At 68.2% G+C, this 54,047-nt stretch carries 59 protein-coding genes and 5 tRNA genes (1 of these 64 running past the window's edge); 42 read left to right on the top strand and 22 right to left on the bottom strand.

All coding sequences use genetic code 11. The features are described from left to right. Positions 1-117, bottom strand: the start of a protein-coding gene (locus tag VGN45_RS01995; protein WP_327458752.1) for a hypothetical protein. It extends 636 nt beyond the left edge of the window; the window shows 117 of its 753 coding nt (coding positions 1-117); it begins with the start codon at positions 115-117; its stop codon lies beyond the left edge, outside the window. 261 nt (positions 118-378) lie between these two features. Here VGN45_RS01995 and VGN45_RS01990 point away from each other — a divergent pair, with 261 nt between their 5' ends. From VGN45_RS01990 to VGN45_RS01980, 3 genes are all read left to right on the top strand, one after another. Continuing rightward, on the top strand, positions 379-1,071 hold the full coding sequence (locus VGN45_RS01990) for a class I SAM-dependent methyltransferase (protein WP_327458750.1): 693 nt from the start codon (positions 379-381) through the stop codon (positions 1,069-1,071). Positions 1,072-1,138: 67 nt separating this feature from the next. Continuing rightward, a complete protein-coding gene (locus VGN45_RS01985; RefSeq protein WP_327458748.1) occupies positions 1,139-1,621 on the top strand; it encodes a GNAT family N-acetyltransferase in 483 nt (160 codons plus the stop codon). Further along, positions 1,621-1,971, top strand: coding sequence for a VOC family protein (locus tag VGN45_RS01980; protein WP_327459255.1), 351 nt, complete (start codon positions 1,621-1,623; stop codon positions 1,969-1,971). The genes VGN45_RS01985 and VGN45_RS01980 overlap by 1 nt, the downstream gene beginning before the upstream one ends. A 274-nt stretch (positions 1,972-2,245) precedes the next feature. On the opposite strand, the gene VGN45_RS01975 is transcribed toward VGN45_RS01980, so the two are convergent. Continuing rightward, complete coding sequence (locus VGN45_RS01975; protein WP_327458746.1) at positions 2,246-2,851, bottom strand: DUF2306 domain-containing protein; 606 nt, start codon at positions 2,849-2,851, stop codon at positions 2,246-2,248. 890 nt (positions 2,852-3,741) lie between these two features. Here VGN45_RS01975 and VGN45_RS01970 point away from each other — a divergent pair. From VGN45_RS01970 to VGN45_RS01945, 6 genes are all read left to right on the top strand, one after another. Beyond that, positions 3,742-4,440 carry a class I SAM-dependent methyltransferase gene (locus tag VGN45_RS01970; RefSeq protein ID WP_327458744.1) on the top strand — a complete coding sequence of 233 codons (699 nt, stop codon included), beginning with the start codon at positions 3,742-3,744 and terminating at the stop codon, positions 4,438-4,440. 73 nt (positions 4,441-4,513) lie between these two features. Next, on the top strand, positions 4,514-5,200 hold the full coding sequence (locus VGN45_RS01965) for a hypothetical protein (RefSeq protein WP_327458742.1): 687 nt from the start codon (positions 4,514-4,516) through the stop codon (positions 5,198-5,200). A 321-nt stretch (positions 5,201-5,521) separates the two neighbouring features. Continuing rightward, positions 5,522-6,328, top strand: a complete 807-nt coding sequence (locus VGN45_RS01960; RefSeq protein WP_327458740.1) for an AraC family transcriptional regulator — start codon at positions 5,522-5,524, stop codon at positions 6,326-6,328. Further along, complete coding sequence (locus VGN45_RS01955) at positions 6,295-6,705, top strand: cupin domain-containing protein (RefSeq protein WP_327458738.1); 411 nt, start codon at positions 6,295-6,297, stop codon at positions 6,703-6,705. The genes VGN45_RS01960 and VGN45_RS01955 overlap by 34 nt, the downstream gene beginning before the upstream one ends. Positions 6,706-6,755: 50 nt before the next feature. Then, positions 6,756-7,682 carry a type II CAAX endopeptidase family protein gene (locus VGN45_RS01950; protein WP_327458736.1) on the top strand — a complete coding sequence of 309 codons (927 nt, stop codon included), beginning with the start codon at positions 6,756-6,758 and terminating at the stop codon, positions 7,680-7,682. A 75-nt stretch (positions 7,683-7,757) separates the two neighbouring features. Further along, positions 7,758-8,348 carry a hypothetical protein gene (locus VGN45_RS01945; RefSeq protein ID WP_327458734.1) on the top strand — a complete coding sequence of 197 codons (591 nt, stop codon included), beginning with the start codon at positions 7,758-7,760 and terminating at the stop codon, positions 8,346-8,348. Between the two features lie 471 nt (positions 8,349-8,819). Here the strand turns inward: VGN45_RS01945 and VGN45_RS01940 are convergent. From VGN45_RS01940 to VGN45_RS01905, 8 genes are all read right to left on the bottom strand, one after another. Then, positions 8,820-8,909 (bottom strand) — tRNA-Ser (locus tag VGN45_RS01940). 71 nt (positions 8,910-8,980) lie between these two features. Next, complete coding sequence (locus VGN45_RS01935; protein WP_327458732.1) at positions 8,981-9,907, bottom strand: NUDIX hydrolase; 927 nt, start codon at positions 9,905-9,907, stop codon at positions 8,981-8,983. Positions 9,908-9,909: 2 nt separating this feature from the next. Further along, positions 9,910-10,503, bottom strand: coding sequence for an HD family hydrolase (locus tag VGN45_RS01930; RefSeq protein WP_327459252.1), 594 nt, complete (start codon positions 10,501-10,503; stop codon positions 9,910-9,912). 127 nt (positions 10,504-10,630) lie between these two features. Then, positions 10,631-11,401, bottom strand: a complete 771-nt coding sequence (locus VGN45_RS01925) for a methyltransferase type 11 (protein WP_327458730.1) — start codon at positions 11,399-11,401, stop codon at positions 10,631-10,633. 77 nt (positions 11,402-11,478) lie between these two features. Continuing rightward, complete coding sequence (locus VGN45_RS01920; RefSeq protein ID WP_327458728.1) at positions 11,479-12,348, bottom strand: MoxR family ATPase; 870 nt, start codon at positions 12,346-12,348, stop codon at positions 11,479-11,481. Positions 12,349-12,409: 61 nt separating this feature from the next. Then, positions 12,410-12,562 (bottom strand): hypothetical protein, encoded by a 153-nt coding sequence (locus VGN45_RS01915; protein WP_327458726.1) that lies wholly within the window; start codon positions 12,560-12,562, stop codon positions 12,410-12,412. After that, a complete protein-coding gene (locus tag VGN45_RS01910) occupies positions 12,559-13,011 on the bottom strand; it encodes a hypothetical protein (protein WP_327458724.1) in 453 nt (150 codons plus the stop codon). The genes VGN45_RS01915 and VGN45_RS01910 overlap by 4 nt, the downstream gene beginning before the upstream one ends. 34 nt (positions 13,012-13,045) lie before the next feature. Then, complete coding sequence (locus tag VGN45_RS01905; protein WP_327458722.1) at positions 13,046-14,848, bottom strand: tetratricopeptide repeat protein; 1,803 nt, start codon at positions 14,846-14,848, stop codon at positions 13,046-13,048. Between the two features lie 141 nt (positions 14,849-14,989). Between VGN45_RS01905 and flbT the strand changes: the two genes are divergently transcribed. The 3 genes from flbT (at position 14,990) to VGN45_RS01890 (ending at position 16,886) form a co-directional block, all read left to right on the top strand. Further along, positions 14,990-15,412 (top strand): flagellar biosynthesis repressor FlbT, encoded by a 423-nt coding sequence (gene flbT, locus VGN45_RS01900; RefSeq protein ID WP_327458720.1) that lies wholly within the window; start codon positions 14,990-14,992, stop codon positions 15,410-15,412. Continuing rightward, positions 15,372-15,734: a flagellar biosynthesis regulator FlaF gene (flaF, locus tag VGN45_RS01895; RefSeq protein ID WP_327458718.1), complete on the top strand. Its 363-nt coding sequence runs from the start codon at positions 15,372-15,374 to the stop codon at positions 15,732-15,734. Before flbT ends, flaF begins: the two co-directional genes overlap by 41 nt. A 321-nt stretch (positions 15,735-16,055) precedes the next feature. After that, entirely contained in the window at positions 16,056-16,886 is an 831-nt protein-coding gene (locus tag VGN45_RS01890) for a flagellin (protein ID WP_327458716.1), read from the top strand. Between the two features lie 47 nt (positions 16,887-16,933). Here the strand turns inward: VGN45_RS01890 and VGN45_RS01885 are convergent, their stop codons facing one another. After that, on the bottom strand, positions 16,934-17,593 hold the full coding sequence (locus VGN45_RS01885; RefSeq protein ID WP_327458714.1) for an exopolysaccharide biosynthesis protein: 660 nt from the start codon (positions 17,591-17,593) through the stop codon (positions 16,934-16,936). A 138-nt stretch (positions 17,594-17,731) separates the two neighbouring features. Between VGN45_RS01885 and VGN45_RS01880 the strand changes: the two genes are divergently transcribed. Both VGN45_RS01880 and VGN45_RS01875 read left to right on the top strand, forming a co-directional pair. Then, positions 17,732-18,547, top strand: coding sequence for a LytTR family DNA-binding domain-containing protein (locus VGN45_RS01880; protein WP_327458712.1), 816 nt, complete (start codon positions 17,732-17,734; stop codon positions 18,545-18,547). Positions 18,548-18,652: 105 nt separating this feature from the next. Further along, entirely contained in the window at positions 18,653-20,074 is a 1,422-nt protein-coding gene (locus VGN45_RS01875) for an acyl-CoA thioester hydrolase/BAAT C-terminal domain-containing protein (RefSeq protein ID WP_327458709.1), read from the top strand. Positions 20,075-20,090: 16 nt separating this feature from the next. Here the strand turns inward: VGN45_RS01875 and VGN45_RS01870 are convergent, their stop codons facing one another. The 4 genes from VGN45_RS01870 to VGN45_RS01855 form a co-directional block, all read right to left on the bottom strand. Next, complete coding sequence (locus VGN45_RS01870) at positions 20,091-21,251, bottom strand: isovaleryl-CoA dehydrogenase (protein ID WP_327458707.1); 1,161 nt, start codon at positions 21,249-21,251, stop codon at positions 20,091-20,093. A gap of 32 nt (positions 21,252-21,283) precedes the next feature. After that, on the bottom strand, positions 21,284-22,714 hold the full coding sequence (locus VGN45_RS01865) for a glycoside hydrolase family protein (RefSeq protein WP_327458705.1): 1,431 nt from the start codon (positions 22,712-22,714) through the stop codon (positions 21,284-21,286). A 37-nt stretch (positions 22,715-22,751) separates the two neighbouring features. After that, positions 22,752-24,152, bottom strand: a complete 1,401-nt coding sequence (gene mgtE / locus VGN45_RS01860) for a magnesium transporter (protein WP_327458703.1) — start codon at positions 24,150-24,152, stop codon at positions 22,752-22,754. A 128-nt stretch (positions 24,153-24,280) separates the two neighbouring features. Then, a tRNA-Leu gene (locus VGN45_RS01855) sits at positions 24,281-24,367 on the bottom strand. Between the two features lie 101 nt (positions 24,368-24,468). Between VGN45_RS01855 and VGN45_RS01850 the strand changes: the two genes are divergently transcribed. Continuing rightward, positions 24,469-25,419 carry a hypothetical protein gene (locus VGN45_RS01850; protein WP_327458701.1) on the top strand — a complete coding sequence of 317 codons (951 nt, stop codon included), beginning with the start codon at positions 24,469-24,471 and terminating at the stop codon, positions 25,417-25,419. An 11-nt stretch (positions 25,420-25,430) separates the two neighbouring features. Continuing rightward, entirely contained in the window at positions 25,431-25,973 is a 543-nt protein-coding gene (locus VGN45_RS01845; protein ID WP_327458700.1) for a fasciclin domain-containing protein, read from the top strand. Positions 25,974-25,977: 4 nt separating this feature from the next. On the opposite strand, the gene VGN45_RS01840 is transcribed toward VGN45_RS01845, so the two are convergent. Continuing rightward, positions 25,978-26,274, bottom strand: coding sequence for a FliM/FliN family flagellar motor switch protein (locus VGN45_RS01840; protein WP_327458698.1), 297 nt, complete (start codon positions 26,272-26,274; stop codon positions 25,978-25,980). A 30-nt stretch (positions 26,275-26,304) separates the two neighbouring features. Here VGN45_RS01840 and lipB point away from each other — a divergent pair, with 30 nt between their 5' ends. Together lipB and VGN45_RS01830 are read left to right on the top strand one after the other, a co-directional pair. Next, entirely contained in the window at positions 26,305-27,042 is a 738-nt protein-coding gene (lipB, locus tag VGN45_RS01835; protein ID WP_327458696.1) for a lipoyl(octanoyl) transferase LipB, read from the top strand. Between the two features lie 33 nt (positions 27,043-27,075). Then, complete coding sequence (locus tag VGN45_RS01830) at positions 27,076-28,623, top strand: ATP-binding protein (RefSeq protein WP_327458694.1); 1,548 nt, start codon at positions 27,076-27,078, stop codon at positions 28,621-28,623. Between the two features lie 12 nt (positions 28,624-28,635). Here VGN45_RS01830 and VGN45_RS01825 read toward each other — a convergent pair whose 3' ends face one another. Together VGN45_RS01825 and VGN45_RS01820 are read right to left on the bottom strand one after the other, a co-directional pair. Beyond that, positions 28,636-30,204, bottom strand: a complete 1,569-nt coding sequence (locus VGN45_RS01825; RefSeq protein WP_327458692.1) for a M28 family peptidase — start codon at positions 30,202-30,204, stop codon at positions 28,636-28,638. 69 nt (positions 30,205-30,273) lie between these two features. Then, positions 30,274-32,271, bottom strand: coding sequence for an acetyl/propionyl/methylcrotonyl-CoA carboxylase subunit alpha (locus VGN45_RS01820; RefSeq protein WP_327458690.1), 1,998 nt, complete (start codon positions 32,269-32,271; stop codon positions 30,274-30,276). Positions 32,272-32,469: 198 nt separating this feature from the next. Here VGN45_RS01820 and VGN45_RS01815 point away from each other — a divergent pair, with 198 nt between their 5' ends. From VGN45_RS01815 to VGN45_RS01805, 3 genes are all read left to right on the top strand, one after another. Then, the gene (locus tag VGN45_RS01815) at positions 32,470-33,948 is read left to right on the top strand and encodes a hypothetical protein (protein ID WP_327458688.1); all 1,479 of its coding nucleotides are present in this window, start codon (positions 32,470-32,472) and stop codon (positions 33,946-33,948) included. Between the two features lie 77 nt (positions 33,949-34,025). Further along, positions 34,026-34,493, top strand: coding sequence for a peptide-methionine (R)-S-oxide reductase MsrB (msrB, locus tag VGN45_RS01810; RefSeq protein WP_327458686.1), 468 nt, complete (start codon positions 34,026-34,028; stop codon positions 34,491-34,493). 49 nt (positions 34,494-34,542) lie between these two features. Beyond that, positions 34,543-34,953 carry a hypothetical protein gene (locus VGN45_RS01805; RefSeq protein WP_327458684.1) on the top strand — a complete coding sequence of 137 codons (411 nt, stop codon included), beginning with the start codon at positions 34,543-34,545 and terminating at the stop codon, positions 34,951-34,953. Here VGN45_RS01805 and VGN45_RS01800 read toward each other — a convergent pair. Further along, positions 34,932-35,006 (bottom strand) — tRNA-Thr (locus VGN45_RS01800). The genes VGN45_RS01805 and VGN45_RS01800 overlap by 22 nt on opposite strands. A 97-nt stretch (positions 35,007-35,103) precedes the next feature. Here VGN45_RS01800 and VGN45_RS01795 point away from each other — a divergent pair. The 16 genes from VGN45_RS01795 to VGN45_RS01720 all read left to right on the top strand — a co-directional run bounded on the left by VGN45_RS01795 (position 35,104) and on the right by VGN45_RS01720 (position 44,581). Then, entirely contained in the window at positions 35,104-35,262 is a 159-nt protein-coding gene (locus tag VGN45_RS01795; RefSeq protein WP_327458682.1) for a hypothetical protein, read from the top strand. Between the two features lie 88 nt (positions 35,263-35,350). Beyond that, a complete protein-coding gene (gene murA / locus VGN45_RS01790; RefSeq protein ID WP_327458680.1) occupies positions 35,351-36,631 on the top strand; it encodes a UDP-N-acetylglucosamine 1-carboxyvinyltransferase in 1,281 nt (426 codons plus the stop codon). Further along, complete coding sequence (locus VGN45_RS01785) at positions 36,628-37,095, top strand: DUF2948 family protein (RefSeq protein ID WP_327458678.1); 468 nt, start codon at positions 36,628-36,630, stop codon at positions 37,093-37,095. The genes murA and VGN45_RS01785 overlap by 4 nt, the downstream gene beginning before the upstream one ends. Beyond that, positions 37,092-37,556, top strand: a complete 465-nt coding sequence (locus tag VGN45_RS01780; protein WP_327458676.1) for a UPF0262 family protein — start codon at positions 37,092-37,094, stop codon at positions 37,554-37,556. Before VGN45_RS01785 ends, VGN45_RS01780 begins: the two co-directional genes overlap by 4 nt. A 101-nt stretch (positions 37,557-37,657) precedes the next feature. Further along, positions 37,658-37,879: a translation initiation factor IF-1 gene (infA, locus tag VGN45_RS01775; protein WP_013269122.1), complete on the top strand. Its 222-nt coding sequence runs from the start codon at positions 37,658-37,660 to the stop codon at positions 37,877-37,879. Between the two features lie 12 nt (positions 37,880-37,891). Then, positions 37,892-38,467: a Maf family protein gene (locus tag VGN45_RS01770; protein ID WP_327458673.1), complete on the top strand. Its 576-nt coding sequence runs from the start codon at positions 37,892-37,894 to the stop codon at positions 38,465-38,467. After that, positions 38,464-39,474, top strand: a complete 1,011-nt coding sequence (locus tag VGN45_RS01765) for an RNA-binding protein (protein ID WP_327458671.1) — start codon at positions 38,464-38,466, stop codon at positions 39,472-39,474. Before VGN45_RS01770 ends, VGN45_RS01765 begins: the two co-directional genes overlap by 4 nt. Continuing rightward, positions 39,471-39,638 carry a DNA gyrase inhibitor YacG gene (locus tag VGN45_RS01760; protein WP_327458669.1) on the top strand — a complete coding sequence of 56 codons (168 nt, stop codon included), beginning with the start codon at positions 39,471-39,473 and terminating at the stop codon, positions 39,636-39,638. The genes VGN45_RS01765 and VGN45_RS01760 overlap by 4 nt, the downstream gene beginning before the upstream one ends. A 65-nt stretch (positions 39,639-39,703) precedes the next feature. Next, a tRNA-Phe gene (locus VGN45_RS01755) sits at positions 39,704-39,779 on the top strand. Positions 39,780-40,105: 326 nt separating this feature from the next. Further along, a complete protein-coding gene (gene exbB, locus VGN45_RS01750; RefSeq protein WP_327458667.1) occupies positions 40,106-40,990 on the top strand; it encodes a tonB-system energizer ExbB in 885 nt (294 codons plus the stop codon). Positions 40,991-40,995: 5 nt separating this feature from the next. After that, on the top strand, positions 40,996-41,433 hold the full coding sequence (locus VGN45_RS01745) for a biopolymer transporter ExbD (RefSeq protein WP_327458665.1): 438 nt from the start codon (positions 40,996-40,998) through the stop codon (positions 41,431-41,433). Positions 41,434-41,452: 19 nt separating this feature from the next. Continuing rightward, positions 41,453-42,187 carry a TonB family protein gene (locus VGN45_RS01740; RefSeq protein WP_327458663.1) on the top strand — a complete coding sequence of 245 codons (735 nt, stop codon included), beginning with the start codon at positions 41,453-41,455 and terminating at the stop codon, positions 42,185-42,187. A gap of 127 nt (positions 42,188-42,314) precedes the next feature. Continuing rightward, complete coding sequence (locus tag VGN45_RS01735) at positions 42,315-43,073, top strand: M48 family metallopeptidase (RefSeq protein WP_327458661.1); 759 nt, start codon at positions 42,315-42,317, stop codon at positions 43,071-43,073. A gap of 64 nt (positions 43,074-43,137) precedes the next feature. After that, positions 43,138-43,530: a GIY-YIG nuclease family protein gene (locus VGN45_RS01730; RefSeq protein ID WP_327458659.1), complete on the top strand. Its 393-nt coding sequence runs from the start codon at positions 43,138-43,140 to the stop codon at positions 43,528-43,530. Positions 43,531-43,685: 155 nt separating this feature from the next. Continuing rightward, positions 43,686-43,762: transfer RNA gene (locus VGN45_RS01725), tRNA-His, on the top strand. A 21-nt stretch (positions 43,763-43,783) separates the two neighbouring features. After that, on the top strand, positions 43,784-44,581 hold the full coding sequence (locus tag VGN45_RS01720) for a methyltransferase domain-containing protein (RefSeq protein WP_327458657.1): 798 nt from the start codon (positions 43,784-43,786) through the stop codon (positions 44,579-44,581). Here VGN45_RS01720 and VGN45_RS01715 read toward each other — a convergent pair. Then, on the bottom strand, positions 44,463-46,301 hold the full coding sequence (locus tag VGN45_RS01715; protein ID WP_327458655.1) for a patatin-like phospholipase family protein: 1,839 nt from the start codon (positions 46,299-46,301) through the stop codon (positions 44,463-44,465). The genes VGN45_RS01720 and VGN45_RS01715 overlap by 119 nt on opposite strands. 98 nt (positions 46,302-46,399) lie before the next feature. Here VGN45_RS01715 and VGN45_RS01710 point away from each other — a divergent pair, with 98 nt between their 5' ends. Together VGN45_RS01710 and VGN45_RS01705 are read left to right on the top strand one after the other, a co-directional pair. Next, a complete protein-coding gene (locus VGN45_RS01710) occupies positions 46,400-47,287 on the top strand; it encodes a hypothetical protein (RefSeq protein WP_327458653.1) in 888 nt (295 codons plus the stop codon). 78 nt (positions 47,288-47,365) lie between these two features. Next, a complete protein-coding gene (locus VGN45_RS01705) occupies positions 47,366-48,958 on the top strand; it encodes a carboxyl transferase domain-containing protein (protein ID WP_327458651.1) in 1,593 nt (530 codons plus the stop codon). Between the two features lie 42 nt (positions 48,959-49,000). Here VGN45_RS01705 and VGN45_RS01700 read toward each other — a convergent pair whose 3' ends face one another. Together VGN45_RS01700 and VGN45_RS01695 are read right to left on the bottom strand one after the other, a co-directional pair. Continuing rightward, positions 49,001-49,729 carry a hypothetical protein gene (locus tag VGN45_RS01700; protein ID WP_327458649.1) on the bottom strand — a complete coding sequence of 243 codons (729 nt, stop codon included), beginning with the start codon at positions 49,727-49,729 and terminating at the stop codon, positions 49,001-49,003. A gap of 56 nt (positions 49,730-49,785) precedes the next feature. Continuing rightward, positions 49,786-50,148, bottom strand: coding sequence for a DUF2200 domain-containing protein (locus VGN45_RS01695; RefSeq protein WP_327458647.1), 363 nt, complete (start codon positions 50,146-50,148; stop codon positions 49,786-49,788). Positions 50,149-50,215: 67 nt separating this feature from the next. On the opposite strand from VGN45_RS01695, the gene VGN45_RS01690 reads away from it, so the two are divergent. The 3 genes from VGN45_RS01690 (at position 50,216) to VGN45_RS01680 (ending at position 53,653) form a co-directional block, all read left to right on the top strand. Next, positions 50,216-51,118: an enoyl-CoA hydratase-related protein gene (locus VGN45_RS01690; RefSeq protein ID WP_327458645.1), complete on the top strand. Its 903-nt coding sequence runs from the start codon at positions 50,216-50,218 to the stop codon at positions 51,116-51,118. Between the two features lie 172 nt (positions 51,119-51,290). Then, positions 51,291-53,294 (top strand): acetyl/propionyl/methylcrotonyl-CoA carboxylase subunit alpha, encoded by a 2,004-nt coding sequence (locus VGN45_RS01685; RefSeq protein ID WP_327458643.1) that lies wholly within the window; start codon positions 51,291-51,293, stop codon positions 53,292-53,294. Next, complete coding sequence (locus tag VGN45_RS01680; RefSeq protein ID WP_327458641.1) at positions 53,291-53,653, top strand: hypothetical protein; 363 nt, start codon at positions 53,291-53,293, stop codon at positions 53,651-53,653. The genes VGN45_RS01685 and VGN45_RS01680 overlap by 4 nt, the downstream gene beginning before the upstream one ends. Positions 53,654-54,047 lie beyond the last annotated feature (394 nt).

Here is a 54,047-nt window from a genome sequence, read left to right as displayed (position 1 = left end):
ACCGCCCGTGGCGTAGAATCCAGGCGGGCACCCTTGGGCGTGTGCGGGGGACGCATCAAGGCAGATTCCCGAGACCACCGTCGCCGCCGCGATCATCATCCACTCATGCAGCCGCATCGCACTCCCTTCTTCAGACAGAAGACCGATCGCCCCAGGGCTTCTCACAAAGCGTCAGGGGCCGCCTCTTGCCGTTGGACGCCGCGCCGACACGATCGACATGAGTGGTCAACGAGCTGCGGTCGGAGCCGGTACGGTCTCGACGTAGCTTAGCGCTCCGATGGAAACCACGCGCCATACGCTTACGCATATCAGAGCTGCATGGGGCGGCAGGTTCACCTGCTCTGGACGCGTGTTACGGCCGTGTCACAGGAGCGATCCATGACGTCTGAAACCAGTGACGCGCGGTTCTGGGATAGAATTTCGCTCCGATACGCCCAAACTCGTATCGGTGATCAAGCCGGATACGAGCGGACGGTGGAACTGACGAGAGCTCTGCTTAGACCTGACGACCGGGTGCTCGAGCTGGGTTGCGGGACCGGCAGCACAGCCCTTCGGCTCGCCGGCGAGGTTCAGAATTACGTCGCGACGGACGTGTCCGCCGGGATGATCGGGATCGCGAACGAAAAGCTGGCCGCCACCGCTGTCTCCGGTCTCGTGTTCCGCAAAGGGACCGTCGAGACCGAGGGGGGCGATACCCGCCATCAGGCGGTGTTGGGTTTCAACTACATGCACCTGGTTCGAGATTTGCCGACGACGCTTCGGCGCATAAAGGGCCTACTCGTCCCTGGGGGTCTTTTCATCTCCAAAACGCCCTGTCTGGCAGACATGAACCCTCTCATCAGGTGGGTTCTGCTGCCTGCCATGCGGGCGACCGGCAACGCCCCGCACGTGCTGGTCCTAGGCCAGAGGGAGTTGTGCCGTCACCTGCGGTCGGCGGGCTTCGAAATCATGACCGTCGAGATCCACGCCACCAAGGGTAACGACAACCGTCCCTTCATCGTGGCGCGCGCCGGATTCCCCGGGGTCGAACCATTCGTCGACTCAAGGGCCGCGCGACATGGCCCAGAATGAATGCCGTGCGAAAGTTTCTGACCACCGTGTCCGGCGCCAGGTTCGCCAGACATCAGGAAGCCCGCGATTGAAGACTGACCCCGTAGCCCGAATAGATGCCAAGGGAGCGCTCGTGCCGCTGGGCGATCCCGGCGCCCGAAGATTTGCGCTTCTCGAGGGCGAACGGTTGCATCGCCTGTTTCGCCCCGACATGGGCGGCGATTACGCAGCTCTGATGACCGAGATTGCTTCTGCGGGTGGGGGCGTCGTTCAACTCCATGATGGCGATGCCGTAAGGTCTTTGGCTGTCTGGCGCATGTTCCGGACGACCTATTGCGGGTTGAGATTTGAGATCGATGACCTGGTCACCGACCCCGAATGCCGTTCCCAAGGACACGGTGCCACGCTTCTCGACTGGTTGGAGGAAAAGGCGCTCGGTTTGGGCTGCAATACAGTGACTCTGAACTCTGCCACGGTGCGGTTGGATGCTCATCGATTCTATTTTCGACAACGATACGAAATTCTGGGCTTTCACTTCTCCAAATCAACAAAATATAAACCAAGTAAGTGATGTTTCATCTGTCGTTGCCCGTTGCAGACCTGAATGCATGCGAGCTTTTTTATCAAGATACGTTCGGGGCGACGGTGCAGCCGCTGCGCGATGGGGTCTCTAATGTGCGTGTATTCGAAGCGCAGCTGACGTTTCACGAACGCAAAGACTCCGCCATGACCATCGAAGCGAGGACGGAAATGCATTTCGGTCACGTGGTCTCGATCGCGGACTGGAAGGTCATTCACGCCCGAGTGATAGAGGTCGGCATTCCTTTGGTCCACTGCACCGTGCCTGCCCGTGGTCATCGTGGCAAACTCATGGTCAAAGACCCCTCCGGCAATCTGATCGAGATCAATTCGTCAGATTGACAGCACGGTGCTATGAACTTAACCGGCAAGAAATCGGCGATCGATTTGATCGCAGTCGACGTTTATCTTTAAAACACATGCTTAAGTGAGCAGCAGTGGTGCGGCCGACGCTAGCGGCATCGCGTCGGCCGCAGACTCGCCCAAGCTACACAAGTGAAATATCTGGACGCATGATCCCGTCACCCCCCTCACTTGGCCGTGGGTTGACACCATCCTGTGGCACCGTGACCGAGGTCGCTAAGCGCGGCGATGCGCGCAGGTTCAGTTAACAGCACTACCCAGCCGCACGGGTTGATCCCTTCGCTGTCGTTCGGAGATTGCGAACGATCGCTTCGGCGAGACCGATGTTCAGGGCCCACGAGCCGACGAAAAGCGCGTCGGCGCCAAACCCCGTCGGCGCGTGCCCCGTAACCAGGTAGATCGGGAAGAAAACGAGCGACGCGGTCCCCAATCCCATTCCGACAGCATAGGCGCGTATGACCCAGGCTCGGTGACTTAGGACATCTCGCTTCCGGATTGCCACGACGGCGAGAAAGAGAGTGAGCAACAGGGCCAGCCCGAAAATGCCGCGGCCGACGTCGATGATTGCGGTGCGCTGTGGCGTCACCTGAAGGAGGAGCGAAATGCCCGACAGGGCGAGGGCGGCGCCGGAAAGGACGAAGATCCAGCCCGCCGTTCGATGCAGCATTCCAAAGCCGCCTTTGAGCGCTCGCACGAACTGTAGGGGCCCGCAGACCCCAAACGCGACGCCTGCCCAAGCATGGGCCAACCACGAGATCGGAGCGACCGCTAGGTGAGGGCTGTCGTGGGGGTAAAATCCGGACGAAATCTGGAGGGCATCAACCAGCGCTGTCAGCACTGGGATGGCCGAGATGATCATCAGGCCCAAGATGAGGGCGAGGGGCGACGCCAAAAAGCGGAACATGGGAGACTGTGCCATTGCGGAGGGCACATGCAGTAGAGCGATCAGCCAAGCCACAACACGCCCATAGTGCTGTGAGAGTTATACGAAAACGTATGGCACAATCGCAGTGGCGAGCGACCTGAGATTGCGTGCGCTTGCGTGGCTCCTCCGTCAGACGGCGCCGTCAACTTAACGGGCGATTAGAGGCGCGGCGGGACCAAACGGATAATGATTTCGATCGTGTGGACTTGGAGCGCTTTGCGCCCAACCGGATGGCCACATGCTTTGCTAGCACCAGTGACGTTCGCCCAAGCATCTGTTTTGAAATCAAATTGCGGGACCGCACGCGCACTCGTTCGACGATTACTTGCCGGTTAAGTTGACAGCACCCCGGCCAGCCGTGACTTTCGGCACGGCCCAGTGACCTCATCAGTCCCGGCCAGCTAGTCTATGTGGGTGATCGGTGGTCGCGCCATGAACGTTCTCGCATATCACAGCTGCAAAACTGCGCAGATGTGGGTTGCCCAATATGTGATACCGCTACGGCAATACTGTGGGACGTGAGGGGGCGTGATTGCAGGCCGCACAGTCTGCGAAGTCGCCCCGCATCCCGATCACCCACAGCATCTCTTCTGAGCCGAATATGGTGTCCGCATGAGACTGCGCCCTCACTCGACGACCGCGGAGCCCGCCAGTTCAAGAACAGTTCTCGATGTTGCTTTCGCGGGCTTGGTAAGATCGGCGGGCGCGGGTCCGACCGCTGGCCAATCGACGAACATCCAAACTAAATCGCAAGGCTGAAACAGCACCGAACCCTTTCCTCCTAATCAAGCGATCGCACTTCCGCGCACAAGAGGAAGTGGCCGGTGTACTGGTATGAAAAAATGTTGAGACCGTCCGCTCGAGATTTATCAGGAGCGGCTGCGGCGAGCGACGCTCGCTTCTGGGGCAGAACATCTCGCAAGTACGCTCAAAGCACTATCGCCGACCAGGCAGGCTATGAGCGCACGATCTATCGTACGCGAGAGCTGCTGAAGCCGGATGATGAGGTCCTAGAACTGGGTTGCGGGACCGGCAGCACGGCGCTTCGGCTCGCTGGTGGCGTTCGAAGCTACCATGCGACGGACGTCTCCGCTGGAATGATCGCAATCGCCCAAGAGAAGATGGCCGTGGACGCCGTCCCCGGGCTCGTCTTCCGAACTGGAACCGCGGAAACCGAGGCGGAGGGGAAGCGATACCAAGCGGTTTTGGCATTTAACTACCTGCACTTGGTCAGGGACCTGCCGGCTATGCTGCGGCGAATAAACGACCTTCTCATCGCCAGGGGTCTGTTCATCTCCAAGACGTCCTGTCTGGAGGACATGTACCCGCTGATCCGATGGCTCCTGCTGCCCATGATGCGGGCGATCGCGGCGGCTCCCTTCGTGAGGGTATTCGGACAGAGGCAGCCTTGCCGTCACATCAGCTCAGCCGGATTCGAGATCCTGACCATCGTCAACCATTCGACGAGAGGTAACGATCATCGCGCCTTCATCGTCGCTTGGGCGCGATCTGACGGGCGCTGACTCTCTTTTCCGCCGGCGGCTCGAGATCCCGACCGCCACTCTAAGGAACCTTGGAATGACTCCGATCACTGCCTTGGCTCTGCTGGCCTTCACGTCCGGCCAGGACCCCGACGGAGCTCTGCTGATGCAGGGCGACGCTTGTTACGCGCTCGTCGTACAGGATCGCGTCGTCGGCGCGACCCGCCAGACGGTCCGAGAGGCCGTCGTGGACGGTCGCCGCGTCTGGGAAATTTCCATTCATCAGAAGGCCGACGCCTGGAACTTCGACATGCGCGATCGGATCCAAGTGGATGCCGTCGACATGCGCCCGATCCGATACGACAGCGTGCGGGCAGCCTCCAGCACCATGCCCGGCCAGGAGGTGCACCTCGTGTACGGGGCCGACCGGGTCCGTGGATCCAAGACGCTCGGCGAAACGCGCACCGACATCGATGTCGCTCTTGATCGACCGGTCTGGGACGGCAACCTGTGGGGCCTGACCTTCAGCGCCTTGCCTCTGGCCGAAGGCGCCGAGCTGATTGTTCCGGTCTGGCAGTATGACAAGGGGTTTGGAGCTTTCACCGTGACCGTCACGGGAAGCCGGACGGTGGAAGGCCCGGCCGGAACCACCGAGGCCTGGGTTCTTCGAGCCACTGACGGAGGCCGGATGACGACCGAGTACCTCATCGACAAGCAGACGCGCATGGAACTCGGCTACTCCGCGGGCCCGATGGTCCAGAGGCTGGGCGGCGACTGTTCGGGGATGACGCCTTCAGAATGAAAGCGCTCCCGGGGCCGATCGCGACGTTTGGAGGCCAACTGGCTCAGCGCCGTGCGGACCACCTCGTTTCTTGTGATCACTTCGGTGACGCTCTGCACAAATGGTCGCTCCTCCCTCAAGGGCGAGCCTCCTCGCCGCTTTCTCGCTGGCCGGGTCCAGGTTCACCAAGGCTAAGGGCGCCGACCAATGACTTTACGCGCTGTTGTTGGAGGCCTGCCCGATACGGCATCGGGCCGAAAGAGCTGCTGCAGGACGATTTAATTCTGCGCTTGATCCGCTCGCATATTCAAGGATCGACGTCTCCAGAAGGGTTGGAGCGGCATGTCGCTTGACCGGAATAGCTGGATCGTCAGGGCGCCCGGCGAATTCGAGCGGTTTGAAGCTTGCCTAGAGGGAGCAGCCTACGGTCCACATCGGCACGATACATACGCCATCGCCATAACCGTCACGGGGGTCCAGAGCTTTTCCTACCGTGGATCGCGGCGTCATTCGCTGCCGGGTCAGATCGTCGTTCTCCATCCGGATGAGCTTCATGACGGTCACGCCGGGGATGGGCGACAGTTCCGGTACCGTAGCGCGAGTGTCGCACCATCGGAGCTCCAGAAGGCGCTCGGCGGCGGCGCACTTCCCTTCCTTGCCGAGGGCGTGTCTGACGACCGTCGGCTTCAGGCGGCCGCCACGGCCCTCATTGGCGACCTCAACCGGGCGCTCGGTGGCTTAGAATACGATCAGGCCATGCTCGACCTCGCGGAGGCGCTGTCAGAGCTTGGGAGTGAACAGAAGCATCAAGGGCGCGTCGACATCCAGGCGGTGGCGTTGGCGCGCGCATTCGTTGACGCCCATCCGGACACCAATGTCCGACTCGATGATCTTGAACGCGTCAGCGGACAGGATCGCTGGCAGCTCTCGCGCGGGTTCCGAGCGCTGCTGGGCGTCAGTCCATATCGCTACCTGATCTTCCGTCGCCTCGACGCCGCCCGCGCCTTGATGAACGGCGCAACCCCGCTTGCGGAAATCGCCGCTGCCACCGGATTCGCCGACCAGAGCCACCTGACGCGGCACTTTCGGAGCGCCTACGGCCTGACGCCGGCGCAATGGCGACGGCTCAATCGTTCAAGACCTGCATAAGGCGCGCCGTCAGTCTGCATGATATGAAGGATAAAGTCCGTCTCCTGCAGAAACTGGCCATGTTCTCGGACCACTGGGCGCCTCGAACGGTGGCGACGCTCAACGACTATGACGTCATGGTCGTCAAGCTCTTGGGCCAGTACACTTGGCACAGGCACGTTGACACGGACGAACTGTTCTTGGTTCTGAACGGTGAACTTGAAATAGAGCTCCGCGACCGCAGCGTCACACTTCGCCCGGGCGATCTCTTCATCGTGCCGAGGGGCACGGAACACCGCCCGCACGCGAGACGCGAAGTGGAGCTCTTGCTAATCGAGCCTTCGGGCACGCCCAACAGCGGCGACCCCGAAACCGCCGCTCCGCGTCAATGGGTGTGAAGGTCACGATCGTTCTATCACTGGCCTGCGGCCAGCTTCAGTCTTCACGTATGAACCTGAAAACCATCTACAGCACCTCCCCGGCCCGCGGCTGGCTTCCGTGGGGTCTTCTCGCTCCCGTCGTCTGCCTGGCCCTCGCACTCGTCACGGAGATTCCGGCCGGACTCATCCTTGAGCCCTACGTGGATCCAACTGGCGAACCCGTCGGCGCCCAAGGCCTCATGGCGGTGCTGCTCGTGTCCTTCATCGCCTGGATGCTGGCCGTTGCAGCGTGGATCGCCTTTGTTGAGCGGCGGAATGCCGGCACAATCGGTCTTACGAGAGGAGGTGGGGCGGCCGGATTCTCACGCGGCCTGGTTGGTGGTCTCGTCATGGCGTCGGCGGTGGTCGCCTGTATCTGGTGGGCGGGTGCCTACGAACCCGGCGCACTGTTCCCGGCCTTGCAGTCCCCCGGGGCGCTCGTCGCGATCGCCGGACTCTTCGTATCCTTCATCGTTCAAGCAAGCATCGAAGAGATCATTTTCCGTGGATGGCTCACGTCTGCCATCACGCGCCGCATGAACCTCATCTGGGCCGTCGTGTTGTCGTCGCTTTTGTTCACGCTGCTTCATTCGTCCCGAGAAAATACCTGGATCGTCACCGTCAATATCCTGCTTTTTGCTTCCTTCCTTAGCGCTTGGTCGATCTACTCCAACAATATCTGGGGCGCCATGGGATGGCACGCTGGATGGAACTGGTTACTGGCCACCGGCTTTGAGGTGCCGGTCACAGGCCTCGACGCGGGCGTGCCTGCGCTCGCGGTGTCGCTGGTCCCGGCCGGACCTGGCTTTTTGACCGGGGGCGAGCAGGGCCCGGAGGGAAGCGTCATCTGCACGCTGTTCCTTGTCTGCGGCATCATCTTCTTTGCGTGGCGCATCGCCCGAAAGCCGAAGGACGGCAAAGCGGATCACAACAAGCCTTCGGGCGCGCAGATTTAGCGACGCGGCCAATCTCATGCGACCGTGGTGTAAACCGGCCTGATTTTCGACTCAGCCGGCAACCGGATGTCGCCGGTGACGACGGCCCAGAAGAACAAGCCCGCCTACCGCTACTACGCCTCGACGGCCGTGCAGCTGGGCTCGAAAACAACGGCAGGCGCCGTCCCCCGAGTGTCGGCTCCGGTGGTCGAGGAGTTGATCCCCAACCGGCTGAAAGGCCTTGGCTGGCTGGCCAGCGATGCGGCAGACGCGCCTGCTCGGCCCGTGGCTCGCGATCTCATTGAAAAGGTCGAGGTGGTCGCCGACGGTCTCCTCGTCGAGCTTGACCACGCCAGTGTGCTCGAGGCGACCAAGCATCTGGACGACCGTACCCGCCTTGCCCTGGACGCCTTGGAACCTCGCGGCGACAACTGGCTCATCTCGATCAAGGCGCGGATGGTGAGACGCGGCGGCGCTCGGATCGCCGTCGGACCGAACGGCCAGCCTGCGATCCAAAAGGCCTTCATCGACCCCGCCCTCAGCGCCGCTCTCATCCGAGCCGAAGCGTGGAAGCGTCAGATCGTTTCCGGGGAAGTCGAGGGCCTGAACGTTGTCGCCGAGAGGGAAGGCGTGACGCCAGCTTACGCTCGGAGAATGATCAGGCTGGCATTCCTTGCCCGAACCTGAAGGCCGCGATCCTCGATGGCAAGCAGCCGGCCGGTCTTACGCTCGAAGCCGTGACCCGGACTGAGATGCCCTTGGACTGGGAAGAGCAGCGTTGCCTTTACGCTTAAGCGCTGCCACCCAGGAGCTTCCCTGATCGCTGCAACTGCTTCCCTGATCCTGGGTCGGAAATTCCCTGTTCCTGACACGGGCTTGGCCATCATCGCGAGCCGTAAACACCGGCAGGCATTGATTTTGGCAAAGCAGGGGACGATTTCCAGACGTCGTCGAGCGTCGGCAGTTCCCTGTAGAGTCCCTGTAAACGCAAAAGGACCCGGCTCCGCGGAAGCGGAGACGCGGCCGTCCAACAGTTGGGGTTTCGGATCAGATCAGGTGGGTAGAGACGGGGCATCCGTCTCCGACGTCGGACAACGTCTGGAAATCTCGGCCAGATTCCCCTGTGTCAGGGTGACTGCTGTTTATCGAATGAGTGACTGGCGGAGAGGGGGGGATTCGAACCCCCGGTACCCGTAAAGGCACGCCGCATTTCGAGTGCGGTACATTCAACCACTCTGCCACCTCTCCGCGGGGCCGAAAGCGTTCGGTTGAAGGACGGCTTCTCTAGTCGGCGCCGCGCCCGGCCGCAAGGGGCTCCGTCATCTGAGCGCGGGCAGGGGCAGGCCTGGCGCCTGGCCGTCGGTGGGATCGACGCCCGTGGCCCGGAACAGGGCGGCGGGACGGCCGCCCGTGCCCGTCGAGAACCCGCCCGTCGGGGCGACCAGGCTCGTCCGTTCGACGCCGCGTCTGAAGTTCTGCTTGTGCAAGGCGACGCCCGTCACCGCCTCGGCGGCCGCCTGCAGCTGAGACAGGGTGAAGGTCGGCGGCGTCAGGTCGAGCAAAACGGGGCGGTATCTCAGCTTGGACCGCAGCCGTCCCAGCCCGGTCGCGAGGATGCGCCGGTGGTCCGACGCCATGGGCCGGCCCGGCGCGTTTGGCGGCGCCGCGCGTTCGGCGTCGCGGACTGCCTCGGCGACGACGCCGGCTTCGTAGAGCAGCTCATAGCGTTCCAGCACCCGCGCCTCGGACCAGCGGGCCTCGCCGCCCGCGAACAGGGCCTCGATCCGCGCGCGCCGTTTCGCGTCGTCCTCGGCCCACAGGGCCAGGGCGGCGTCGATCGCGGTCTGGACGGCGGGCGCGCCGCCGCGCCGATCCTCCCACGGAAAGAAGTCTAGGACCGGGGTCCAGCGGGCGGATCCCGGAGGGTCCGCCGCCTCGGCGGTCAGGGCCAGATAGCCGACGGAGACCTCCCGCGCGCCCGTCGGCCCCGGCGTGGCGCGAGGACTGGCGCGCCCCGCGTCGCCGAAGGTGTAGAGCTGCTCGACGAACCCCAGACGGAAGCCCGTCTGCGCCGTCACGAAGTCTCGCAGGGCGCGCTCGAAGGTGCGGTCGCGGACGGGGTCGAACGGGCCGAAGGGCAGGGCGGCCAGGCCGTCGCCGCCGGTGGTGGTCAGGACGCAGGCCCGTCCGTCGCGGATCGCCATGATCACGGCGGACAGGCCGATGCGGACGCCCTGATCCGACATCGTCACTCCGTGTGCCAGGCGTCGGCGCCGGCCACTGTGCCCATCGCTTCCGCAAGGATGCGATAGCGCTCGACGTAGCGCGCCTGCGCCTCGATGGCGCTCAGTGGAGTGATCTGAAGATCGTATCCCTGCGGCGGAGCGCCGAAGAAGCCCAGGGCTTCTTCCTCGGAAAACCCGGCCAGTTGCGTCGCCTCGAAGAAGGCGCAGGCCTTGTCGGCCTCCTTGATCAGCTTCTTGATCTCGACCGGGTTCTTCGCCGGCAGGCCGAAACGGATGTGGATGGCGTGCTCCAGACGCGCCTCGAAATCCTTGTAGCTGACGCCCAGCGCCGCCTTGAACGGCGAGATCATGTCGCCGATCACGTATTCGGATGCGTCATGCAGCAGGGCCGCCAGCCGCCATTTCGGCGCGATGCCGGGGCGGAGGTGGGCCACGATCTCTTCCACCACCACGCTGTGCTGGGCGACGGAGAAGGCGTGGTCCCCCACCGTCTGGCCGTTCCAGCGCGCCACGCGCGCCAGACCGTGGGCGATGTCCTCGATCTCGATGTCGAAGGGCGAGGGGTCCAGCAGGTCCAGCCGGCGGCCCGACAGCATGCGCTGCCACGCGCGCGGCGCGGGCTTGCGCGAGGATCGGGCTGCGGACTTGGGCTTGGCGGGGGCGCGGGGGGACAAGGCGGCTTCCTGACGTCGGCGGGTCAGGTGACGCAATGCGGGCCCGGGATCAATCCCCGACGTTCAGAGACACCAGCGCCTCGGCGTCTTCGAAAGCCGCGTCCTTGTCGTCGTCCTTGGACCGGACCAGCGCCACGACCAGCGGCCCGCCCTGGGGGCCGCGCGCCTCATAGCCGACCAGCCGCCACCCGGTGGCCGCCTCGTCGGAGTCGGTCAGCACCCATTTGGCGCGCGTGGCGTCGCCTTGGGCCCGGACGCGGACCTCGGCCCCGCCCTGGTCGGCGCGCACGCTGACGGAGTCCTGGCTGGGCTCGGCCCCGGCATCGGCCGTGGCTTCGGCGCGTGGCGAGTCGTCCTTGGCCTCGATGCGGAACCCGCCGATGCGGACGTCGGCGGTTTCGCCCTCGGCGTGCACGCTGACGCCGGGCATGCGGACCGTGGCGCGATCCCCATCGGCGTCGACGGCCACCTGCGGCCCCTCGCCGGTCGGGCCGCCCCGCACGTCGCGCCGCAGTTCGGCCTCCAGACCTTCCAGCACCGACGTCGGCTCGCCGGAGAGCCGGATCAGCCTCAGTTCCACCGCCGCGCCGCGCGGGCCCACATAGGTGCAGACCGTGCCGCCGTCCGTCACCGCGCCCTTGCGGGTCAGCTGCCCTTGGGTCTCAGGGCATTGCAGGGTTTCCACCACGCGCAGCACGCCGCGCGGCTTGTCTTCGGAATCCGTGGTGGTGATGCTCACCGACCGTTCGCCGTCGCAGGCGGCCAGGCCCAGGCCGGCGACGGCCAGAAGCGGGATCAGGGATCGGGCGGAAACGCGCATGGGCTGGTCTTCCTTTGATCTCATCGTGCGCCGATCGGCGTCCATATCCAGTGAAATCGCGGTAACGGCGGTGGCCGTCAGGCGCCCGGACGGCGCCCTTCGCCCCGAGCCAGGAAGGCCAGGCGCTCGAACAGGTGCACGTCCTGCTCGTTCTTCAGCAGGGCGCCGTGCAGCGGCGGGACCAGCTTGCCCGGCGTCTTTTCCCTCAGTGTCTCGGGCGCCACGTCGTCGACCAGCAGCAGTTTCAGCCAGTCCAGCAGCTCCGACGTCGACGGCTTCTTCTTCAGCCCCGGCGTCTCCCGGATCTCGTAGAAGGTCTTCAGCGCCTCGGCCACCAGCCGCTTCTTGATGCCGGGGAAGTGTACCTCGACGATCCGCTCCATCGTCTCGACGTCGGGAAAGCGGATGTAGTGGAAGAAGCAGCGCCGCAGGAAGGCGTCGGGCAGTTCCTTCTCGTTGTTCGACGTGATGATCACGATCGGCCGCACCTCGGCCCGGATCGTCTCGTCCGTCTCCTGGACGTAGAACTCCATCCGGTCGAGTTCCTGCAGTAGGTCGTTGGGGAATTCGATGTCGGCCTTGTCGATCTCGTCGATCAGCAGCACGGGCCGGGCGGCGGAGGTGAACGCCTCCCACAGCTTGCCCTTCTTCAGATAGTTCCGGACGTCGTGGACGCGCGCCTCGCCCAGTTGGGAGTCCCGCAGGCGGCTGACGGCGTCGTATTCGTACAGCCCGTTGTGCGCCTTGGTGGTCGACTTGACGTGCCAGGTGATCAGCGGGGCGTCGAAGGCCCCGGCGATCTCATAGGCCAGCACGGTCTTGCCGGTGCCGGGCTCGCCCTTGATCAGCAGCGGCCGCTCCAGCGCCACGGCGGCGTCCACCGCCATGCGCAGGTCGTCGGTGGCGACGTAGTCGGACGTGCCTTCGAAACGGCGGCGGTCGGCCATGCGGCGGGCTCTCCCTTGGACTCGCCTTGGGATAGCCCGGAACCGCCGGGGTTAACAGCGTTCAGGTGATGCGTTTCGGCGTCGCGGGATCGCTGGCCGGAAAGGTCTCCTCCACGCCCTCGTCGATCAGCGCCTCCTGACGGTCCTCGGCGTCCTTCAGGTGCGGCTTCAGCTGGTCGGGCTTCTGGTCGTCTTGGGGGTGCGCGTCGCTCATCGGGGCATCTCCTGCGGAGCTTGTTCGTCGGGCGCATAGCCCAGGTCGGCGATGTCGTCGTCGGCCAGGCGCTTGGATTCCCAATGCGCCGCGCTGGCTTGCGCCCCACGCTCGTCCTCCATCAGGCCAGCATAGACCAGTTCGACCTCACCGGGCGCGGTGTCCGGCTCGCCGTCGTCTTCGCCTTCCGTCTCGGCCTCGGCCAGCAGGGCGTCGGCTTCGGCTTCCAGAGTTTCGCGGACCTGCAGGCCTTCGTCGACCTCGTCCAGATCGTCGTCGTCGACGTCTGGGTCGTCGGAATCGTCCTCGTCCTCGTCCGCGTCGCCCTCGGCCTGGGTGGCGTCGAAAACGGGATCCATCTCGTCCAGCAGCATGTCGGTGTCCCCCTCGTCGTCGAGGTGGGTCTCGTCGAAGACCTCGGCCTGATCCTGTGCGTCGATGTCGGGCATCACGTCCTCCTGTCGAGCAGGACAACGGCTCCGGTCAGGCGGCGTTCCAATCCCCGGCCACGGCCCGGTCCAGCGCCGAGCGCACTTCTGCGATGGACTGCGGCCAGCCGTCGAAGGAGCGCTTGAACAGGCGCGTGTGCGGATAGAAGGGATAGCGGTCGGTGTTCAACGTATGCCAGTCGTCCGGCGCCGTCAGCATCCACGTCCGGGCCCCCACGGCGGCGGCGATGTTGGTCCCGGCGATGCCAGGCCCGATCACCAGATCCAGCGCGCACGACATGGCGGCCAAATCCTCCAGGTCGTCCTTCAGATCGAACGGCGGGGTCCAGATACGCACCCCCGCCGCTTCTGCCTGAGCCAGGTCGTCGGCCACGTCCCCGCACTGCAGGTTGACCATCACCGTCCCCGGCGTCTCCAGCACGGGCCTCCAGCGGTCGAAGCTGGAGAAATATCGGCCGCGCGATCCGCTCAGGATCAGGCTCTTCCAGTGCAGGCCGACTTTCAGCCCGTCTCCCAGCGCCGCCAGCTCAGCTTTCCATCGCGCCACCCGCTCCGGATCGGGCGTCAGATAGCCGGCGCGGTCGGGGAAGGCGTCCACCGACGGCCGGAAGTCGGCGAGCAGGGTCGCCATCGGCGTCCAGAAGTCGATCGGACGTTCGCTCTCCGTCCGGTCGTCGACGTCGGGGATGATCCGGTGCAGCCGGCCGTTGATCCGCACCGTCCGATGCCCGACCACGCACGCGGTCGGAAAGCTGCGCTGGAACAGCGTCACCAGCCGCGGCTCGACCGCGACATGGACCCAGCCGTCCGGGCCCACGGCCTTGATGGCGTCGCCCACGCAGCCGCCGAACACCATCTCGTCGGCCAGACCCTGCTCGCCCACGATCAACAGCGACCGTCCTGCCAGCGGCTCGTCCGTCCGGCGCGGCGATCCGGTCACCACCTGCATGGCGTCCGGCATGTCGGGGTCCAGCCGGACCTCGTACTCGTGGAAGCCTTCAGGGATACGCCCCACGCCCATCAGGGTCATGGCACGCGCCATACGCATCATGGCGGCCTCATACCCCGGCTCGGCGCCTTCCAGCGCGGCGTCGAAGTCCTCCAGCGCGCCGGCCAGATCGCCCAGAGGCTGGCGTGCGTTGGCGCGGTTGTACCTGGCCTTTGCCAGATCCGGCTCCAGTCTCAGCGCCTCTTCGAAGAAGGGCAGGCTCTCCGCCATCCGCCCCTGATCGCTCAGCACCGTGCCCAGAGTGTTCCACAACAGGGCGCTGGCGGGCTCGATCTGGATCATGCCGCGCAGCAGGTCGATCGCCTCGTCATAACGGTTCTGCTCGCGCAGCACGCAGGCCAGGTTGTTGGTCCCGTCGATATGACCGGGCTCGGCCGCCAGGAATTTCTGCAACAGCTTCTCGGCGATCTCCAGATGCCCCAAACGCTGCGCCAGCCGGCTCAGGTCATGGGCGATGGCTGGATCCTCCGGCAGCAGGGCCAACGCCGCCTCATAGGCCTGGATGGCCTCCACGAACCGTCCGACCTTCTCCTGACAGATGGCCAGGACGTGCCATGCAAGACCCGACGTCTCGTCTATCTTCAACGCTTCCAGCGCCCGGTTCGCCCCGGCGTCGAAGTCCCGCATGCGCATTGCGGCGACCGCGCCCTTGAGCAGATCCATCAATCGCTTCTGCTTCTTCAGCGCGCCGCCGCCCGCCAGGGTGCGCGACAGCCGGCGGATCGCCTCCGCCGACGCCGAATCGCCGGCCGTGCCCTGAGCGACCGGGGCGGGGGCGTGGACCAGCGGCTGGTCGGTGACGTCCTGGGAAGCGTTTGGGGCGGTCATCTCGGGCTCACGCGGGAATCGACGGTGTCGCCTCAACGTGCCACCCCCTCTCACAACACCTGGTTAACCACGTCCGTTCATCCTGCGTCAGCCGCGCGACGCTTAGCGTCCGGAAGCGCGGGCCGGAGAAAGAGCCGCACCATGCCGCTGAAACTGTCGCTGAAGCCGGGCGAGAAGTTCGTGCTCAACGGGGCCGTCGTCCAGAACGGCGACCGGCGCGGCGTGCTGATCCTTCAGAACAAGGCCAGCGTCCTGCGCGAGAAGGACATCATGCAGGTCGAGGACGTGAAGACCCCGGCCACCCGCATCTATTTCCCGGTCATGATGATGTACCTGGACGAAAGCGCCGCGCCCAAGGTCTATGACGAGTTCACCCGTCGCCTGACCGAGTTCATGAGCGCGACGCGCAACCCCGACATTTTGGCCGAGTGCGTCGCCGCTTCGCGGCACGTGATGGCGCGGGAGTACTACAAGGCCCTGATGTCGGCCCGAAAACTGGTGGATTACGAGGAACAGCTGTCGAATGTCGCTTCAGGCGTACAAGACCGCGGCGACGCGGGCTGAATCCCCGCGCGAGCTGGAGTATCGGCTGTTCGGGCAGGTCACCCGCGCCCTGATGCACGCCTCGACCGTGCCGGCCGAAGACATCGCCACCCGCATCGACGCGCTGGACTGGAACCGCCGCCTGTGGTCGACGCTGGCGACCGACTGTTCTGACCCCGACAACGCGCTGAACAATCCTCTTAAGGCCCAGATCATCTCGATCAGCCTGTTCGTGAACCGGCACTCCTCCGCCGTCATGCGCGGCGAAGAGGACTTCGAAGCCTTGATCGACATCAACCGCATGGTGATGCAGGGCCTGGCCCCCGGCGCCGAAGCCGCCTGAGCTCGAATCCTCACCCGTAGGGGGAGTAGGGCCGCCGGAGCGCAGCGACGGGGGTGGAGGGGGCTTGCTGCATCCGCTGAGGTCTCCCGTTTCCTGCGCCCCCAGGATCAGTCCCTCTCCACCCCGTCGGGCTTAGCCCTCCGCGGTCCCCCTCTTCCTGCGGTGAGGATTTTGCCCACCGGCAATCTCAGCCATAAGTCTAATCAAACGAAATCAATGTCTTAGGCTGGCCCTCTTCTTGCTTCGCGCACGGGTGAACCAGAACCGGTTCAGCGGTCAGAAGACCGCCAGACCCCCCGACCAGAACGGAAGGACCCGACCATGAACAACTCGGTCAACACCAATGTGGGCGCGATGATCGCGCTCCAGAACCTGAACGCCACCAACGCCGACCTGGCGGTCACGCAAAGCCGGATCAACACCGGCAAGAAGATCGCCACGGTGAAGGACAACGGCGCCATCTGGGCCATCGCCCAGGGGCAAAGGTCCGACATCGGCGCCCTGGGGGCGGTGAAGCAGTCGCTCGACCGAGGCGTCGCCGCGGTCGACGTCGGTTTGGCGGCGGGCGAGACGGTCTCCGACCTCTTGCTCCAGTTGAAGGAGAAAGCGCTCGCGGCGACCGACGCGTCGCTGACCACGGCGGCCCGCACCGCGCTGAACGAGGACTTCAAGGCCCTGCGCGACCAGATCGCGACGGTGACCAACAATGCCGAGTTCAACGGGGTCAATCTGCTCAAGACCGGCGCGACCGGCTTCCGGGCCCTGGCGAATGCTCAGGGCAACGCCACCATCACGGTGGCGGCGGAGGTCATGTCGCTGGGCGGGACCATCGTGACGGTCGCGACCACCCAGGCGATCGACACCCTGACCAAGGCCACCAACTCCCTGGCCGCGGTCAATGCGTCGATCAACAACGTGTCCGGCGCCCTGGCGCGTCTGGGGACGAAGTCGAAGGCCCTGACCACCCATCTGTCGTTCGTCGGAAAACTGTCGGACGCGCTGGAGTCGGGGGTCGGAAACCTGGTGGACGCCGATCTGGCGAAGGAGAGCGCCAAGCTCCAGGCGCTGCAGACGAAGCAGCAGCTTGGGGTCCAGGCCCTGTCCATCGCCAACCAGACGCCGCAGCTGGTCCTGTCGCTGTTCCGCGGCTGACGTTCCAGGAACCTGAGAAGGCGCCGGGGGATCCCTCGGCGCCTTTTTCAGAACCGGCCGGCGACCATCTCCCACGTCGCGGCCAGCACGCGCGACACCGTCTCCCAGACGACCCAGGTGAAGATCGCCATGCCCAGCGATCCGACCCAGCCGATCAGCATGACGACGCCGTCCTTCTGCATCAGACCAAAGCCGAAAGCGGCCACGATCAGCGAAGGCACCAGGTTGAACCCGATCAGCGGCAGCATCAGCACCGCCGCCCAGATCACGCACATGAGCCCGATCAGCGCTTCCGACAGGTCGCCGCTCATGAAGATCAGGCGCGGCCGGCTGAACCGCTCGACCCGTTCCAGCCGCCCCTTCACCTTGGCCGCCGCCTCGGCGAACGCCGGGCGAGGCAGATCGCGCTTCAGGATCCATCCGGGCAGCCACAGCTCGTCGCGCCGGAACAGCAGTTGGGCTCCGATGATCAGGATGGGGATGCCGATGATCGTCGTCGTGCCCGGGATGGTCCCGATCAGGGCGCTCAACAGCCCCAGAATCAGCAGCACGGCGCCGAAGCCCCGCTCGCCGAAGGCATCGACCAGTTCGCCCACGGTCAGCTTGGGATGATCCTTGGCGCCGACGTCCGTCAGCACCTGGGAAAAGGGCCGCGCGCTGAAGGAGTTGGAGCCGTCGTTCATGAAGCCGCCGTCGAACAGGGTCATCCGTCTTAGGCGGCTCGCGCCCCCTCGCGCCACTTAAGAAATGGACAGGCTGCCGTTCAAGCGTCGGGAGGTGTCGGAGTTCCGCATCGGGCGGCGCCTCCTGCTGGACGAAATCGCCGGCGCTGCTACCCATCGGACATGGAACGCGGTTCGAATGCGCGGGCGGCCCAAGCCCCGATCGCCTTGACGTGGCGGATGTGGACGGCGAGCGTCTTCAGCTTGGCGTCTTTCTACGCCGTCGTCTTCGCGATCACGTCCGAGGGGTGGTCGCCGCTGGATCATGCGCTGCGCGGACTGTGCAACGCCGCTCCCCATGTGCTGATGGCCGTGCCCCTCGTCGAGCGCGTGGCTCCGCGCCTGGCGGAACTCAGGCCATTCAAGGCGATCGGCCTGGGAGTGGCCTCGGCCCTGACCTATGCGACCACGTCATATGCGGCGACGATCTTCCTTCTCGCGCTCACCGCCCGGGTCGAGGCAGAGGGCATCTGGGTTCGGTTCTTCCAAGGCGCGGCCTTGCCTTGGCAGACGTTCCAGAGCCTGACCTACGCCGCCCTTGCGCTGACCGCAGGGCTCCTGCTCGCGGCACGACGCGATCTGGCGCAGGCCCGGCTGGGGGGCGCGCCCGCCGCGCCCCGCCGCTGGCTGGTGAGGACCGCCGACGGCATCCTGCCGATCGACCCTGGCCAGATCGTGCGCATCGAGGCCGACGGCGAGTGCTCGCGCCTGATCCTGGACGGCCGCAGCGTTCTGGCGCGGATCGGCATGGGCGAGTGCGCCGCGCGGCTGAGCGGCGAACCCTTCCTGCGCGTGCATCGCTCGCATCTGATCAACGGAGACGCCGTCGTGCGCGCCGAGCCTGCGGGCAACGGGCGTCTCCAGCTCACTTTGCGCAACGGCGATCAGGTCGTCACCAGCCGCGACGGCGCCCGCCTGGTGCGGGAGGCGGTGGTCTGAGGGTCGGCCCGTGTCGGTTCGTCGGCGCCCCGTGTCGGCTCATGACATTTTTCGTTGGACGAAGGCCGGACGCTCCAGTGTCGACGTCCCGAACCGGAGCCGAATATGCGCAGTTTCATCGCCGCAGCCGTACTCGCTGCGATCACGCTTCAGCCCGTCGCCCTGGCCGCAGGCCCGCATCGCCGCGATCCCGTCGTCGTCGCGCGCGAGGCCTATGTGCGGGGCGAGACGCCGCTTCTTAAGGTCGAGGGCCTCGCGCCGGGCGAAACGGTCACTCTGCACCTGTTTCGCAAGCTGACGAGGTGGGTCTCCGACGGATCGGGCGGCTGGCGCCCTGAGCCGACCCTGATGCATGCATGGGGGCGTCATCGCGCCGACGCGGCCGGGGCAATCGATCTGCAGACCTCGGTCCCTGAGGCCGGCAGCAGTCTGGCGGTCGGGCCCCGCACCTTGTTCTGGTCCGGCCGCCGTCAGGGCGATCCTCTGCTGGCGGACCAGGCCTTCGCATCCGAAGGCGTGGACCTGACAAGTGAGACCACCCTGATGCTGCGCATCACCCGTGGACACGAGGTGGTCGTCGAGCGCATCTTCGGCGTCGACCGCGTGCGCGCCGCCATGACGCGCGTCGATGTCGTGACTCCGGGTCTGGTCGGCGCCTTCGCCGCGCCCGCCGGCGGGTCTGCCCTGCCCACCCTCATCCATCTTCACGGCAGCGAGGGCGGCAGTCTGGACAAGGCCCGCGACGTCGCCGCCCGTTATGCGGAACAGGGCTTCGCCGTCCTCGCCGTCGCCTATTTCGCCTGGCCCTACGAGATCGGTGATCTGACCGTCCCCACGGCGCACGAGAACATTCCGGTCGAGTTGCTGGATCGCGCGCGTCTGTGGCTGGCCGATCGCCCCGAGGCCGACGTTTCGCGTCTTGGGCTGGTCGGCAACAGCAAGGGGGCCGAGTTCGCCATGGTCGGCGCGGTCACCTATGACTGGGTCAAGGCCGCCGTGGGGTGCGTGCCCAGCGACGTCGTATGGGAGGGATACGGCTCCGCCATCTTCGACGGCGGCGCGGTCAAGGTTCCCGAGCCCGGAACCTATTCCAGCTGGTCCTGGCAGGGGCGTCCCTTGGCCTACATTCCCACCTACGGCGATCGTCGCGACGACTTCCTGGACAACACCGACCGCTACGATCGAGCCCGCGCGGAGTTTGCTTCCGAAGCTCGCGCCGCCCGCATCCCGATCGAGCGCACCTCTGCGCGCCTGTTCCTTATCGGCGGCGACCGCGATCGGACCTGGTCCAGCGGCGCAATGGTCCGCAGTCTCTCCAACGCCATGGACGCGGTCGGCAAGGGCGATCTCGTCGAGACCTTCATCAGCCCTACGGGCGGTCACTTCCTGTGCGGCGAAGGCCTCTACCCGCACCGCCTGTGGCAGGTCGACGACCCGTCGCCCTTCGCCCCCGACATCGACGCGCAGGGCCGGGCCGAAGCCACGGCCTACGAGGCGAAGATCGCGTTTCTGAAGCGGGTGCTGTGACTCTCGGCCGGACCTTCTAGCCCAGCAGCTCCCGCCCGATCAGGAACCGGCGGATCTCGTTGGTCCCCGCGCCGATGTCGTAAAGCTTGGCGTCGCGGACCAGCCGCTCGACCGGCCACTCCTTGGTATAGCCGGCGCCGCCCAGCGCCTGCACGGCCTCCAGCGTGACCTTCACCGCGTTCTCGCTCGCCAGCAGGATCGCGCCCGCCGCGTCATAGCGCGTGGTCAGTCCCTGATCGCACGCCTTGGCCACCGCATAGACATAGGCCCGGGCCGAGTTCAGGGCGACGTACATGTCGGCGACCTTGCCCTGCATCAGCTGGAACGACCCGATCGCCTTGCCGAACTGCTTTCGGTCCCGGACGTAGGGCAGGACCACGTCCAGCGCCGCCTGCATGATCCCCAGCGGCCCCGCCGCCAGCACCGCGCGCTCATAGTCGAGCCCGCTCATCAGCACCGCCGCGCCGCGGCCCACGCCGCCCATGACGTTCTCTTCCGGGACTTCGCAGTCCTCGAACACCAGCTCGGCGGTGTCCGACCCGCGCATGCCCATCTTGTCCAGCTTCTTCGAGACGCTGAACCCCTTCATGCCCTTTTCGACCAGGAAGGCGGTGACGCCGCCGTTGCCCTCGCCGGTGCGGGCATAGACGACCAGGGTCTCGGCGTGCGGCGCGTTGGTGATCCAGAACTTGGTGCCGTTCAGGACGTAGCGGTCGCCCTTCTTCTCCGCGCGGGTCCGCATCGACATGACGTCCGAGCCGGAGCCCGCCTCAGACATGGCCAGCGAGCCGACGTGCTCGCCGGAGATCAGGCCGGGCAGGTACTTCGCCTTCTGCTCCGGCGTGCCCCAGCGTCGGATCTGGTTGACGCACAGGTTCGAGTGAGCCCCATAAGACAGCCCGATGGAGGCCGAGGCGCGCGACACCTCCTCCATCGCCACACAGTGCTCCAGATAGCCGAGCCCCAGTCCGCCGAACTCCTCCTCCACGGTGATGCCGTGCAGGCCCAGCTCGCCCATCTCGGGCCACAGGTCGCGGGCGAATTCGTTCTTCTCGTCGATCTCGGCGGCGCGCGGGGCCAGCCGGTCGGCGGCCCAGCGGGCGGTGGTCTCGCGGATCATGTCGGCGCTCTCGCCGAGGCCGAATTCCATGCTCTGGGGGGCGTTGGGGATGCTCATGACGCGCGGCCTAGCATCGTTCCCGGCGAGCGTCAGCCCTTGCGCGACGTCGCACGGATCCAGAAGTGCCGAGACGCCGCGCCGACGCACACCGCGCCGATGACCGCGAGGGTCCAGGCGACCGCCGTCGTCTCGCCCATCGGCGACGGATCCTCGACCGCCACGCGGAAGGCGGCGGCTGAGACGGCGCAAGACACCAGGCCCAGCCCGCCCATGATCACGTACATGCCGGTCTCGCTCCAGTCGAAGCGGCGCGGGCCGTCCGGCTCCTCCTCGTGGCGCAGGATGGAGGTCTGGGACGGCGCCTCGACGAACAGGACGTCCTGGTCGGGCGCGGGAGTCTCCGCCCCGCGTACGGCCTCGTCCCAAATCGGACGGGGCGCGGGCGCCTCGCTCTCGGGCGCGGGGGTCAGAACCAGCGGCTCGACAGTTGGGGCGGGAAAGGGCGACGTCGGCGGCGTCGGCCAAGGAGCGTCAGACGCGGCGGCCGGGGGCATCGGCGCCTGCGCGGCCGCAGGGTCCGGCGCCGGCTCGGGCTCCGGCTGCGGCGCGACTTCAGGTTCCACGACCGGATCCGCCGCCAGCGGCAGGGGAGCGGGCTTGGCGGGCGTCGGAGCGGCCGGCGCGGCAGGGCCGGCCGCCGTCGGGAACCCCGGCAGGGGGCCGACGATCGCGGGGCCATAGGGCGCGGCGAACTGGGCGATGATGCGGGGCGAAGGCTCAGCGGGGGGCGCGACTTGAACCGGCTCCGGGGCGGGTTCCACCACCAGGGTTTCGGCGACGTCGGTCCCCATGAAGCTCGGGACGCTCACGGCGTCGACTGGACGCGGCTCCGGTTCGGGATCCGGTTGCGCCGGCGCCTCCGCTTCTCCCAGCAGGGCGGCGACCGCGGCGGCGCGGGCTTCGGCGACGGGCGCCGTGATCGGCTCCGGCGAGGCGGGCAGAGGGGCGGCCAGCAACTCCGCCAGGGCCACGGGGCGGTGAGGGTCGGCCAGGAACAGGGCGCGCTCGGCGGCGCGGCGGCGTAGGCCGGCCACCGCCGGGGCCGGCTCGCTCCAGGCCAGCAGGGCTTCGGCGGCTGCGTCCGGGCGCGCCTCGGCCAGGCGTGCATGCACGTCGGACGCCAGGAATCGCTCCACGCCGACCGAGAAGGCGAAGCTGGCCAGGGCGTCGAACTGGTGCGCGTTCAGCGCGACGGGCAGGGCGTTCAAAGCCTGCGCCACCGGCATCAGATCGTATTGCAGCAGCAGCTCGGCGTCGGCCTCTCCGACCGTCAGCCCCTCACGCGCTGACTTGCGGTGGCCATAGCCGATCACCCAGCCGTCGCCGTCACGCTCCGCGCGGGCGCGGAAGCCCTCGAAGCTCTTCAGCAGCACGATCCCCTCGCGGGAGACCTTGCGGCGGGCTGGCACGGCGGGTTCGGACACGGGGTGTTCCAGATCGGGACGACGGGTTTCGCTCACCAGGCGACGGAGCAAGCCCTGCGCCGGACGATCGGCGTCAGAGCAGGATCAGGCCCGCCAGCCCCAGGAAGCTGAGGAACCCGACCGTATCCGTTATCCATGTCACGAATACGGGCGACGCCACGGCCGGGTCGCGGTCAAGCCGGTCCAGCGCCAGTGGGATCAGGGTTCCCGCCAAGGACGCCGCGATCAGATTGATCAGCACCGCCAGGCCGATGGTCAGGCTCAGTCGCGGCAGGCCGAACCACGCACCGGCCACCGCCGCCAGCAACAGGGCGATGGTCAGACCGTTCATCAGCCCCACCCGCACCTCGCGCCACAGGATGCGCAGAGCGTTTGCGCCCGTCAGTTCGCGTGCGGCCAGGGCCCGCACCGACACCGTCAACGCCTGGGTGCCCGCATTGCCCCCGATGGACGCCACGATCGGCATCAGCACCGCCAGCGCCACCAGGGCCTCCAACTCGGCCTGGAACCGGCTGATGACCAGGCTGGCGAACAGCGCCGTGCCCAGGTTGACGATCAGCCAGGGAATGCGCGACCGCATCACCCCCCAGACGCCCGAGCCGCGTCCCTCGTCCGACACCCCGGCCAGGCGCAGGATGTCCTCGCGGTTCTCCTCCTGGATGATGTTGACGATGTCGTCGACGGTGATCTGGCCCACCAGCCGCCCGGCGGAATCGATCACCGGGGCCGAGATCAGGTGGTATTTCTCGAAGATGTAGGCGACTTCTTCCTGGTCCTGATCGACGGTGATCTCGTTTACCGGCTCCATGATGTCCGTCAGCTTCGTCGCGCGCGGCATGCGCAGCAGGCCGCTGACCGAGACCCCGCCCACCGGCCGGTTCAGCGGATCGACCACGTAGATGTCGAAGAACAGCTCGGGCAGGTCCTCGCCCTGGGACCGGATGTGGTCGATGGTGTCGCCGACGTTCCAGAACTGCGGCGCCGCCATCACCTCGCGCTGCATCAGGCGCCCGGCGGAATCCTCCGCGTAACCCAGCGAGCTCTCGATCGCCGCGCGATCGATCTCCGGCATGGCGGCCAGCACCTTCTCGCGCTGGTCCTGCTCCAAATCCTCGACCACCGCCGCCGCGTCGTCGGAATCCAGCTCCTGCAGGGCCTCGGCCAGGGTGACGTGCGGAACCCGCTCCAGCACCTCCTCCCGGATGCCGTCGTCCAACTCCGGCAGGGTCTCTGCCAGCAGGTCGGGAGCCAGCCACTGCACGACCACGGCTCGGTGCTCGGCCGTCAGGAAGCCCATCAGGTCGGCCACGTCGGCCGGGTGCAGGTCTTCGGTCAGGTCGCGCAGCCGCATCCCGTCGCCGTCGTCGGCGGCGTCGACCACCTTCTCGACGAAGGCCGGCGTCAGGACGTAGTCCTCGTCCAGGGCCTCGTGATCGATCTCGGGCGCGAGGGGGGCGATGGCGTCGGTGCTCACGCGGCGTCCTCCCCGTTATGAATCAGCTCTCAGCCGATGCGCGTCCCTAATGTCAAAAGACGGCCCAGCCATCCTGTGCCGCCCTGCTCCGATGGCATGACCTGCGTAGCCCGGAGGGCGAAGCAGGGTGGTGCGGTCGAGAAGACTCGAACTTCCACTCCGGTTAGGGAACAGCGACCTCAACGCTGCGCGTCTACCAATTCCGCCACGACCGCTCGCATCGGAGCGGGGGCGATAGCCGAAAGGCGGCGGGAAGGGAAGGGGCCGGGAACGTCTGCGGGCCGACACACGTTCGTCACCCTCGAAGGAGAGTGACATGCGCAACTTCTTGACGATCACCGCCGTGGCCGCCGCCGCCTTGGCCCTGCCCGGCGCGGCTCTCGCCCAGAACGGCAACGGGAACGGCAAGGGCAATGGAAACGGAAACGGCCGCGGTCAGGCCGAGCGCGGCGACGATCGCGACGACGACCAGGGTCGCGGACGCGGTCAGGAACGAGCCGAACGGGACGACGACCGGGGCAGGGGGCGTGGCGACCGCGACGATGATCGTTGGGAGCGCGCCGAGGCCCGCGTTCAGCCCGTTCCACGCGGGCGAGATCGCGACGACGACGACCGCCCCTGGGACGAGCGAGAGGTGCGCCGCGCCGTCCGCGACGGCGCTCCCGTCGTGATCCTGCGCGACGTGCCGCGCGCCGTCGCCATCCAGGGCTGCCCGCCCGGACTGGCGAAGAAGAACAACGGCTGCCTGCCCCCCGGCCTCGCCCGGCAGGTCGATCGTCGAGATCGGGACTGGAACGACTGGTACTGGAGCCGCAACCGCGACGACGGCCGCTGGCGCTATGACGACGGCTACGTCTACCGAATCGCCGACGACGGCGGCGTCGCTGGTTGGCTTCCCGTGCTGGGCGGCGCCTTGGGCCTCGGATCGGTCTGGCCGCAGCAGTATCAGTATCGTCCGGCCCCGGACTATTACACCGACTACTGGCGCCTGAATCAGCCGTACGACTACCGCTACGCCGACGGCGTCCTGTACGGCGTCGACCCGCAGACCCAGGCCATCAACTCGGTGGTTGCCCTGCTGACGGGACAACAGTGGAACGTCGGCCAGAGGATGCCCGCAGGCTATGACGTCTACAACGTGCCCTACGATTACCGCGACCAGTACGTCGACACGGCCGACAGCTGGTACCGCTACAACGACGGCTATGTGTACCAGGTCGATCCCACGACCCAGCTGGTGCAGGCCGTGATCCAGCTGCTGGTCTGAGGGGAAGAGGCATGGTTCGCGTTTCCACCGTCGCCGTTCTGGCGGCTCTCACCCTCTCGGCCTGCAACCCGGCGGCCGAGGCCGACGGGCCGGCGGCGCCGTCGCCCCGCACGCTGGCGGCGGAGCTCAAGGCCGCGGGCGACCTGGGCACGCTGGAGGCGGTGGTCGCCAACTCCGGCCTGGAGCAGGTGCTGGAGGGCGTCGGCCCCTACACCGTCTTCGCTCCGGCCGACGGCGCGTTCGGCTCGGCGGACGTGTTCGACTTCCGCGACGAAGCAGAAAAGGCGCAGGCCGCGGCCCTGCTGCGGGCCCACATGATCCCCGGCGCCGTCACCCGCGCGGACGTCGAGGCGGCGCTGACCCGGGCGGAAAACGGCGCCGTGGAGATGCGGACGCTGGACGGCGGTCTGGTCACCTTCTCGCGGGAAGGCGACGCCATCGTGGTGGCCACGCCGGACGGGGCGCGGGGCCGGCTGACGGGGTCGGAGACGCTGGCGTCCAACGGCGTCATCCATCCGGTGGACGCCGTTCTGCTGAAGGCGCCGGCGGCCTGATCGGTCAGGCCGCGCCGGCCATGTAGTCGTAAACGTCGGCGGCGCGCGTCACGGTGATGGCGATGCGGTCTTCGTGGATCGAGATCTCACCGCGCGCGACGGGGTGGTTGTTGGCCAGGATCCAGACCTCGTCGTGCTCCGACGCGTCCAGGGGGATCACCGCGCCGCGGCCCATCTTCAGCAGCTGCGCCATGGGCAGCACGGATCGCCCCAGCACGACCGAGATCTCGACGTCGACGGCTTCGATCTGGGACATGGGGGACGCGGACTCGAACAGGATGGCGGACTGAGGGTTTTGCATGATGCTCCGACGCCCCACATTGGTGCGCTCATGCTTTCCCAGTCCTTAAATTCCAGCGATTCGAAGCTGATTCGCCCTGACGGCCGGCCGGTCGAATGGGTCGTGTCGCCGGGCCGCGTCGATCACCCGGACGCGGTGGCGGAGATGGAGGCGCGCGTCGCCGCCATCGCCGAGGGCCGGGCGTCGGAACGCGTCTGGCTGCTGGAGCATCCGCCGCTCTACACCGCCGGCGTCTCGGCCCGAAACGAAGACCTGCTGGACGCCCGTTTCCCGGTTCACCGCACCGGCCGGGGCGGCCAGTTCACCTATCACGGGCCGGGCCAGCGCGTGGCCTACGTGATGCTGGACCTGACCGCCCGCGGGCGGGACGTGCGCGCCTTCGTACGGGGGTTGGAGGCGTGGCTGATCGGCGCCCTCGATCGCTTCGGCGTCGAGGCCGACGTCCGCGAGGGCCGCGTCGGCGTCTGGGTCGAGCGCAAGGGCCCCGGCTGGTCGCGGGAAGACAAGATCGCCGCCATCGGCGTGAAGGTCCGCAAATGGGTCAGCTTCCACGGCGTCAGCCTGAACGTCGAACCCGACCTGACCCACTTCGGCGGGATCGTGCCGTGCGGCATCGCCGAACACGGCGTGACCAGCCTCGTCGACCTCGGCGTCCCCGCCACGATGGACGAAGCCGACGCGGCGCTGCGGTCGGCGTTTGAAGAAGTGTTCGGTCCCGTGCACACAGTCGGGGCCGACGTCGCCGGAATCGGTGCATTGCGGACCTGACCGCATCGTCGGCGGTCGCGTGGGAAGGGGCCTATGTCGCAGGTCGAGCTCGACAGGACGCAGGAGCGGTCCAATCCGGCCGACGACCTGGCGACCTTCTTCGAGGTGTCGCTGGACCTGCTGTGCATCCGCGACGACGCCCTGCGCTTCGTCCGCGTCAGCCCGTCCTGGACCGACGTGCTCGGCTGGAGCCCGCGTGAGCTGGAGGGGACCGAGATGCTGGCCCTGATCCATCCGGACGACCGGCCCTCGACCCAGGGCAAGATGGCCCTGATCCACGACGTCTCGGCCGACGGGCGGATCGTCGGCTTCGTCAACCGCTACCGACATCGGCTGGGACACCATCGGAACCTGGAATGGCGCGCCTGCCGCCACGGCGACAAGGTCTACGCCGTGGCGCGCGACGTCACCGACCGCCTGGCCGCCGAGCGCGCCCTGCACGAGGCCAAGACCGCCGCCGAGGCGGCCAGCCGCGCCAAGTCCGAATTCCTGGCCAACATGAGCCATGAAATCCGCACGCCCCTGAACGGCGTCATCGGCTTGGTCGACGTGCTGAGCCGGACCGAACTGTCGCCCATTCAGCAGGAATTGGTCGAACTGGTCCGCGCGTCGGGCGAGAACCTGGAGCGCCTGGTTTCGGACATTCTCGACGTGTCCAAGATCGAGGCGGGCCGGCTGGAGCTGGAGATGCGCCCCTTCGACCTGACGGAGGCGCTGGACGGCCCCTTGCAGATGCTGTCCGTCAAGGCGGCGGAGAAGGGCCTGGCCTTCGAGGTCGCCCGGGGCGACGCCGCCCACGGCTGGTTTCTGGGCGACGCTTTGCGCCTGCGTCAGATCCTGACGAACCTGCTGTCCAACGCCGTCAAGTTCACCGAGCGGGGCGGCGTCTCGGTCGAGATCGACCTCGTCGACCGGCCTGACGGCCCCGTCCTGACGCTGGACGTCCAGGACACCGGCGTGGGCTTCGCGCCGGAGGCGGCGCGCACCCTGTTCGACCGCTTCACCCAGGCCGACGGCTCCATCACCCGTCGTTTCGGCGGGACGGGCCTCGGGCTGTCGATCTGCCGCTCGTTGGCGGAGATGATGGGCGGCACGATCGGCGCCGTCTCCACGCCGGGCCAAGGCAGCCGCTTCAGCGTCCGCCTGCCCATGCCGATCGCGACGCCGCCGGCGCTTCAGGACGCGCGTGGCGATGTCGCCGCCGCCCGGGCCTTGCGAGTCCTCGTGGCCGAGGACCACCCCGTCAACCAGAAGGTCGTCACCCTGATGCTGGAGGCCTGCGGCTGCACCCCCGTCGTGGTCGCCGACGGCGCCCAGGCTTTGGCCGCCTTCCGTGAGGGAGGCTGGGATCTGGTGTTGATGGACATGCAGATGCCCGTCATGGACGGCCTGGCCGCGACCCGCGCCCTGCGCGCCTTCGAGGGCGCCGGCCCCCGCACGCCCGTGATCATGCTCAGCGCCAACGCGATGGAGGCCCATCGCCACGACGCCCTGGCCGCAGGCGCCGACCTGCACCTGTCCAAACCCATCACCGCCGCCGCCCTGATGGACGGGATCGCGAAGGTGACGCGCGACGGGTGATCGCTGCCGACCTCACTTCCCGAAGATGCTGTCCGGATACCAGTTCGGCCGGTCGTCCGCGTTCGCGATCCGCAGCGCCAGCGCCGTGATGAAGTCGTGCAGGCGGATCTCGTCGGCCACGCGCAGGGGCGTGGTCGTCATGTCGTCGGACGGCTTGTGATAGTGGGTCTCGTTGAACGTCCGGATCGTCGTCGCCTCCGGCGTGCCTGCGGCGAAGCCGAACTTGAACGCCACCGCCGGGATGCCCGCGGCGATGAAGGAATATTGGTCCGACCGGATGAAGCGGTTCTCGGCCGGGAAGGGATCGGGCGTCAGGGGCAGCCCCATCTCCGCGCTGACCGCCGCCGCATGGTCGCCGAAGGTGCTCTCCGTCGCTCCCAGCACGCTCACGCCCGTCAGAGGAATGATCGGCAAGGCCATGTCATAGTTCAGATTTCCGACGATGCTGTCGCGCGGCACCGTCGGATTGGCCACGAAGGCCTTGGACCCCAGCAGGCCCCGCTCCTCCGCCGTCACGATGACGAACAGGATCGACCGGCGGGGCTTGGCCGCGATCAGCTGCTCGGCGATGTCCAGCTGCGCCGCCACGCCGGACGCGTTGTCCAGCGCGCCGTTGTAGATGGCGTCCCCGTTCACCGGCTCGCCGATCCCATAGCCGTCCAGGTGCGAGGTCATGACCACGTACTCATCGGCCAGCTCCGGGTCGGAGCCCGGCAGCACGCCGATCACGTTGGGCGAGGTCACCGCCGTCTGCGTCGCCGCGAACCGCCCGCTCAGCCGCGCGTCCAGCGGAAACGACGTCTGCCGCGCCCCGGCGCGCGCGTCGGCCACGACCTGATCCAGCGACTTCGGCGCCCCGGCGAACAGTCCGGCGGAATGGTCGGGATGCAGGATGATCTCGGCGAAGGGTCGCTCGCCCGTGTCGGGGAAAAAGCCCGGCCGCGCCGCGCCGCGCGTCACGCCCGTCCACATGCCCGACGGATCGGCCTGCGGCGGCAGCAGGCTGATCGTGCCGACGGCCCCGCGCGCCATGATGCCCGCCGTTCGCTGTGCCCGCGCATGAGTCAGGGTCAGGCTGGGCATGCCGTTGGGCGCGCCGTTGACGAAGACGGCGATCTTGCCCGTCAGGTCCACTCCATCCAGGTCGCTGTACCCTTCGGACGGGATGTGCAGCCCATAGCCGACGAACACCAGCTCCGCGTCGATCGAGGCGGGCAGGGGCCGCCCCCCGCCCACGACCGCATCGGCCGGCATCGTCAGCGCGCGCTCGGCCTCGCCGACGGTCAGCACGGCGCTCGACCCCGCCTGATCGACCGTCTGTTCCACGAACCGGATCGGCTGATACCAGCCCCCGTCGATCCCGCCGGGCTTCAGACCCACGGCCTCCATCTCGGCGGCCACCCAGGCGGCGGCTCGGTCATACCCCGGCGTCCCGACCCGCCGGCCCTCCATGGAATCGTCGGCCAGCGCAGTCATCCGCTGCACCCATCGCTCGCCCCTGTCGACGCTCTGCGCCATCACGGGCGCCGCTCCCGCGGCCAGGATCAGGGCGGACAGACAGGCGGCGGCGGTCAGGCGCATGGGGGCACTCCTTCGGACTGACTCGCACTAGGCACGGGCCGGGCCGGAAAGGGAAGCCGGGTGGGCGTCTCAGCCGAACTCCACCAGCACGTCGTCGGCCGCCACCGGGTCCCCCGCCTTCGCCCCCACGGCCTTCACTGTGCCGTCGCGCTCGGCCTTGAGTATGTTCTGCATCTTCATGGCTTCGATTATCGCCACGGTCTCGCCGGCCTTCACCTCCTGACCGACCTCGACCGGCACGGCCACGACCAGGCCGGGCATCGGGCTCAGCACCAGTTTCGACGTGTCGGCGGCCTGTTTCTCCGGCAGGCGGGCGTACAGCTCCGCCACGCGCGGCGTCAGCACCCGCACCCGCGCCTTCGCGGCGCCCGACCGGATCGAGAAGCCGTCCGGCACGCGCGCCACCTCGGCGGTGAAGGGCACGTCGTCCAGCACGGCGCGGAACTGGCCCAGCCCCGGCCGCCATTCGATGTCCGACAGCCGCACCGACCGGTCCTCGCCGGCCAGCTCCAGCGTCAACGCCTCCTCGTCGTCATAGCCCAGCGACACGCCGTGAGGCTCTTTCTCTTGGCCGGGGCGGTCGATCAAAACGATCCAGTCCGTGCGGTCCGACGGGTCCTCCGCCTGCTCGGCCAGGATCTCGTTCATGGCCACGGCGGAGGCGATCATCACGTCCTTGCGCCGCCGATCGGGCGCCAGGCCGTGGAAGCCGTCGGGGAACTCGTCCTTGATGTAGCGGGTCGACAGCTGGCCCGACCGGAATCGCTCCTGCTCCATCACCGCGGCCAGAAAGGGCACGTTGTGCCCTAGGCCGGTCAGGTGCGTGTCCTCCAGGGCCCGCGCCATGCCGTCGATGGCCCCCTCGCGCGTCGGCGCCCAGGCGCACAGCTTGGCGATCATGGGGTCGTAGAACATGCTGATCTCGTCGCCCTCGCGGACGCCGGAATCGTTGCGCACGACGTAACCGTCCTGCTCGCCCTCCTCGGGCTGCTCATACCGGACCAGCCGACCGATCGACGGCAGGAAGCCGCGATAGGGGTCCTCGGCATAGATGCGACTCTCGATGGCCCAGCCCTCGATCTTCAGGTCCGACTGTTCGAAGGCCAGCTTCTCGCCCCAGGCCGAGCGGATCATCTGCTCCACCAGATCGACCCCGGTGATCAGCTCCGTCACCGGATGTTCCACCTGAAGACGCGTATTCATCTCAAGGAAATAGAACGACTTGTCCTGGCCCGCGACGAACTCGACCGTGCCCGCGCTGTCGTAGTTCACCGCCCTGGCCAGGGCCACCGCCTGCGCGCCCATGGCCATTCGCGTGGCCTCGTCCAAGAGCGGGGAGGGGGCCTCCTCGATCACCTTCTGGTTCCGCCGCTGGATCGAGCATTCGCGTTCGAACAGGTGGACTACGTTCCCGTGCTTGTCGCCCAGCACCTGGATCTCGATGTGCCGCGGATCGACGATGAACTTCTCAAGAAACACCCGGTCGTCGCCGAAGGCCGCCATCGCCTCGGCCTTCACCGCCGCGAACCCCTCGGCCATGTCGGCGTCGCTTTCGGCCACGCGGATGCCCTTGCCGCCGCCGCCGGCCGACGCCTTGATCATGACCGGCCAGCCGATCTCGCGGGCGATCTTCACCGCCTCTTCCGCCGTCTCGATCAGGCCCATGTGCCCCGGCACCGTCGACACGCCCGCCTCGGCGGCGAACGTCTTGGAGGTGATCTTGTCGCCCATGGCCTCGATGGCCTCAGGGTTGGGGCCGATGAAGGCGATGCCCTCGTCGCGCAGCCGCCGGGCGAAGCCCGCGTTCTCGGACAGAAAGCCGAAACCCGGGTGAACCGCTTCGGCCCCCGTCGCCTTCACCGCCTCGACGATGCGGTCGGCCAGCAGATAGGACTGCGCCGCCGGCGCCGGGCCGATCAGCACGCTCTCGTCGGCCATTTCGACCGCCAGCGATCCGGCGTCGGCTTCGGAGAAAACCTGCACCGTCGAAATGCCCATCTTCCGGCAGGTCTTGATGATGCGGACCGCGATCTCGCCGCGGTTGGCGATCAGGATCTTCTTGAACATGGGCTGAAAACGACGCTCGCTGAGCCTGAAACATTTGTGATCGTGCGGCCCCGATTAGGCCGCGAGCGTGTGGGAGTAAACCGGAACGCGGGTTCGCGCGAACGGCGTCCGGGGTTGGCAAGCCTCGCTTCGGACGCTTTAACGTCGCCCGCATTCCCCGGCCCCCTGACGGCCCGAACGGTTACCCGGAGTTTCCGAATGTCCTTTCGCCTGCTGACCGCCGCGTCCGCCCTCGTCATGACCCTGAGCGCCGCCGCGGCCCACGCGCAGGACTTCCGCGCCCTGGCCGTCCAGGATCTGACCAAGGCCGAGGAGGAGATCCGCCAGAACCATCCGGCGCTGACCACACAGGGCGTGTCGAACGACGCCTTCCGCAACTGGTTGAACACTGGACTGAGCCAGGCGCAGGGCTTCGCGCCGCGCGTCAACTCCGGCGACAGCCACGCCTATCTGATGCGCTACTACGCCAACGGCTTCCGGGATCCGAGCGTCCGCATCGATCCCACCTTCGACCTGCTGGGACCGTATTTCGCGACGTCCTGGGCCGGCGTGACCACCGGCTGGCGCGACGGAAAATACGTCGTCACCCACATCCAGCCGGGCACGCGCCGCGCGCCCCCCATCGGCGCCGTGGTCATGGAGTGCAACGGCATGCCGATTGAGGAGTTCGCCCAGCAGAAGCTGGACCTGTGGGAGGGCGACCTGACCACCGAGGCCGGTCGCGTCTACTCGGCGCCGTACCTGCTGTGGAACCGCAACAACCCCTTCACCCGCGGCGTGCCGCAGACCTGCAAATTCCAGCCGAACGGTCGCGGTCGCGGCCGTGACTTCGAGCTGCAGATCCAGCCGGTCAGCCCGCCGGCGATGGAGGCCGCCTATCGCGCCACCGTCTTCATGCCGGGCGCCCAGGCGTTGGCCATCGAGGACGCCGGCGGCCGCCCTTGGGTCCGCGTCAACACCTTGGCCGACGAGGCCGACTGGCGCACCTTCAACGCCTCGCTGGAAGGCGCCGTCGAAACCCTGCGCGGGCCGAACGGCTTCGTGCTGGACCTGCGCGCCGCCAGCCAGGACGAATACACCTCGCTGCGCCGGGCCTACGGCGTGGCCAATCGCATCTGGTCGCCGGAGTACACCGTCAGCCGCCAGCCGGCCGCCGAGTCGATCACCTACCGCGCCACGGCCGACAACCGCGCCTGGTTCGCCGACACCCTGGGCCGGATGGAGGGCGACGCCGCCTTCGCCGCCGAGAACCCGGCCGTGATCGAGGAGACCCGCGCCGTCGTGGCCGCCTTCGACGCCGCCCTGGCCGCCGGCCAGGACACCTTCAGCCTGCAGGGCCGCCCGGCCCCGGCCGACACCGGCGCCGCCAACCCGGTCCAGGGTCCGGTCGTCGTCCTGGTCGACCAGGGCTGCGCCGGCGCCTGCCTGGACCTGCTTGACCTGCTGGTGCAGCTGCCCAACGTCCGCATCGTCGGCACGCCGACCTCGGGCGGCTCGATCTTCGTGGAGCCGACCCTGCTGCGCCTGCCGTCGAACTACGCCGACCTGGAATACGGCCACAAGGCGTGGACCGGCCGGGCGCGCGGCCATCTCCAGCCGGTCACGCCGACGGTCGCCTACACGGGCAACCCGGCCGACGAGACCGCGGTCAAGGCCTGGGTCGCCACCTTGTTCTAAGCCTTTCCGGACGACGGGCGTCGCAAAAGGGGGCCGGCGGGGATGAAACCTCCGCCGGCCCTTCCCATGTCGAGGCCATGACCTTGTCCCCCTCCGGCTTCGACCTCACTCCGCCCACCGAAAGCCAGCGCGTCGCGCTGGAGGCCGACCTCTCGGCCGAGGAGCGGCGCGTGCTCCTGGCGCACGGCACCGAAGCTCCTTTCTGCGGCGTCCTCCTGGGCGAAAAGCGGCCGGGCGTCTTTAGCTGCCGCATGTGCGGCCTGCCCCTGTTCCGCGCGGGCACGAAGTTCGAAAGCGGCACCGGTTGGCCCAGCTTCACTCAGCCCGTCGACGAGGCCCACGTCCGCGCCGTCGAGGACCGGTCCTACGGAATGGTCCGGGTCGAGACCCGCTGTGCGCGCTGTGACTCGCATCAGGGCCACGTCTTCCCCGACGGCCCCCCGCCGACAGGGCTGCGCTACTGCATCAACTCCGTCGCGCTGCAGTTCGTGCCGGAAGGGGAGCGCCTGCCCGACCCGCTCGGCCGCGGCGACGGCATGGCCTGACCTTGGCCGCAATCGGGGCTAGTGTGGAAGGCGAACCGGAGACGCCTTCATGCTGATCGCCGCCCTGGCCCTGCTGCTCGACCCGACCGGCGCCCCGCAGGATCCGCCGCCACCGGCCGATCCGGTCATCCGCATCGATCCTCAGATCCAGTCGTGGCTGGACCGCAGTCCGGCTCGCGGCGGCGAGCGCGGCCCCATCTGGGACGACGACCGTTTCCATGGCGAGGTCTTCGTGGGCGTCGGTACGGGCGGCTGGCGCGCCTGGGGCGGGGAGATCACGACCCCGGTGGGGCAGGGCGGTCGCCTGACGGTTCAATATCGGGAATCGGAAAACGACGGCTGGCGCGGTCGCCGCTACGGCTATGACCCGTCATATTGGAGCGGAGGGCTCGGCGCCGACGACCGACCCCTTCATGGGTCCGATCGCCGGTACGAGAATGGTGCCGCCGGGCAGGATTGAACTGCCGACCTCAGCCTTACCAAGGATGCGCTCTACCACTGAGCTACGGCGGCGTGAAATCTGAGGAAGCGGCCGTATAGCGAAGGGGCCGGGCGGGGGGAAGCCCTCATTTAGGTCGATTTGCGATCCTCATTCGGCGAAGCTTGCGGCATGTCCGAAGACGACGCCGCCGACCAGCCCAAGCCCCCGAAGCCCGTCCCGACCGCCCGCGAGGCGCGCCTGGCTCAGGCCCTCCGCGCCAACCTGCGCCGCCGCAAGGCCCCGCCCGCGCCGCTGGCTGAAAGCGACGGCGCCGGAAGTTCATCCTGATCCTCCGCCCGTCGCCCTTTCGCAGTGCGGCACGGTCGCGCTAGAGAAGCCGATCCACCGGGCGTGATCCCGGCGCAACAGGATCGATATGGACCGCATCGCCATCCAGGGCCGCGCCCGACTGAACGGAAGCATTCCGATCAGCGGCGCCAAGAACTCCGCGCTCAAGCTGATGGCCGCGTCGATCCTGACCGACCAGCCGCTGCGCCTGACCAACATGCCGCGCCTGGCCGACACCAAATTTCTCGGCCGCCTGCTTCAGGCCCTCGGCGTCGAGGTGACTGAGAACGGGCACGGCGGCGAGCAGGAGACCCTGTTTCACGCCCGTGAGATCACCTCCACCTTCGCCCCCTATGATCTGGTCCGTCAGATGCGGGCCAGCTTCAACGTGCTGGGCCCCCTGCTCGCGCGCACCGGCCACGCCAAGGTTTCGCTGCCCGGCGGCTGCACGATCGGCGCGCGGCCGGTCGACCTGCATCTGGACGCGCTAAGCCGTCTGGGAGCCGCCATTCATCTGGAAGAAGGCTACGTCTCCGCCGTCGCGCCGAACGGCCTGCGCGGGGCCGAGATCGATTTTCCGTTCGTCTCGGTCGGCGCCACCGAACACGCCTTGCTCGCGGCCGTCATGGCGAACGGCACGACCGTCCTGCGTCGCGCCGCCATGGAGCCCGAGATCGGCGACCTGGCCCGCTGCCTGATCGCGATGGGCGCGAAGATCGAGGGCGTGGACACCGACGTCCTGACCGTCACGGGCGTGACCTCGCTGAACGGCGCCGACTGGGCCGTCATCCCGGACCGCATCGAGATGGGCAGCTTCGCCGTCGCCGCCGCCATGGCGGGGGGAGAGGTGCGCCTGACCCGCGCCCGCGCCGGGCTTATGACGGCCCTGACCGACAAGATGATCCAGGCCGGCGTCGAGGTCTCGCCCACCGACGACGGCGTGATCGTCCGCCGCGACCCCGCGGTCCGGCTCAAGGCCGTGGATCTGGAGACCGAGGTCTATCCCGGCTTCGCCACCGACCTGCAGGCCCAGTTCATGACGCTGATGACCCTGGCCGAGGGCGAGAGCCGCATCCGCGAGACCATCTTCGAGAACCGCTTCATGCATGCGCCCGAACTGGGCCGGCTGGGCGCCGACATCCACGTTCAGGCGGGCGAGGCGGTGGTCAGGGGCGTCGATCATCTGGTGGGCGCGCCCGTCATGGCCACCGACCTGCGCGCCTCCGTCAGCCTTGTCATCGCGGGCCTGGTGGCCGAGGGCCAGACCATCGTCGACCGCGTCTATCATCTGGACCGTGGCTTCGAGCGGCTGGAGGAAAAGCTGACGGCCTGCGGCGCCGACGTGCGACGGCTGAAGGGGGACGCATGACCGACGCCGACCCCGCGCCCGCCCCGCTGGAGCCCCTGCGTCTGCTGGCCCAGGACGAGGACGACCTGCAGATCATCTCCGCCGCGCTGCAGGATGCGATCCTGCGGCCGCGCGACGTGGTGTGGGAAAAGGCGGCGCGGCGGCTGACCGTGACGCTCAGCCGCTTCTGCTGGGAATGCGGCGGCACGCGCGTGGTCTCCGCGCTCCAGTTCGGCGACGTCCTTTCGGTCCAGAGCCGCCAGCTGCCGCGCGGCCCCGACGCCATGCTGGAACTGCTGGCGATCCATTTCGTCCCGACCGAGGCGCCGGGCGGCAAGGCCTTCCTGATGTTCGCCGGCGGCGGCGACCTGCGGGTCGAGGTCGAGTGTCTTGACGCCGTCCTGGCCGACCTGACCCCGCGCTGGAAGGCCCAGGCCCGCCCGGCCCACCCCGAGGCCGAGGCGGACTCGGAGATCGGCGCGTGACCGACCATCGTCTGGCCTCCGTGGAACTGGACGCCGAAAGCCTGGGTCCCGCGACGGCCGAGATGGAGCACGAGCGTCGCGTCGCCGTCTTCGATCTGGTGGAAAAGAACCACTTCGCCCCGGCCGGCGCCTTAGGCGGCCCCTACGCCCTGAAGATTTCGACCCTGGATGGCCGGCTGGTGCTGGACGTCTCGGGCCCCGACTACGCCCGCGTCCACGGCCTGTCCCTGACCCCGCTGAAGGGCCTGATCCGCGACTACGCCCGCATCTGCGACAGCTACTACGAGGCCCTGCGCGGCACCTCGCCCCAGCAGATCGAGGCCGTCGACATGGGCCGCCGCGGCCTCCACAACGAAGGCGCCGAGGCGCTGAAGGCCCGCCTCGAAGGCAAGATCGACATCGACCACGAAACGGCGCGGCGCCTGTTCACCCTCGTGTGCGCCCTGTTCCGGCGGGCGTGACGCCGAATCTCGACTTTCCGCCCCTTTTCGTGCATACGCGCCCACCTTCGAGCGTCGTCGCCCCGGCGCTGGAGTTTCCGCATCAGGGCGAGAGAGGCCAAATGGCTAAGGAAGAACTGCTCGAGTTTCCCGGCGTGGTCAGCGAACTGCTGCCCAATGCGACGTTCCGCGTGCTGCTCGAGGGGAACGACCACGAGATCATCGCCCACACCGCCGGCAAGATGCGCAAGAACCGCATCCGCGTGCTGGCCGGGGACAAGGTGCTGGTCGAGATGACGCCCTATGACCTGACCAAGGGCCGCATCACCTACCGCTTCAAGTAAGGGCGCGCGCCGTTGCGCCCCCAGCTGGTCCTGGCCTCGGCCAGCCCGCGCCGGCTGGAGCTGCTGGCTCAGATCGGCGTCGTGCCCGACCGCGTCGATCCCGCCGACGTCGATGAGACCCCTTTGAAATCCGAGACGCCGCCGCGCCTGGCCGAACGCCTGGCGCGGTCCAAGGCGCGCGTCGTCGCCGACCGCGCGCCCGACGCGATCGTGATGGCCGCCGACACGGTCGTGGCCGTCGGCCGCCGCCTGCTGGAAAAGCCCGCCGACGCGGCGGAGGCCGAACGCTTCCTGCGACTGCTGTCCGGCCGCAATCACCGCGTCTTCACCGGCGTGGCCGTGGCGCGGGGCGAGCGTCTGTCCGTCCGCGTGGTCGAGACCCGCGTGTTCTTCAAGCCGCTCAGCGACGCAGAGATCGCCGGCTACCTCGCCGGCGACGACTGGCGCGGCAAGGCCGGCGGCTATGCCATTCAGGGCCCGGCCGGCGCCTTCGTGCGCCGCATCGTCGGCAGCCATCCGGCCGTGATGGGCCTGCCGCTCTACGAGACGATGCAGCTTCTGACCGGCGTCGGTTGGACCCGGCCGTGAGCGAGGTCGAGGCCTGGCTGGACGAGACGCCGGGCGAGACCCGCGGCGCCGTCGCCCGCGACGGACGCTTCACCCATCTGCTGATCCACCGCGACGGCACGCCGCCCCAGCATCGGCTCGGCGCGCACGTCGTCGGGCGCGTGATCGAACGGGCGCGCGGCCTCGACGCCGCGTTCGTCGACCTGGGCTGCGACGGCCCGCCGGGCTTTCTGCCGGGCAAGTCCGGGGCGGTCGGCGAGAGGCTCGACCTGGAGGTCACGGCGGAACCTCGCGAGGCCAAGGGGCCGACCCTGCGCCGGATCGGGGCAGGGGAGGGCGTGCCGCGCCTGCTGTCGCCCGGTCCGACCGTGCGCGAAACCCTCGCCGCCCTGGCCCCCGGCGTGACGCCGATCGAAGACGCCGGGGCGATCCGCGCCGTGATCGAGGCCGGGCAGGAGGCTCTGACGGACCACGTCGCCGTTCCCGACCTGGGCCTCGACGTCGCCGTCCAGCGCACCCGCGCCCTCATCGCCGTCGATCTGGACCTCGCCGCCGACGCGTCGCGCGCCGCCCGCGACCGCGCGAATCGGCGGGGCCTTCAGGAGGCCGCGCGCCTGATCGGGCTCAAAGGGTGGGGTGGGCTGGTCGTGGTCGACCTGATCGGCGGGGCCCAGGACGGCGACAAGATCATGACCGCCGCCCGCGCCGCCTTCGACGGTCCTCAGGTCGCGTTCGGGCCCCTCAGCCGCTTCGGTCTCCTCCAGCTCAGCCTGCCGTGGAGCCGCACGCCGGTGGAGGAGGCCCTGCGCCGGGGCGGCGTCGACCTCTCCGCCGCCATCGCCGGCGTCCGCGCCCTCCGCCTGGCCTTGTTGGAAGATCGAGCCGCGCCCCGGCTCACACTCGTCATCACCCCCTCCGTCGCCGCCGTCGCAGCGCCGCTGGTCGCGCGTCTCGGCCCGCGCGCGGCGCTCCGTCAGGATGCGGTCTTCGCCCCGGACGCCCATATGGTCGTCGAGGACCGATCATGAGCGCCTGCCCCATCTGCCGCCGCGCCCCGGCGGACGCCAAATACCGCCCTTTCTGCTCCCGCCGCTGCGCCGATGTGGACCTGCAACGCTGGCTGGGCGGAGTCTACGCCGTCCCGGGAGAGCCGGTGGAAGAAGAAGCCCCCAAAGAGCCGCGTGAGGACTGACTTCGGAGCGCTGGACAAGCCCGCTCCGCCTCGCTACAGACCCCGCTCCCGCGAGGGAAGCGTGCGCCTGGGTAGCTCAGTTGGTAGAGCAGCGGATTGAAAATCCGCGTGTCGGTGGTTCGAATCCGCCCCCAGGCACCACCTCTCCGCGCGCCGCGCCGGGGCCTTCTTCACCAATCACGAAATTGTCGCTTTGTGCGGCCACGGTCACGATCGAACCGCGACGCTCCCGTGCCGGGAGAAAAGCGGGAACGCGGTCTTGACGGGCTGATATGGCTTCGTCAAAGCAGCTTGGCCCGAAACCGGCCCGACCCGAGCATCTCGGACGGCAACCGGTTGCGGGCGGACGCGTTGGAACCTTGGCCGCAGGCGAGGGAACCGGTGCGGTCACGAATTCACGGAACGCCGGACCCATCCGGGGTTTCATTGGTTTTCACGGGTCAGACCAACGCAGGAACTGGCGAAAAATGCTCGATAGCAAGAAGACGAACATCCTCCTCGCCATTGCCGGCGCCGCCGTGCTGATGGCCGCCTCGCCCGCGTTGGCTCAGGAAACGCCGGCTCCGGCCGCCGCCGAAGCCACCACGGCCGCCCCGGCTGCGGCTCCGGCCGAAGCCCCCGCCCCCGCCGCCGAAGATCCCGGCGCGGTCGGCGGCGAGTCGCACGGCAAGCTGACCGTCACCAGCATGTTCATGGAAGCCGACATCGTCGTGCAGGTCGTGATGATCGGCCTGCTGCTGGCGTCGATCTTCTCGTGGGCCCTGCTGCTCATCAAACTGTTCGAGTTCGGCGCCCTGAACGGCAAGACCGACCGCTTCCTGGAAGCCTTCCGCGGCGCCCGCACCATCGCCGACATGCGCCGCATCTCGACCTCGGACGAGTTCGAGGGCAACCCGATGGCCGACATGGCCGCCGCCGCCACCGAAGAGATCGAGCTGTCGCGCTCGGCCGGCCTGAACGTGGCGGGCGAGCACCGCGACTCGGCCGTGACCCGCGCCTCCTCGGCCGTCGCCGCCGTGCAGTCCGGCCTGGGCAAGCGCCTGTCGGGCGGCCAGCAGTTCCTCGCCTCGGTGGGTTCGACCGGTCCGTTCATCGGTCTGTTCGGCACCGTGTACGGGATCATGAACTCGTTCATCGGCATCGCGAACACCAACACCACCAACCTGGCCGTCGTGGCTCCCGGCATCGCCGAGGCCCTGCTGGCCACCGGCATCGGCCTGTTCGCGGCCATCCCGGCGGTTATCTTCTACAACTACTTCAACACCCGCATCGCGTCGTACGGCACCCGCGCCGACGGCTTCCAGGCTGAACTGCTGAACGCCATCTCGCGCCAGCTCGACAAGGGGGCGTAACCGGCATGGCCGCCAAACTGTCAGGCGGTAAGGGCAGCAAGTACCAGATCGAACAGAACAGCGAGATCAACGTCACGCCGTTCGTCGACATCATGCTGGTGCTGCTGATCATCTTCATGGTGGCGGCTCCGCTCGCCACCGTGTCGGTGGAGGTCGCGCTGCCCAAGGCCGTCGCCAAGCCGGCCCAGAACCCGCCGAAGCCGGTCTACATCTCGATCCAGCAGGACGGAGACGTCTTCATCGGCGACTTCCGGACCAACGTCGGCGAACTGGGGACGGAGCTGCAAAAGCAGCTCCCGAACCGCAACCCGGCGGACGAGCGGATCTTCATCCGCGCGGACCAGCAGACCCGCTACGGCGACTTCATGCAGGTCATGAACGCGCTGCAGGACAACGGATTCTACTCCGTGGCCCTGGTCGGCGAAGACGCGAACGAACAGTGAGGGGAGCCAGGACAGCATCATGACCGACACTCCCGTCACTCCACGGCGCAATCCGCTTCTCGACCCGCCTAAGTCCAAGGGCTTCCTGGGCGTGCCCCTGCCGGTCCTGATCGGCATCGGCATCTTCATCCTGGGCCTGCACGCCCTGATGTTCGCCTGGCTGGCGGCGCAGAAGTTCAAGCTCAAGGAGTTCAACTACGTCGACGAGTCGGTCGAGGTTGAGTTGATCGAGCCCATCCCGCCGCCGCCTCCGCCGCCGCCGCCGCCTCCGCCGCCGGACACGCCTCCGCCGCCGAAGCTGCAGATCCGCGAGCCGCAGATCGTCCCGAACGCTCCGCCGCCGCCGATCACCGTGCCGCTTGAAGCGACGAAGAAGGAAGACCGCGTCGAATACACCGCGCCGCCTGTGATCGTCCCCGGTCCGCCGCCGCCGCCGGCCCCGCCCGCTCCGGCCCGGCCCTCGGTGATCACCAACCCGCAGTGGTCGCGCCGTCCGCAGGTCACCGAGCGTGATTTCCCGGATCGCGCCATCTCCTCGGGCACCAGCGGCTCGGCCACCGTGCGTTGCACGGCCCAGGCCAGCGGTCGCCCGGCGAACTGCCAGGTCGTGTCCGAGGACCCCTCGGGTTACGGCTTCGGCCGCGCCGCGGTCCGCGTCGTCGAGCGGGGGCAACTGTCTCCGCGCACCGTCGACGGCGCCGCCCAGAACGCGTCGTTCACGGCGACGGTCCGCTTCCCGATCGCCGAAGAGTAGACGGCCAGGAACGACTTCCAAGGAACGCCCCGCGGTTCGCGCCGCGGGGCGTTTTTCTTGGCCGCGAACCCGCGCCGCCGTTCCGCGTTAAGTCGCCGACACGACACCATCGCTGGGGAGCTCAAGCATGCGCCGTTTCTTCCGTCCCGTTCCGCTGGCCATGGCCGGCTGCGTCGCCGCCCTGTCCGTGGGCGCGTGCGCCTACAACGAGGCCCTCGGGCGAAATCAACTGTTGATCGTCGATGACGCCGCCCTGTCGCAGCAGGCCGACGCCGCCTGGGCCGAGACCCTGCGCACCCAGCCCATCTCGCGCGACGCCGCCCTGAACGCCCGCGTCCGCCGCGTCGGCGACCGCATCGTCCAGGCCGCCGGCTTGACCGGCCGCGGTTGGGAGTACGCCGTCTTCGTCTCGGACAAGCCCAACGCCTTCGTCCTGCCGTCCGGCAAGATCGGCGTGACCACCTCGCTTCTGTCCCTGGTCCGCAACGACGACCAGTTGGCGGCGGTTTTGGGCCACGAGGTCGGCCACGTCGTCGCCCAGCACGCGGCCGAGCGCTATTCCTCGACCGCCCTGACCGCGATCGGCATTCAGGCGGCGCAAGGCGTCGCCGGCGACTATGGCCAGGCCGTGGGCGCACTCGGCGGCTTCGGCGCCCAGCTGGGCGTGCTTCTGCCCTTCTCGCGCCGCGACGAGCTGGAGGCCGACCGCCTGGGGGTCGACTACATGGTCCGCGCCGGCTTCCGCGCCTCGGAATCCGTCGCCCTGTGGCGCCTCATGGCCGCCCAGCGCCAGACCAACACCCCCGAGTTCGCCTCCACCCACCCGTCGGACTCCACCCGCATCGCCGAGCTGGAGGCCTACATCCGGGAGCGGGGGTACGCTTGAGGTCCTCAGCCCATCGTCATCGTCGGGCTTGACCCGACGACCAGACGGTCCGCACGCTGGGTGAATGGAACCCCGGCGCCCGCTGATCGCCACCTACATGCAGGCCAGCCGCCCGTTCGGCGTGATCTACGTCGGCATGACGGCGAACCTCTATGCGCGATCGACGCAGCACCGCGAACGGGCGACCAAGGGCTTCAGCAGCGACCGCAACTGTACCTTGCTGGTCTGGTATGAGTCCCATGAGCTCGTCGTCGACGCGCTTCGCCGTGAGAAGGCGCTCAAACGCTGGAACCGACCTTGGAAGATGCAACTGATCGAGCGGGCGAATCCGGACTGGGCGGACCTGTGGCCGTTCCTGTGCGACGGTGAGCCCGATCCAAGGGTCAAGCCCAGGGAGGAGGATGGCGTGGAGGCGTTTCTCGGCAGGCTCGACAGGGGCGAGATCGAGGAGCCTTAGACAGGACGGCGGCGGTTCGGACGAGCATGAAGGGCGGCACCGTGCGCGCGGAACGTCTGGTCCTCGGGTCAAGCCCGAGGATGACGGACGATTAAGAGTCGTGCTTCTTGATCCCCCCTCCCAAGCCCGCTACATCCGCCCCCTCGCGATGTCGCGCCGCCTTAGCTCAGTTGGTTAGAGCGCCGGTTTGTGGAGCCGGAGGTCCTCAGTTCAAGCCTGAGAGGCGGTACCATCCTTCCGGGGGGAACAGCGCATGACCGCCGCACCCCGGAGTCCGTCGTGGGATCCCGCCCAGTACGACCGTTTCGAGGCCGAGCGCGATCGGGCCGCGCTTGATCTGCTCGTGCGCCTGCCGTCCGATCTGGAGCCCCGCGTCGTCTGGGATCTCGGCTGCGGCACGGGCCGCCACGCCGCCCTGCTGAAGCGCCGCTGGCCCGACGCCGCCGTGCACGGGCTCGACCTTGACCCCGCGATGCTGGAAACCTGCCGCGCCCGGCCCGAGGACGTGACCTGGGTCCGGGGCGACGTCTCGACCTGGGCGCCCGACGGCCCCGTCGACCTGATCCTCGCCAACGCCAGCCTGCACTGGGCGCCCGATCACGAAGCCCTGTTTCCGGGTCTGGGCGCCACGCTCGCGGGCGGCGGCGTGCTCGCCGTCCAGATGCCGCTGCGCGCCGAGCCCCTCCACCACCGGGTCGTCGCCCGCGTCGCCTCGGACGGGCCCTGGGCCGACCGCCTCGCCGTCGTTCCCGCGCCGAACGATCCTCTCCCGCCCGAGGGCTACCACGACCTGCTCGCCCCGATCTGCGAGGAGGTGGACGTCTGGACCACCACCTATCTGCACGAGCTCCACGGCCCCGATCCAGTGCTGGAGTGGCTGAAGGGCGCGGGCCTGCGGCCGCATCTGGCCGCCCTGGCCGACGATCCCGACCTCAGCCGGGCCTTCCTGTCGGCGCTGGGCGCGGCGCTGGCCGACGCCTTCCCGGTCCGAGCCTCCGGCGCGGTGCTGCTGCCGTTTCCGCGGCTGTTTCTGGTGGCGCGTCGGGCGTGACCGGCTTCGGCCGACGCAGGTCGGTGACCGGCCCTTCCAACTCCGCCAGCGCCGCCTCGGCCGCCCGACGCCCGGCCTGAACCGCCACGTCGAACGCCTTCCAGTCGCGGATGTCCATGCCCTCGGGCTCCGGCTGGATCAGCAGATCCGCCCGCGCCCGCGCGTGCTCCAGCTCCGCGTCCGTCGTCAGGGTCGCGGCCCGCATCAGCACCCCCACGATCGGCGGCCCGCGCTTCCACGCGCCGGACGTCACCCATTTCCACCACGACGGCGGGTTGCGCAGTCCCTGCGGATCGACGCCGCGCGCCTGGCTCATGTCCACGCCGACGATCGGCCCGGCATTGAACTGGCGCATCACGGCGGTGGGGAAGTTGTCGATCACGGCCCCGTCGACCAGCACCTGCCCGTCCTGCACCACCGGCGGCATGACCCCGGGAATGCTGATCGTCGCCCGCATGGCGCGCTTCAGCGGCCCGGTCCGGTGCACCTCGATGCCCCCCCGCGTCAGGTTCGTCGACACGGCGAAGAAGGGCAGGGGCATGTTCGCCATCTCGACGTCGCCATAGGCCTCGTCCAGCAGACGCTCGACCTTCCTTGAGCGCGTCATGGCCACGATGGGGAAGGTGACGTCCGACAGCGGGTCGGACTCGACGAAGGCGCGTTTCAGCCGCGCCTCCAGCTCCGCCTGGCTCCACCCCAGCGCCGGGCCCGCCGCGACGATCGCTCCCATGGAGGCCCCGCCGACGAAGTCGAACGGCACGCCCGCCCGCCTGAGCACGTCGATCGCCCCCACGTGGGCATAGGCCCGCGCCCCGCCGCCCGACAGCACCAGCCCGACCGACGTCGCCGTCACCACCCGCGCCATGCGCTCCGCGTCGTTGGCGTCGCCGTCCTGCGCATGGAACCAGCGGCCGGGGTTCACCGCCTTCAGCCAGACCGGCGTGTTGGCCGGTCGCGGCATCCGCGCGTCGCGCAGCAGCAGCAGATCGGTCCGTCGCCGCGCCTCCAGCTGCGGATTGTGCGGCAGCTTCGATGTGTCCGGCGCGATCAGCGGATCGCCGACGACGAACAGCCGGTCCACCTGGCGCGCGCACAGGTTCGCCCACGCCGGCTCGTCCTTCTCGGCGACGTACAGGACATAGTCGTGGGCGTCCTCCACCCGCGTGAACCACTCCGCCACGCTGGCCAGGGCCGAATGGTCCACCACCTTGCAGGTGAAGCCCATCATCTCGATCGCGGCGCACAGCCGCTCGACGAAGGCCCGGATCGGCCTCGGCCGGGCGGAGATGAAGCCGAACACGCTGGGCTCTGCCGCGGCGCTCTTCTGGTCACGCGCCCGCCGGATCATCAGCCGCGACAGCTCGACCATCAGGTCCGGATGGCTGCGCGCCGTCTCGAAGAAGGCGTCGCGGGGCAGGGCCAGGATTTCGGAGTCCCTCAGGGCCACCACTTCGGCCGTGTGCGCCGTGCCGGCCAGCATGGCCATCTCGCCCACCGGCTCGCCCGGCCGCACCACGCCCAGGAACTGCGGCACGTCGCCGTCGCCCCCGAACACGCCCAGCCGCCCGGCGCGCAGCAGATACAGGGTATCGGCCGCGTCCCCCTCGGCGAACAGCCTCTCGCCGCCCGTCAGCGCGAACCAGCTGGCGCGGCTGGCGGCTTCCCGCGCGAACAGGTCATGCAGGGCGGCGTCCAGCGTGTCGCGGCGCGTGGGGCTCATGCAGGCATCTATGGCAGATTCCGCGTCGGGGTCACGAACGGTCAGGCTTGCGGGCCGGGCGATCCGTGTAGGGTGCGTCGGTCAACGGAGGGAAAGCCATGCGGTTCACCGGCATCGTCGCCATCGGGGCCCTGAGCCTCGCCGCCTGCGCGGGCGCCAACTCCACTTCGGACGTCATCGCCCGAAACGCCGCGCCCGGGCAGATCATTCAGGATCCGCCGCTGGCCGTTCCCCCGATCAACCCCCTCTACGCCAACCCCGGCGTCCCCGGTCACTGCCCGGCGACCCGCGGCGTGCTCCAGATCAGCGTCAGTCCCGCGATCGCGCGGCAGGGCCAGACCCTGACGGTGGGCGGAGTGGTTCACGACACCCAAAGCATGGGCCGGACACCTCTGCCCGCCGGCTGCCTGACGATCACCTCGGTCACTCCGGCCGACGCCGCTCGCCACGTGCCGGGAACCGAGCAGGTGGTCATTCTCGACGACGCTGCGCCCGGGCAGACGATCGCCGTTCTGGCGTCCTTCGGGTCCGTCGGGTCCGCCCGGCACGAGGTCCAGGTCGTCGGCCGCGACGAGGTCGTCCTGACCGGCACGTGGCGGCAGGATCGCGTGAAGTGCGATCCGGGCCGCGAGCCCGGCCAGCCGCTGGCCGAGCTGAAGTTCACCGACGACGGCAAGTTCGGCGCGACCTGGCAGCCGTTCGAAAGCTACGTCGACTACTGGGGCTCCATCGCCTTCGATCCGGCCACCGGTGCGGTCGCCCTGACGCCCACCGGCGGCAACTTCGTCCCGCCGCTTCTGGACACCGAGGGCAAGGCCCGCCTCGATGGCGAGCGCCGTCTGATCCTCGAAGGCGTCTATCTGGGCGACCGCAACGAACGGAACGGCGAACCCCGCATCGACCCGGCGACCGGCCAGTTCGTGGTCAATCCCGACGGCAGCCTGATCGTCGACCGCCCCGTCTGCACCTACGAGTTCATCAGGTGACGAACGTTCCTTCTCCCGCAAGGGGAGAAGGATCATCGCCCACTTTCCCTCCGCCGCCCGCCCGCCTAAACCCGGCGGATGCCCAAGCTGACCTCGTCCGTCGACAGGAACTCGCCCGCCTTCAAGGCGCTGGACGCCCACAATCGCGCCCTTCGCGACGAGCTCCGCGACCGCGTCGCCACGGCCGCCCGCGGGGGCTCGGACAAGGCGCGGGATCGCCACACCTCCCGCGGCAAGCTTCTGCCCCGCGACCGGGTCGAGCGCCTGCTGGACCCCGGCTCACCCTTCCTGGAGATCGGCCAGCTGGCCGCCTTCGGCATGTACGGGGACGAGGCGCCGGGCGCCGGCATGATCTGCGGCATCGGCCGCGTCTCGGGCCGCGAGGTCATGGTCGTCGCCAACGACCCGACGGTGAAGGGCGGCGCCTACTTCCCCATGACGGTGAAGAAGCACCTGCGGGCCCAGGAAATCGCTGAACAAAATCGTCTGCCCTGCGTCTATCTGGTGGACTCCGGCGGGGCCAACCTCCCGCATCAGGCCGAGGTCTTCCCCGACCGCGACCACTTCGGCCGCATCTTCTTCAACCAGGCCCGCATGTCGGCCCGCGACATCCCCCAGATCGCCTGCGTCATGGGCTCCTGCACCGCCGGCGGCGCCTACGTCCCCGCCATGTCGGACGAGACGGTCATCGTCCGGAACCAGGGCACCATCTTCCTGGCCGGCCCGCCGCTGGTGAAGGCCGCGACCGGCGAGGTCATCTCCGCCGAGGAGCTGGGTGGGGCCGAAACCCACGGCCGCAAGTCCGGCGTGGTCGACCACGTGGCCGAGAACGACGAGCATGCGCTGGAGATCGTCCGGTCAATCGTCGCCAACCTGAACACCGTCAAGGACGTGCCGCTGGACGTGCGCGAGCCGCGTCCGCCCGCCCTCGCGCCTGAGGACCTGTACGGCATCATCCCCGACGACGTCCGCGCCCCCTATGACGTGCGCGAGGTCATCGCCCGCACCGTCGACGGCTCGGAATTCGACGAGTTTAAGCGCGACTACGGCACCACCCTGGTCTGCGGCTTCGCCCGCATCTGGGGCTATCCGGTCGCCATCCTGGCCAACAACGGCGTGCTGTTCTCGGAAAGCGCGCTGAAGGGCGCCCACTTCATCCAGCTGGCCTGCAAGCGGAAGATCCCGCTGGTCTTCCTGCAGAACATCTCGGGCTTCATGGTCGGCGGAAAGTACGAGGCCGAAGGCATCGCCAAGAACGGCGCCAAGCTGGTCACAGCCGTCGCCTCGGCCGAGGTGCCCAAGTTCACCGTCCTGATCGGCGGCAGCTTCGGCGCCGGCAACTACGGCATGTGCGGCCGCGCCTACTCCCCCCGCTTCCTCTTCACCTGGCCCAACAGCCGCATCAGCGTCATGGGCGGCGAACAGGCCGCCAGCGTGCTCGCCACCGTCCACCGCGACGCCGACACCTGGAGCGCGGAGGACGCCGAGGCCTTCAAGGCCCCGATCCGCCAGAAATACGAGGACGAGGGCAACCCCTACTACGCCACCGCCCGCCTCTGGGACGACGGCGTCATCGACCCGGTCCAGACCCGCGACGTGCTGGGCCTCGCGATCTCGGCGAGCCTGAACGCCCCGATCCCGGACACGGACTTCGGCGTGTTCAGGATGTGACCTGCGCCGAGGGCTGGGGCGAGACCGATCACTAATGAACGTCTATTCGCATGCTGAACGGGGCGCATTGCCGGGAGCATCGCCGCAAATGTATCCCGCCATCTTGGCCGGATCGATTTCATAACCGTCGCTGCCTACGATCAGGTCCTCGCGGTGCGGAAGCGAGCCCGTCTGTGCGACCGGCACCCGCAGGATTTCGGGCCAGCGTTGGACCAGTCGTGCCATCAACCCATCGCGGAAACGACGGGCCAGTTCGGGATCGTCGCCTCGCGCGAAATGAATCCATGCGTGGCCAAGGTGAAACCTGTCGGAGACCTCGGCTTCGGTCTTGTGAAGATCACCCCCGCGAAAAATCGAGGCGTGGAGCGACCTGCGGAGGTCGGGGGACATCCTAGCCCAAGCCGCCATTTCCTCCGGCGTCTCAACTCTGACGTCGAGACAGTGCACTGCCGCCTCGGCAGCGATTATCGTCAGAAAGTCGGCTCGGTCCTGCGCGGTTGGGAGCGGCACTTCGTAAGCAGCCACGGTTCGCTGGCTTGCCGGCTGTGGGACGGGTCTGCTCGCCCAGAAGCATCCTGAGGGCAGCGAGATGGCAAGCAACGCCGCAACCGTCGTGACGATCGGGAAGCGCGACGTTTCGCGTTGTTGCGAGACCTTTCGCCGGCGGCGCACCAAACGCCAGACCAGCCAGACCAAAACCGTGCCGACAGCCGTCACCACAGCGGCAAAGCCGAGCACCCCGGGAATGATGAAGATGATTTCACCGCCCATGCCGATACTCCGCCCTGAATTCGAGCTTTCGTCCAGTGAGCGGCGTCAACTTGACCTCACCCCGCCCGCAGCACCTTCTCCATCGCCTTCCCCCTACCCACCTCGTCGACCAGTTTGTCCAGCCGACGCAGCTCCTGCATGAAGGGGTCCTCGATCTCCTCCACCCGGTGGCCGCAGATCACGCCCGTCACCAGCACGCGGTTCGGGTTCATCGCCGGGGCGCGGTCGAAGAAATCCTGGAACGTCGTCCCGTCGGCCAGCAGGGCGTCGACCTGCGCCTGCGAATAGCCCGTCAGCCAGCGGATCACCTGATCCACTTCCGCCCGCCCGCGCCCCGCCTTCCCGGCCTTGCGCACATAGTGGACGTGCACGCTCGCCACGCTGATCCCGCGGATGCGCTCCTCGGCCTTCGTCGCCATCGTCAAGCTTCCCTGTCCCCTTCGGCCCTCCGCGCGTTATAGGCCACGCCAGCGCAGGAGACGAACCATGGCCAAAGCCCCCACCGACGCCGACCTGAACGCCCTGGACGTCACCGACGCCGAGGCCGCCGAGATCAACGCCATCTCCCACCCTCTGCTGGCCGACCCGGCGCCCGACGCGAACGACGACCTGGTCCAGATCCGCTCCACCGCCGACGGCGTGGTGTTCGTCACCATCAACCGGCCGCAGAAGAAGAACGCCTTCGACGCCGCGACCATCGCCGCCCTGCATGAGGCGTTCGAGACCCTGCACGGCGCCGACCACGTCCGCGTCGTCTTCCTGCGCGGCGCGGGCGGCACCTTCTGCGCCGGGGCCGATCTGGAATGGATGCGCGACGCCGTCGACTGGTCCGAAAGCGACAACCGCGACGACGCCATGGGTCTGGCCCGGATGCTCAAGGCCCTGCACGACGTCCCGGCCCTGACCGTCGCCCTGGTCGAGGGCGCGGCCATGGGCGGGGGCGCCGGCCTGGTCGCCGCCTGCGACATGGCCGTGGCGGTCAAGGGCGCGAAGTTCGCCTTCAGCGAGGTCAGGCTGGGCCTGATCCCCGCCACCATCGCCCCCTATGTGATCGAGGCCGTCGGCCCCCGCGCCGCGCGCCGCCTCTTCGCCACCGCCGAACTGTTCGACGCCGACGCCGCCCGCGACTTCGGCCTGGTCGACCGCGTCCTGCCCTCCGCCGACGCCCTGGACGGCCTGATCGCCGAGCTGTCCGCCGCCATGCGCGCCAATGCCCCCGGCGCCGTGGGCGACGCCAAACGCCTGGTCCACCACGTCGCGGGCCACAAGCTGGACTCCGGCCTGATGGACGACACCGCCCGCCGCATCGCCCGCGCCCGCGTCTCGGACGAGGGCCAGGAAGGCGTCCGCGCCTTCCTCGACAAGCGCAAGCCCCGCTGGGCGGAGTAGAATCTCCTTCTCCCCTTGCGGGAGAAGGTGGCAGGCGAAGCCTGACGGATGAGGGGTCGCACCGGCGGCTCGAGGAAGTTTGCGGGTGACGGTCGAGGTCCGTGAGACCCCTCATCCGACCCGCTGCGCGGGCCACCTTCTCCCGCAAGGGGAGAAGGGTTAGGGAAAGCCCATGTTCAAGTCCATCCTGGTCGCCAATCGCGGCGAGATCGCCTGCCGCGTCTTCCGCACCGCCCGCCGCATGGGCCTCCGCACGATCGCGGTGTACTCAGAGGCCGACGCCGCCGCCCTGCACGTGCGCGAGGCGGATCAGGCCGTCCTGATCGGCCCGGCCCCCGCGCGCGACAGCTATCTGGACGCCGCCAAGGTGCTGCAGGCGGCGAAGGACACGGGGGCGGAGGCCATCCACCCCGGCTACGGCTTCCTGTCCGAAAACGCCGACTTCGCCGAGGCGGTCGAGGCCGCCGGCCTCGTCTGGATCGGGCCCAAGCCCGCGTCGATCCGCGCCATGGGTCTGAAGGACGCGGCCAAGAAGCTGATGATCGCGGCGGGCGTGCCCGTCACCCCCGGCTATCAGGGCGAGGACCAGTCGATCGAGACCCTGACGGCCGAGGCCCACAGCATCGGTTTCCCCGTCCTGATCAAGGCCGTCGCCGGCGGCGGCGGCAAGGGCATGAAGCTGGTCGAACGCGCCGAGGACTTCGCCGACGGCCTGGCCTCGGCCCAGCGCGAGGGCCAGTCCTCCTTCGGCGACCCGCGCGTCCTGATCGAGAGCTACATCACCCGCCCGCGCCACATAGAGGTGCAGGTCTTCGGCGACGGCCGGGGCGAGGTCGTCCACCTGTTCGAACGCGACTGCTCCCTGCAACGCCGCCACCAGAAGGTGATCGAGGAGGCGCCGGCCCCCGGCATGGACGCGGCCACCCGCGAGGCCGTCACCGCCGCCGCCGTCCGCGCGGCGAAAGCCGTCGACTATCGCGGCGCCGGCACCATCGAGTTCATCGCCGACGCCTCGGACGGCCTGCGCGCCGACCGCATCTGGTTCATGGAGATGAACACCCGCCTGCAGGTGGAGCACCCGGTCACCGAGGCCATCACCGGCGTCGATCTGGTCGAATGGCAGTTCCGCGTGGCGGCGGGCGAGCCGATCCCGCTGAAGCAGGAAGACCTGTCCATCACCGGCTGGGCCATGGAGGCCCGCCTCTACGCTGAGGACCCCGCGACTGGCTTCCTGCCCAGCATCGGCAAGCTGGATCACTTCCGGCTGCCGGAGGAGGGCGTCCGCGTCGACACCGGCGCGTATGAAGGCGGCGAGGTCAGCCAGTTCTACGACCCCATGATCGCCAAGCTGATCGTGCATGAAGACACGCGCGAAGCCGCAGCCCAGGCGCTGGCCGACGCCTGCGCCCAGGTCGAGGTCTGGCCCGTCCGCACCAACGCCGGCTTCCTCGTCCGCTGCCTCGAACACCCCCGCTTCGTCTCGGGCGACGTCGACACCGGCTTCATCGCGGCGGAGGGGGAGGGGCTCATCCCGTCCGCGCCGTCGCACGCTGCAGCCACCGCCGCCTTGGTGCTTGCGGCCGACGGCCAGCACTTTGGCCCACACGGATCTAGCGGTTCCCCGTGGGAGTCGGACGCCGACGGCATCATGGGCTTTCGGATGAACGCCGCCTCGCGGTCGCGCTTCTCCGCAGTGGTGGGCGGCCGGGTGATCGACGGTTCGGTCCTGTCGAATCAGAGTGGTGACTTTGCTTGGCGCGTATCAGTCGGAGACCGCGAACCGGTCGTGGCTCGGAGTGACTACCGGAGCGTGGTCGTCGCCAACGACGTGTCGGTCGGATGGGCGGAAAGTGTCGGGGAAAACCTAGGCGTCCTATTTGATCGTGGCTCCGCTTGGCTCGTCGATAATGTTCAGTGGGCGGGCAATCATGGCTCCGCCGCCGCCTCCGACGGCGCCCTGCGCGCCCCCATGCCCGGCAAGATCGTCTCCGTCCCGGTCAAGGCCGGCGACGCCGTCAACAAGGGTCAGCCCGTTGTGGCGCTGGAGGCCATGAAGATGGAACACGCCCTGACCGCCCCCTTCGACGGCGTGGTCGAGGCCATCAACGTGACCGCAGGCGATCAGGTCGCCGCCGACGCCGTCCTGGCGGTCGTCGCCAAAGGAAGCCGATCATGAAGACTCTGGTCTCGCTCGCCGTCACCGCCGCCCTGGCCTGCGCCCCGTCGCCGGCGTTCGCCCAGGACCCGCCCCTGCCCAAGAACGCGCAGGACGCGGCCGATCTTCAATGCCTCGCCCTGATCGTCGTCATCATCGGCATGGACGAAAGCCTGGGAGAACAGATGGCGCTGGGCGCCTTCTATTATCTGGGGCGGCTGGAGGGGCGCACGCCCGGCGTCGACTGGGTCGAGGCCGCCCTGCGCTACACCGAAAACGTCGACGGGGAGACTCTCTTCGCCCCGCAGCAGCGCTGCGGCGAGGAGCTGATGGCCAAGGGCGAGCACATGATCCGCCTTGGTCAGCAAAAGGTCCCCTGACGGGTTTCGGCGTCTTCGCCGCGAGGGCGAAGGCCGATGCGTCGGCATGGGGTATGAAGTTGTGACGACTTCTCCCGGGTTTCCTCGCCCTTTCAACGCGGTGCGTTTTTCCATCCGCGACTTTCCGACGTCGGTTTGGGCGTGGGGCAGCATCTGGGGGTTCCGTCGCGGGGGAGGGCGCAAGGCCTTGCGAGCTTGTCGCGGCGGGAGCGGTTCGAGCGGGGGGCTCGACGGGCGCATGCGCCCGGAGAGCCCGGTGCCGGCTCCATCGTTCGACCACGGACCTCGCGGCCCTCAAGCAGCGAGCGCCCGCGGCGCGAGCGATAGGGCCAAAAAAGAGCATCATGGCGCGTCACGGGAAGGCGCGCGTCCGGGTCCGGGGTTCGCAAGTCTC

The organism is Brevundimonas sp., assembly GCF_035999125.1.
Taxonomy (GTDB): domain Bacteria; phylum Pseudomonadota; class Alphaproteobacteria; order Caulobacterales; family Caulobacteraceae; genus Brevundimonas.
Note: the sequence above shows the minus strand (reverse complement) of the source record. Positions and strands in the feature narration are given on the sequence as shown.

Excerpts from the sequence above, each read along its gene's own strand:
- VGN45_RS01990 (WP_327458750.1), top strand. The coding sequence starts at position 379 with ATGACGTCTGAAACCAGTGACGCGCGGTTCTGGGATAGAATTTCGCTC.
- VGN45_RS01980 (WP_327459255.1), top strand. The coding sequence starts at position 1,621 with ATGTTTCATCTGTCGTTGCCCGTTGCAGACCTGAATGCATGCGAGCTT.
- VGN45_RS01975 (WP_327458746.1), bottom strand. The coding sequence starts at position 2,851 with ATGATCATCTCGGCCATCCCAGTGCTGACAGCGCTGGTTGATGCCCTC.
- VGN45_RS01960 (WP_327458740.1), top strand. The coding sequence starts at position 5,522 with ATGTCGCTTGACCGGAATAGCTGGATCGTCAGGGCGCCCGGCGAATTC.
- VGN45_RS01955 (WP_327458738.1), top strand. The coding sequence starts at position 6,295 with ATGGCGACGGCTCAATCGTTCAAGACCTGCATAAGGCGCGCCGTCAGT.
- VGN45_RS01950 (WP_327458736.1), top strand. The coding sequence starts at position 6,756 with ATGAACCTGAAAACCATCTACAGCACCTCCCCGGCCCGCGGCTGGCTT.
- VGN45_RS01935 (WP_327458732.1), bottom strand. The coding sequence starts at position 9,907 with ATGTCGGATCAGGGCGTCCGCATCGGCCTGTCCGCCGTGATCATGGCG.
- VGN45_RS01930 (WP_327459252.1), bottom strand. The coding sequence starts at position 10,503 with ATGCTGTCGGGCCGCCGGCTGGACCTGCTGGACCCCTCGCCCTTCGAC.
- VGN45_RS01925 (WP_327458730.1), bottom strand. The coding sequence starts at position 11,401 with ATGCGCGTTTCCGCCCGATCCCTGATCCCGCTTCTGGCCGTCGCCGGC.
- VGN45_RS01920 (WP_327458728.1), bottom strand. The coding sequence starts at position 12,348 with ATGGCCGACCGCCGCCGTTTCGAAGGCACGTCCGACTACGTCGCCACC.
- VGN45_RS01915 (WP_327458726.1), bottom strand. The coding sequence starts at position 12,562 with ATGAGCGACGCGCACCCCCAAGACGACCAGAAGCCCGACCAGCTGAAG.
- VGN45_RS01910 (WP_327458724.1), bottom strand. The coding sequence starts at position 13,011 with ATGCCCGACATCGACGCACAGGATCAGGCCGAGGTCTTCGACGAGACC.
- VGN45_RS01905 (WP_327458722.1), bottom strand. The coding sequence starts at position 14,848 with ATGACCGCCCCAAACGCTTCCCAGGACGTCACCGACCAGCCGCTGGTC.
- flbT (WP_327458720.1), top strand. The coding sequence starts at position 14,990 with ATGCCGCTGAAACTGTCGCTGAAGCCGGGCGAGAAGTTCGTGCTCAAC.
- flaF (WP_327458718.1), top strand. The coding sequence starts at position 15,372 with ATGTCGCTTCAGGCGTACAAGACCGCGGCGACGCGGGCTGAATCCCCG.
- VGN45_RS01890 (WP_327458716.1), top strand. The coding sequence starts at position 16,056 with ATGAACAACTCGGTCAACACCAATGTGGGCGCGATGATCGCGCTCCAG.
- VGN45_RS01885 (WP_327458714.1), bottom strand. The coding sequence starts at position 17,593 with ATGACCCTGTTCGACGGCGGCTTCATGAACGACGGCTCCAACTCCTTC.
- VGN45_RS01880 (WP_327458712.1), top strand. The coding sequence starts at position 17,732 with ATGGAACGCGGTTCGAATGCGCGGGCGGCCCAAGCCCCGATCGCCTTG.
- VGN45_RS01875 (WP_327458709.1), top strand. The coding sequence starts at position 18,653 with ATGCGCAGTTTCATCGCCGCAGCCGTACTCGCTGCGATCACGCTTCAG.
- VGN45_RS01870 (WP_327458707.1), bottom strand. The coding sequence starts at position 21,251 with ATGAGCATCCCCAACGCCCCCCAGAGCATGGAATTCGGCCTCGGCGAG.
- VGN45_RS01850 (WP_327458701.1), top strand. The coding sequence starts at position 24,469 with ATGCGCAACTTCTTGACGATCACCGCCGTGGCCGCCGCCGCCTTGGCC.
- VGN45_RS01845 (WP_327458700.1), top strand. The coding sequence starts at position 25,431 with ATGGTTCGCGTTTCCACCGTCGCCGTTCTGGCGGCTCTCACCCTCTCG.
- VGN45_RS01840 (WP_327458698.1), bottom strand. The coding sequence starts at position 26,274 with ATGCAAAACCCTCAGTCCGCCATCCTGTTCGAGTCCGCGTCCCCCATG.
- lipB (WP_327458696.1), top strand. The coding sequence starts at position 26,305 with ATGCTTTCCCAGTCCTTAAATTCCAGCGATTCGAAGCTGATTCGCCCT.
- VGN45_RS01830 (WP_327458694.1), top strand. The coding sequence starts at position 27,076 with ATGTCGCAGGTCGAGCTCGACAGGACGCAGGAGCGGTCCAATCCGGCC.
- VGN45_RS01825 (WP_327458692.1), bottom strand. The coding sequence starts at position 30,204 with ATGCGCCTGACCGCCGCCGCCTGTCTGTCCGCCCTGATCCTGGCCGCG.
- VGN45_RS01820 (WP_327458690.1), bottom strand. The coding sequence starts at position 32,271 with ATGTTCAAGAAGATCCTGATCGCCAACCGCGGCGAGATCGCGGTCCGC.
- VGN45_RS01815 (WP_327458688.1), top strand. The coding sequence starts at position 32,470 with ATGTCCTTTCGCCTGCTGACCGCCGCGTCCGCCCTCGTCATGACCCTG.
- msrB (WP_327458686.1), top strand. The coding sequence starts at position 34,026 with ATGACCTTGTCCCCCTCCGGCTTCGACCTCACTCCGCCCACCGAAAGC.
- VGN45_RS01805 (WP_327458684.1), top strand. The coding sequence starts at position 34,543 with ATGCTGATCGCCGCCCTGGCCCTGCTGCTCGACCCGACCGGCGCCCCG.
- VGN45_RS01795 (WP_327458682.1), top strand. The coding sequence starts at position 35,104 with ATGTCCGAAGACGACGCCGCCGACCAGCCCAAGCCCCCGAAGCCCGTC.
- murA (WP_327458680.1), top strand. The coding sequence starts at position 35,351 with ATGGACCGCATCGCCATCCAGGGCCGCGCCCGACTGAACGGAAGCATT.
- VGN45_RS01785 (WP_327458678.1), top strand. The coding sequence starts at position 36,628 with ATGACCGACGCCGACCCCGCGCCCGCCCCGCTGGAGCCCCTGCGTCTG.
- infA (WP_013269122.1), top strand. The coding sequence starts at position 37,658 with ATGGCTAAGGAAGAACTGCTCGAGTTTCCCGGCGTGGTCAGCGAACTG.
- VGN45_RS01760 (WP_327458669.1), top strand. The coding sequence starts at position 39,471 with ATGAGCGCCTGCCCCATCTGCCGCCGCGCCCCGGCGGACGCCAAATAC.
- exbB (WP_327458667.1), top strand. The coding sequence starts at position 40,106 with ATGCTCGATAGCAAGAAGACGAACATCCTCCTCGCCATTGCCGGCGCC.
- VGN45_RS01745 (WP_327458665.1), top strand. The coding sequence starts at position 40,996 with ATGGCCGCCAAACTGTCAGGCGGTAAGGGCAGCAAGTACCAGATCGAA.
- VGN45_RS01740 (WP_327458663.1), top strand. The coding sequence starts at position 41,453 with ATGACCGACACTCCCGTCACTCCACGGCGCAATCCGCTTCTCGACCCG.
- VGN45_RS01735 (WP_327458661.1), top strand. The coding sequence starts at position 42,315 with ATGCGCCGTTTCTTCCGTCCCGTTCCGCTGGCCATGGCCGGCTGCGTC.
- VGN45_RS01730 (WP_327458659.1), top strand. The coding sequence starts at position 43,138 with ATGGAACCCCGGCGCCCGCTGATCGCCACCTACATGCAGGCCAGCCGC.
- VGN45_RS01720 (WP_327458657.1), top strand. The coding sequence starts at position 43,784 with ATGACCGCCGCACCCCGGAGTCCGTCGTGGGATCCCGCCCAGTACGAC.
- VGN45_RS01715 (WP_327458655.1), bottom strand. The coding sequence starts at position 46,301 with ATGAGCCCCACGCGCCGCGACACGCTGGACGCCGCCCTGCATGACCTG.
- VGN45_RS01710 (WP_327458653.1), top strand. The coding sequence starts at position 46,400 with ATGCGGTTCACCGGCATCGTCGCCATCGGGGCCCTGAGCCTCGCCGCC.
- VGN45_RS01705 (WP_327458651.1), top strand. The coding sequence starts at position 47,366 with ATGCCCAAGCTGACCTCGTCCGTCGACAGGAACTCGCCCGCCTTCAAG.
- VGN45_RS01700 (WP_327458649.1), bottom strand. The coding sequence starts at position 49,729 with ATGGGCGGTGAAATCATCTTCATCATTCCCGGGGTGCTCGGCTTTGCC.
- VGN45_RS01695 (WP_327458647.1), bottom strand. The coding sequence starts at position 50,148 with ATGGCGACGAAGGCCGAGGAGCGCATCCGCGGGATCAGCGTGGCGAGC.
- VGN45_RS01690 (WP_327458645.1), top strand. The coding sequence starts at position 50,216 with ATGGCCAAAGCCCCCACCGACGCCGACCTGAACGCCCTGGACGTCACC.
- VGN45_RS01685 (WP_327458643.1), top strand. The coding sequence starts at position 51,291 with ATGTTCAAGTCCATCCTGGTCGCCAATCGCGGCGAGATCGCCTGCCGC.
- VGN45_RS01680 (WP_327458641.1), top strand. The coding sequence starts at position 53,291 with ATGAAGACTCTGGTCTCGCTCGCCGTCACCGCCGCCCTGGCCTGCGCC.